Source organism: Streptomyces olivochromogenes (assembly GCF_001514115.1).
Lineage (GTDB): Bacteria > Actinomycetota > Actinomycetes > Streptomycetales > Streptomycetaceae > Streptomyces > Streptomyces olivochromogenes.
Genome location: NZ_KQ948460.1, coordinates 327,477 through 373,123 on the forward strand (window position 1 = coordinate 327,477; position 45,647 = coordinate 373,123).

At 68.6% G+C, this 45,647-nt stretch carries 43 protein-coding genes, 1 tRNA gene and 3 pseudogenes; 27 read left to right on the forward strand and 20 right to left on the reverse strand.

Annotated elements, in window-relative coordinates; all coding sequences use genetic code 11:
- Positions 1 to 116: 116 nt before the first annotated feature.
- Complete coding sequence (locus AQJ27_RS27305) at positions 117 to 632, reverse strand: phosphoribosyltransferase (RefSeq protein ID WP_067374251.1); 516 nt, start codon at positions 630 to 632, stop codon at positions 117 to 119.
- Between the two features lie 23 nt (positions 633 to 655).
- The gene (gene dcd, locus AQJ27_RS27310) at positions 656 to 1,231 is read right to left on the reverse strand and encodes a dCTP deaminase (protein ID WP_067374442.1); all 576 of its coding nucleotides are present in this window, start codon (positions 1,229 to 1,231) and stop codon (positions 656 to 658) included.
- Positions 1,232 to 1,731: 500 nt separating this feature from the next.
- Here dcd and AQJ27_RS27315 point away from each other — a divergent pair.
- Positions 1,732 to 1,802: transfer RNA gene (locus AQJ27_RS27315), tRNA-Gly, on the forward strand.
- A gap of 346 nt (positions 1,803 to 2,148) precedes the next feature.
- On the opposite strand, the gene AQJ27_RS27320 is transcribed toward AQJ27_RS27315, so the two are convergent.
- On the reverse strand, positions 2,149 to 2,424 hold the full coding sequence (locus AQJ27_RS27320; protein ID WP_425275231.1) for a PIN domain-containing protein: 276 nt from the start codon (positions 2,422 to 2,424) through the stop codon (positions 2,149 to 2,151).
- Between the two features lie 178 nt (positions 2,425 to 2,602).
- Here AQJ27_RS27320 and AQJ27_RS27325 point away from each other — a divergent pair, with 178 nt between their 5' ends.
- The 3 genes from AQJ27_RS27325 to AQJ27_RS27335 all read left to right on the forward strand — a co-directional run bounded on the left by AQJ27_RS27325 (position 2,603) and on the right by AQJ27_RS27335 (position 6,631).
- Positions 2,603 to 4,135, forward strand: coding sequence for a hypothetical protein (locus AQJ27_RS27325; RefSeq protein ID WP_067374253.1), 1,533 nt, complete (start codon positions 2,603 to 2,605; stop codon positions 4,133 to 4,135).
- Positions 4,136 to 4,392: 257 nt separating this feature from the next.
- Positions 4,393 to 4,821, forward strand: a complete 429-nt coding sequence (locus AQJ27_RS27330; RefSeq protein ID WP_067374256.1) for a hypothetical protein — start codon at positions 4,393 to 4,395, stop codon at positions 4,819 to 4,821.
- A 499-nt stretch (positions 4,822 to 5,320) separates the two neighbouring features.
- Positions 5,321 to 6,631 carry a HEAT repeat domain-containing protein gene (locus AQJ27_RS27335; protein ID WP_235614005.1) on the forward strand — a complete coding sequence of 437 codons (1,311 nt, stop codon included), beginning with the start codon at positions 5,321 to 5,323 and terminating at the stop codon, positions 6,629 to 6,631.
- Positions 6,632 to 7,048: 417 nt separating this feature from the next.
- On the opposite strand, the gene AQJ27_RS27340 is transcribed toward AQJ27_RS27335, so the two are convergent.
- Genes AQJ27_RS27340 through AQJ27_RS27350 form a run of 3 tightly spaced genes read right to left on the reverse strand, consistent with a single transcriptional unit; the run spans position 7,049 to position 9,416 of the window.
- The gene (locus tag AQJ27_RS27340) at positions 7,049 to 8,236 is read right to left on the reverse strand and encodes a TIR domain-containing protein (RefSeq protein WP_067374261.1); all 1,188 of its coding nucleotides are present in this window, start codon (positions 8,234 to 8,236) and stop codon (positions 7,049 to 7,051) included.
- Positions 8,233 to 8,535 carry a helix-turn-helix domain-containing protein gene (locus AQJ27_RS27345; protein ID WP_067374264.1) on the reverse strand — a complete coding sequence of 101 codons (303 nt, stop codon included), beginning with the start codon at positions 8,533 to 8,535 and terminating at the stop codon, positions 8,233 to 8,235. Before AQJ27_RS27345 ends, AQJ27_RS27340 begins: the two co-directional genes overlap by 4 nt.
- Positions 8,532 to 9,416, reverse strand: a complete 885-nt coding sequence (locus AQJ27_RS27350; protein ID WP_159064407.1) for a hypothetical protein — start codon at positions 9,414 to 9,416, stop codon at positions 8,532 to 8,534. The genes AQJ27_RS27345 and AQJ27_RS27350 overlap by 4 nt, the downstream gene beginning before the upstream one ends.
- On the opposite strand from AQJ27_RS27350, the gene AQJ27_RS56500 reads away from it, so the two are divergent.
- Positions 9,405 to 9,653 carry a hypothetical protein gene (locus AQJ27_RS56500; RefSeq protein ID WP_159064408.1) on the forward strand — a complete coding sequence of 83 codons (249 nt, stop codon included), beginning with the start codon at positions 9,405 to 9,407 and terminating at the stop codon, positions 9,651 to 9,653. The genes AQJ27_RS27350 and AQJ27_RS56500 overlap by 12 nt on opposite strands.
- A gap of 237 nt (positions 9,654 to 9,890) precedes the next feature.
- On the opposite strand, the gene AQJ27_RS27355 is transcribed toward AQJ27_RS56500, so the two are convergent.
- Positions 9,891 to 10,649: a cyclic nucleotide-binding domain-containing protein gene (locus AQJ27_RS27355; protein WP_079065281.1), complete on the reverse strand. Its 759-nt coding sequence runs from the start codon at positions 10,647 to 10,649 to the stop codon at positions 9,891 to 9,893.
- Positions 10,650 to 10,824: 175 nt separating this feature from the next.
- Between AQJ27_RS27355 and AQJ27_RS27360 the strand changes: the two genes are divergently transcribed.
- Entirely contained in the window at positions 10,825 to 11,172 is a 348-nt protein-coding gene (locus tag AQJ27_RS27360) for a transcriptional regulator (RefSeq protein WP_067374271.1), read from the forward strand.
- A pseudogene (locus tag AQJ27_RS27365) lies at positions 11,169 to 11,836 on the forward strand (nucleotidyl transferase AbiEii/AbiGii toxin family protein). Before AQJ27_RS27360 ends, AQJ27_RS27365 begins: the two are co-directional and overlap by 4 nt.
- A gap of 647 nt (positions 11,837 to 12,483) precedes the next feature.
- Here the strand turns inward: AQJ27_RS27365 and AQJ27_RS58855 are convergent.
- A pseudogene (locus tag AQJ27_RS58855) lies at positions 12,484 to 12,792 on the reverse strand (replication initiator); the annotation flags it as partial.
- Positions 12,793 to 13,085: 293 nt separating this feature from the next.
- On the opposite strand from AQJ27_RS58855, the gene AQJ27_RS27375 reads away from it, so the two are divergent.
- Entirely contained in the window at positions 13,086 to 13,778 is a 693-nt protein-coding gene (locus tag AQJ27_RS27375) for a DUF6882 domain-containing protein (RefSeq protein WP_067374278.1), read from the forward strand.
- A gap of 153 nt (positions 13,779 to 13,931) precedes the next feature.
- Here the strand turns inward: AQJ27_RS27375 and AQJ27_RS27380 are convergent, their stop codons facing one another.
- A complete protein-coding gene (locus AQJ27_RS27380; protein WP_067374281.1) occupies positions 13,932 to 14,543 on the reverse strand; it encodes a hypothetical protein in 612 nt (203 codons plus the stop codon).
- The gene (locus tag AQJ27_RS60195) at positions 14,540 to 14,671 is read right to left on the reverse strand and encodes a hypothetical protein (RefSeq protein ID WP_268814654.1); all 132 of its coding nucleotides are present in this window, start codon (positions 14,669 to 14,671) and stop codon (positions 14,540 to 14,542) included. The genes AQJ27_RS27380 and AQJ27_RS60195 overlap by 4 nt, the downstream gene beginning before the upstream one ends.
- A 275-nt stretch (positions 14,672 to 14,946) precedes the next feature.
- Here AQJ27_RS60195 and AQJ27_RS27385 point away from each other — a divergent pair, with 275 nt between their 5' ends.
- Complete coding sequence (locus tag AQJ27_RS27385) at positions 14,947 to 15,387, forward strand: hypothetical protein (RefSeq protein ID WP_143604171.1); 441 nt, start codon at positions 14,947 to 14,949, stop codon at positions 15,385 to 15,387.
- A 224-nt stretch (positions 15,388 to 15,611) separates the two neighbouring features.
- Here the strand turns inward: AQJ27_RS27385 and AQJ27_RS27390 are convergent, their stop codons facing one another.
- The 3 genes from AQJ27_RS27390 to AQJ27_RS27400 all read right to left on the reverse strand — a co-directional run bounded on the left by AQJ27_RS27390 (position 15,612) and on the right by AQJ27_RS27400 (position 18,935).
- Positions 15,612 to 16,769 (reverse strand): HTTM domain-containing protein, encoded by a 1,158-nt coding sequence (locus tag AQJ27_RS27390; RefSeq protein ID WP_107120697.1) that lies wholly within the window; start codon positions 16,767 to 16,769, stop codon positions 15,612 to 15,614.
- Entirely contained in the window at positions 16,759 to 17,460 is a 702-nt protein-coding gene (locus AQJ27_RS27395; RefSeq protein ID WP_235614004.1) for a DUF5819 family protein, read from the reverse strand. Before AQJ27_RS27395 ends, AQJ27_RS27390 begins: the two co-directional genes overlap by 11 nt.
- 221 nt (positions 17,461 to 17,681) lie before the next feature.
- The gene (locus AQJ27_RS27400; RefSeq protein ID WP_067374291.1) at positions 17,682 to 18,935 is read right to left on the reverse strand and encodes an ice-binding family protein; all 1,254 of its coding nucleotides are present in this window, start codon (positions 18,933 to 18,935) and stop codon (positions 17,682 to 17,684) included.
- A gap of 847 nt (positions 18,936 to 19,782) precedes the next feature.
- Here AQJ27_RS27400 and AQJ27_RS27405 point away from each other — a divergent pair.
- The 4 genes from AQJ27_RS27405 to AQJ27_RS27420 all read left to right on the forward strand — a co-directional run bounded on the left by AQJ27_RS27405 (position 19,783) and on the right by AQJ27_RS27420 (position 22,526).
- A complete protein-coding gene (locus AQJ27_RS27405; RefSeq protein ID WP_067374295.1) occupies positions 19,783 to 20,208 on the forward strand; it encodes an STAS domain-containing protein in 426 nt (141 codons plus the stop codon).
- A gap of 56 nt (positions 20,209 to 20,264) precedes the next feature.
- On the forward strand, positions 20,265 to 20,906 hold the full coding sequence (locus AQJ27_RS27410; protein WP_235614003.1) for a hypothetical protein: 642 nt from the start codon (positions 20,265 to 20,267) through the stop codon (positions 20,904 to 20,906).
- Positions 20,903 to 21,664, forward strand: coding sequence for a GAF and ANTAR domain-containing protein (locus tag AQJ27_RS27415; RefSeq protein WP_235614002.1), 762 nt, complete (start codon positions 20,903 to 20,905; stop codon positions 21,662 to 21,664). The genes AQJ27_RS27410 and AQJ27_RS27415 overlap by 4 nt, the downstream gene beginning before the upstream one ends.
- Before the next feature lie 145 nt (positions 21,665 to 21,809).
- Complete coding sequence (locus tag AQJ27_RS27420) at positions 21,810 to 22,526, forward strand: GAF and ANTAR domain-containing protein (protein WP_067374298.1); 717 nt, start codon at positions 21,810 to 21,812, stop codon at positions 22,524 to 22,526.
- A 404-nt stretch (positions 22,527 to 22,930) separates the two neighbouring features.
- On the opposite strand, the gene AQJ27_RS27425 is transcribed toward AQJ27_RS27420, so the two are convergent.
- On the reverse strand, positions 22,931 to 23,194 hold the full coding sequence (locus tag AQJ27_RS27425; protein ID WP_067374301.1) for a hypothetical protein: 264 nt from the start codon (positions 23,192 to 23,194) through the stop codon (positions 22,931 to 22,933).
- A gap of 471 nt (positions 23,195 to 23,665) precedes the next feature.
- Between AQJ27_RS27425 and AQJ27_RS27430 the strand changes: the two genes are divergently transcribed.
- From AQJ27_RS27430 to AQJ27_RS27440, 3 genes are all read left to right on the forward strand, one after another.
- On the forward strand, positions 23,666 to 24,280 hold the full coding sequence (locus AQJ27_RS27430) for a DUF5994 family protein (RefSeq protein ID WP_067374304.1): 615 nt from the start codon (positions 23,666 to 23,668) through the stop codon (positions 24,278 to 24,280).
- A 255-nt stretch (positions 24,281 to 24,535) separates the two neighbouring features.
- Positions 24,536 to 25,063 carry a DUF5994 family protein gene (locus tag AQJ27_RS27435; RefSeq protein WP_159064409.1) on the forward strand — a complete coding sequence of 176 codons (528 nt, stop codon included), beginning with the start codon at positions 24,536 to 24,538 and terminating at the stop codon, positions 25,061 to 25,063.
- Between the two features lie 47 nt (positions 25,064 to 25,110).
- Complete coding sequence (locus tag AQJ27_RS27440; RefSeq protein ID WP_067374451.1) at positions 25,111 to 25,383, forward strand: hypothetical protein; 273 nt, start codon at positions 25,111 to 25,113, stop codon at positions 25,381 to 25,383.
- Between the two features lie 149 nt (positions 25,384 to 25,532).
- Here AQJ27_RS27440 and AQJ27_RS27445 read toward each other — a convergent pair whose 3' ends face one another.
- Positions 25,533 to 26,774 (reverse strand): PP2C family protein-serine/threonine phosphatase, encoded by a 1,242-nt coding sequence (locus tag AQJ27_RS27445; protein WP_067374311.1) that lies wholly within the window; start codon positions 26,772 to 26,774, stop codon positions 25,533 to 25,535.
- 266 nt (positions 26,775 to 27,040) lie between these two features.
- Positions 27,041 to 27,778, reverse strand: a complete 738-nt coding sequence (locus AQJ27_RS27450; RefSeq protein ID WP_067374314.1) for an SDR family oxidoreductase — start codon at positions 27,776 to 27,778, stop codon at positions 27,041 to 27,043.
- 93 nt (positions 27,779 to 27,871) lie between these two features.
- Between AQJ27_RS27450 and AQJ27_RS60200 the strand changes: the two genes are divergently transcribed.
- The 5 genes from AQJ27_RS60200 to AQJ27_RS27470 all read left to right on the forward strand — a co-directional run bounded on the left by AQJ27_RS60200 (position 27,872) and on the right by AQJ27_RS27470 (position 35,529).
- On the forward strand, positions 27,872 to 28,558 hold the full coding sequence (locus tag AQJ27_RS60200; protein WP_279636213.1) for a LysR family transcriptional regulator: 687 nt from the start codon (positions 27,872 to 27,874) through the stop codon (positions 28,556 to 28,558).
- Between the two features lie 17 nt (positions 28,559 to 28,575).
- Positions 28,576 to 28,734, forward strand: a complete 159-nt coding sequence (locus AQJ27_RS58870) for a hypothetical protein (RefSeq protein ID WP_235614001.1) — start codon at positions 28,576 to 28,578, stop codon at positions 28,732 to 28,734.
- 279 nt (positions 28,735 to 29,013) lie between these two features.
- Positions 29,014 to 32,070 (forward strand): FG-GAP-like repeat-containing protein, encoded by a 3,057-nt coding sequence (locus AQJ27_RS27460; protein ID WP_067374317.1) that lies wholly within the window; start codon positions 29,014 to 29,016, stop codon positions 32,068 to 32,070.
- A gap of 231 nt (positions 32,071 to 32,301) precedes the next feature.
- Positions 32,302 to 33,165, forward strand: coding sequence for a hypothetical protein (locus AQJ27_RS27465; RefSeq protein ID WP_067374319.1), 864 nt, complete (start codon positions 32,302 to 32,304; stop codon positions 33,163 to 33,165).
- 189 nt (positions 33,166 to 33,354) lie between these two features.
- The gene (locus AQJ27_RS27470) at positions 33,355 to 35,529 is read left to right on the forward strand and encodes a protein kinase domain-containing protein (protein ID WP_067374322.1); all 2,175 of its coding nucleotides are present in this window, start codon (positions 33,355 to 33,357) and stop codon (positions 35,527 to 35,529) included.
- 49 nt (positions 35,530 to 35,578) lie between these two features.
- On the opposite strand, the gene AQJ27_RS27475 is transcribed toward AQJ27_RS27470, so the two are convergent.
- Positions 35,579 to 38,347: a helix-turn-helix transcriptional regulator gene (locus AQJ27_RS27475; RefSeq protein ID WP_079065283.1), complete on the reverse strand. Its 2,769-nt coding sequence runs from the start codon at positions 38,345 to 38,347 to the stop codon at positions 35,579 to 35,581.
- 151 nt (positions 38,348 to 38,498) lie between these two features.
- On the opposite strand from AQJ27_RS27475, the gene AQJ27_RS27480 reads away from it, so the two are divergent.
- From AQJ27_RS27480 to AQJ27_RS27490, 3 genes are all read left to right on the forward strand, one after another.
- Positions 38,499 to 39,383 carry an alpha/beta fold hydrolase gene (locus tag AQJ27_RS27480; protein WP_341866099.1) on the forward strand — a complete coding sequence of 295 codons (885 nt, stop codon included), beginning with the start codon at positions 38,499 to 38,501 and terminating at the stop codon, positions 39,381 to 39,383.
- A 103-nt stretch (positions 39,384 to 39,486) separates the two neighbouring features.
- Complete coding sequence (locus AQJ27_RS27485) at positions 39,487 to 40,377, forward strand: alpha/beta fold hydrolase (RefSeq protein WP_067374325.1); 891 nt, start codon at positions 39,487 to 39,489, stop codon at positions 40,375 to 40,377.
- A gap of 13 nt (positions 40,378 to 40,390) precedes the next feature.
- Positions 40,391 to 41,029: a prolyl oligopeptidase family serine peptidase gene (locus AQJ27_RS27490; RefSeq protein ID WP_067374328.1), complete on the forward strand. Its 639-nt coding sequence runs from the start codon at positions 40,391 to 40,393 to the stop codon at positions 41,027 to 41,029.
- Between the two features lie 34 nt (positions 41,030 to 41,063).
- Here the strand turns inward: AQJ27_RS27490 and AQJ27_RS27495 are convergent, their stop codons facing one another.
- Together AQJ27_RS27495 and AQJ27_RS27500 are read right to left on the reverse strand one after the other, a co-directional pair.
- A complete protein-coding gene (locus tag AQJ27_RS27495; RefSeq protein ID WP_067374331.1) occupies positions 41,064 to 41,507 on the reverse strand; it encodes a tautomerase family protein in 444 nt (147 codons plus the stop codon).
- A gap of 39 nt (positions 41,508 to 41,546) precedes the next feature.
- On the reverse strand, positions 41,547 to 42,377 hold the full coding sequence (locus AQJ27_RS27500; protein ID WP_067374458.1) for an aldo/keto reductase: 831 nt from the start codon (positions 42,375 to 42,377) through the stop codon (positions 41,547 to 41,549).
- Positions 42,378 to 42,546: 169 nt separating this feature from the next.
- Between AQJ27_RS27500 and AQJ27_RS27505 the strand changes: the two genes are divergently transcribed.
- The 3 genes from AQJ27_RS27505 (at position 42,547) to AQJ27_RS27515 (ending at position 45,228) form a co-directional block, all read left to right on the forward strand.
- Positions 42,547 to 43,404, forward strand: coding sequence for an MBL fold metallo-hydrolase (locus tag AQJ27_RS27505; protein WP_067374334.1), 858 nt, complete (start codon positions 42,547 to 42,549; stop codon positions 43,402 to 43,404).
- A 29-nt stretch (positions 43,405 to 43,433) separates the two neighbouring features.
- On the forward strand, positions 43,434 to 44,639 hold the full coding sequence (locus tag AQJ27_RS27510; protein WP_079065285.1) for a low temperature requirement protein A: 1,206 nt from the start codon (positions 43,434 to 43,436) through the stop codon (positions 44,637 to 44,639).
- A 154-nt stretch (positions 44,640 to 44,793) separates the two neighbouring features.
- Positions 44,794 to 45,228 carry a VOC family protein gene (locus AQJ27_RS27515; protein ID WP_067374338.1) on the forward strand — a complete coding sequence of 145 codons (435 nt, stop codon included), beginning with the start codon at positions 44,794 to 44,796 and terminating at the stop codon, positions 45,226 to 45,228.
- Positions 45,229 to 45,306: 78 nt separating this feature from the next.
- Here AQJ27_RS27515 and AQJ27_RS58875 read toward each other — a convergent pair.
- Positions 45,307 to 45,513, reverse strand: a pseudogene (locus AQJ27_RS58875) (IS5/IS1182 family transposase); the annotation flags it as partial.
- Between the last annotated feature and the right edge of the window lie 134 nt (positions 45,514 to 45,647).

The window sequence follows — 45,647 nt, forward strand, 5'->3', positions numbered from 1 at the left end:
GTCGGAAAACCCACGGACATCAGAAGATCCACGGACCTCCGGCAGCCGAACGGCCCCCGACCGATTCACCTGGTCAGGGGCCGTTCGGCCTGCGGAGACAGTTACGGAACCGCAGGTCAGAGCGCTTCCTTGTTCGCCTTGGGCGCCTCTCCCGACCTGTGTACCGGAGGCAGGACACTCCAGGGGAAGTTGATCCAGTCGTCGGTCCGCTTCCACACGTACTCGCACTTCACCAGCGAGTGGGACTTCTCATAGATCACGGCGCTGCGGACCTCGGCGACGGTGTCGACGCAGAAGTCGTGCACGAGCTTGAGCGTCTTGCCGGTGTCGGCGACGTCGTCGGTGATCAGGATCTTCTTGTCGGAGAAGTCGATGGCGTTCGGGACGGGAGCGAGCATGACGGGCATGTCGAGCGTCGTCCCCACACCTGTGTAGAACTCCACGTTGACCAGGTGGATGTTCTTGCAGTCGAGGGCGTACGCCAGTCCACCCGCGACGAAGACACCCCCGCGGGCGATGCTGAGCACTATGTCGGGCTGGTACCCGTCGTCGGCGATGGTCTGGGCGAGCTCACGGACCGCGACCCCGAAGCGCTCGTAGGTGAGGTTCTCCCGCACGTCGGACACGCTCATGTCCGCACTCTCCCCGCTTCCGCTCACACCTGGGTCCGATGGAAGTTGAGGAAGGACCGGGAGGCGGTCGGTCCGCGCTGGCCCTGGTAGCGGGAGCCGTACCGATCGCTGCCGTACGGGAATTCGGCCGGCGAGCTCAGCCGGAACATGCACAGCTGCCCGATCTTCATGCCCGGCCAGAGCTTGATCGGAAGCGTCGCGAGATTGGACAGCTCCAGGGTCACGTGCCCGGAGAAGCCGGGGTCGATGAACCCGGCGGTGGAGTGCGTGACGAGCCCCAGCCGCCCGAGCGAACTCTTGCCCTCCAGCCGCGAGGCAAGATCCACGGGAAGGGAGATCACCTCGTACGTGCTGGCGAGTACGAACTCCCCGGGGTGCAGGATGAACGGCTCGTCCCCCTGGGGCTCGACGAGCCGCGTCAGATCGGCCTGCTCGACGGAAGGGTCGATGTGTGGATAACGGTGATTCTCGAACACCCGGAAGTAGCGGTCGAGCCGCACGTCGATGCTCGAGGGCTGCACCATGGATTCGTCGTACGGGTCGATGCGCACCCGACCGGCGTCGATCTCGGCCCGGATGTCCTTGTCTGAGAGAAGCACGCCCCGAGGATACGCGGGGACTGTCAGCATTTCGCACAGTCCCCGCGCCCCAGGTCCTACCGCTGGTCCTACCGCTGAGTCCTACCGCTTCTCGAGCGTGACCGGAACGACGCTCCGGAGCCGCGCACACCGCGGACACCGGACCAATCGACCGGGGCCGAGTCGCTCGGCCTGCTGCATCGGGAACGAAGCGGTGCTGAACACGTGCCCCTCGGCACAACGGACGACGGTGCGCTCCATCAAGTCCTCAGAGTCCCTTCCCCAAGAGCCGCGTCTGACTGACGACGAAAGCCACATTACGGGATGAAAGGGATGGCCTTCCAAGCGGCACTCCGGTCCCGCCCAGACCCTCTTCCACCCCTCCACCGTACGCCCCAACTCCGGTCCCCTGCACCCGTGTCCACCCCCCGAAACGCGCACCGGCCCCTCGGCGTCAGCGCCAGGGACCGGGCATAAGGTAGAGTGAGCGAGCATTCGGCACCGGGTGACCGGCGTCTTACGCGGGTGTAGTTTAGTGGTAGAACATCAGCTTCCCAAGCTGAGAGTGCGAGTTCGATTCTCGTCACCCGCTCTTTTGAAGCCCCAGGTCATCGGCCTGGGGCTTATCTATTGGCGGGGGTTTTCCGCCGGAGACCTTTCTGTAGATGCACGAAGATCGGCACGTGGCGGGCACGGGTTCTCGGTGGCCATGGCAGGCTCACCGTTTCGGGCCCCGAAAAGTGCCACCAACCTGCGGTTTCGCCATGTCAGCCCCATCAGCCACGCCTGTGAGCCCTCAGCTTGCCCGTCCCCTCTGAGAGGCAGATGGCGTTCACGGACGCGGCAGCACTACCGATTGCGCAACTCCTGCCCAGCAGGCAGGACTTCGACGAGCAGGGTCCACCACCCTCGCCTGACGCAAGCACGGTGGAAACCTCTCAGACGATGTCGTGGATGTTGTGCTCGGTCAGGTCGAACGCATGCCGGGCAATGGCGCGGTAGTCGGCATCGTTGTGCAGGACAGCCAGTCCGTGATGGGCTGCGGTCGCGGCGATGACGAGGTCCACCGCCGAGGCACTGCGATGCTCTCCGACCCGGGCCATACGGTGCTGCATCGCGCCGATCCGGCGCCCTGCGTTCTTCGGCACGGCCGCATCGGGGCAGAGGTCGGTGAACATCTCCGTGATAAGGAAGCGGTCAATCTCGCCCTGCACCGTCTGAGCGCCGGCACCGGTATGTACGGCCGGAATGGCCAACGCATGACACATGACGGGCAGCGGCCTCGGCGATCGCCGGTGAGGGTCGGTGAAAGATCAGTGGGGGGCGGTGACGGTGACGGCTGCCCCGCACGCTACGGTGTCGTGTTCATGTCGCGCACCTATGGGGGGTTTGATGCGGCGAACCACGGCAGCCGCGAGTGTCGTCACCATGCTCGTGCCGCTTCTCCTGGCCGGCGCTTCCACGGCGTCGGCCGCAGCCAACGGCTCACTCACCGTCACGACGTTGGACCGGAGCGGCAAGCCGGTCTACGCCCAGGTGGCGGTCTACAACACGAGGACGAACGACTTCCGCTACATCGACGGCAACAAGAAGACGTCGCTGCCCAACGGCAGTTACGAGCTCGCCACCTCCTTCACCGGCGGCAACGGCGAGGACGGCATCGTCGGCGGCCACAGTGTGAAGGTCTCCGGGGCCACGACGACCACGTTCGACGCCCGGAAGGGCCGTCCGGTCAAGGTCTCGATCAGTCCCGCCCCGGGCAGCGGATACGACCGCACGTTCAGCGCGGCCGTCTGCGCGACCGACAACAGCCCGGCGACCATGAGCATGTCGGCCGCGCCGGGCGACCTGTACGTCATCCCGAACAGCAGCAAGGCGTACGAGCTGGCCTACGGCACCACGTACGAACCGCGGTCGACGACCGGCGGCGACTTCTGGCTGGCCTCCGTCACGCACAGCCGCGGCGTGCCGTCCGGGGTGTCCGCGACACTCAGGAAGTCGGGGCTGACCACCCTCAAGGTGTACGCGCGTTCCGGTCCCGACAGCGGACAGGCGCGGTTCTCGTTCAACGGCGAGCCGACGGGCGGCTCCGACTGCTCGTCGTCCATGGACATCCTCGACGTCCAGCGCGACCTGCCCAACTCCTTCAGCGTCCACGTCCCGGCCGGCCAGTGGACAGTGGGCCAGCAGGGCAACGACTTCATCTACGGCGGGTCCCACAAGTACGCGGCCGGCAAGACCGCCACGCTGGCCCTCGGCCACGCGGTCTGGGGGCCCGGCGGGCAGTTGCCGTACACCTGGTACCACCAGCTGTACTTCGGGAACGACAACCCGTTCGCCGACCCCGTGCTCACGGCGGGCGGGGTCCTGGCCTCCGGCACCGTGAAGCTGACGCACGCGGGCAGGACGCTCTACTCGCACAAGTACAGCCCCTCGCAGGAGATCGGCGCGCAGCCGCGGATCCCGGGGTCGGGCTGGTACACGATCACCGAAACCGGTCACCGTGACCATCTGCCGGCCGGCTCTCTGTCGACCTCCTCCAGCCTCTCCCTGCACTTCTACGCCGACGCCGGCAAGAACCAGCAGATCCGTGCCTACATCACCCGGTTCTCGCCCGAGGCGCTGAACTCCAGGAACCAGGCGGCTGCCGGGTCGACCACGACCGTCGACCTGGGCATGCAACGCAACGGCACGGGCGACAGCACGATCGGCCGGCTGTCGGACAGCGTGAAGTCCGTACGTGCCTGGTACACCACCGACAACGGCTCCACCTGGCACGCCATCACCGCGAAGCTGTCCGGCGGCAAGTGGACCACCGCCGTCCACAACCCGGCCTCCGGCCGCGTCGGCCTGCGCTCGACCGTCACCGACACCCACGGCGACAGTTCGACGACCACGGTGTACAACGCGTACGCCGTGGGCTGAGGACTGAGGACTGAGGGCCGACCGTGCCGTCGCGACGGCACGGTCGGTGGGGTCGACACCAAGGGAGACCAACACGCGGAGGGCCATGTTGCCCGGCCTCCTGGGCGGCCTGCCGGCGCTGACCCTGGCGGCACCGTCGGCCGCGACACCGCCGCCGGTCCTGGCGCCGGCGGCGGTGTCGCGGACGACCCCACCTGCCCCAGTCACCACGGAGCCGGACACCCGCCCCCTGTGCGCGACCGAGCCCGCCCGGCGAGGTGTCCTGCTTCGCACTCGCCCATAACGACGTACGGCAGGCCAAGAGCCTGCAACCCCTCGCGGCCCCGGCGGGACTGAGCCCCGCCGACCTCCAGAGCGCCTACGACCTGCCCTCCGGCACAGCCGGGTACGGCGCCACGCCGGCCCTCGTCGACGCCTACGACGCCCCGAACGCCGAGGCCGATCCGGCCGTCTACCGCAGCCAGTTCGGCCTGCCGCCCTGCACCACCGACAACGGCTGCTTCCCCAGGACCGACCCCGGCGTCTTCCGATCCTCCGAGGAACAGGCTCCGGTGCCTGTGCGTCCGGTGCCGCGCGGGCGCGGGAGTGGTCTGCCCGCCTCCGCGTCGGCACTGGTGGAGAGCGGGCGGAGCGAGCGGAGTGAAGCAAAAACCCGTCCGCTGACACGAACCGCGACCCCGCGGTGAACACTCTCCTGGGCGGGATCCGGCATATGCCCTCGCAACGGCGCACACAGGCGCCATGTCAACGCGCAGCGGGCCGAGCACGATGAGGGCGCGCGGACACCGTGTCCCTCGCCCTCCACTGCACTGTGCCCTTCGCGTGCCCATAAGAGTGGACAACCTCGGTCGACACACGAGCGATACGACGGCACGGTTCCTGCAAGGACACTGCATCCGCGCAGCTCAGAGCCACAGAGCTCGCCCAGGCGCCATCGCTTCCCAAGCTGAGAGTGCGAGTTCGATTCTCGTCACCCGCTCCATGATTGAGGCCCAGGTCCGAGACCTGGGCCTTGTTTGTTGTCCAGTCCATGGGTGGCACACCACGACGGCATCATGGGACGGCTTTCTTCGGCGGACGGCCTGCCCGAGGAGCGTGCGAGTAGCGGGACCGCTCGGGCGATGTCGGACCCTTGCGGAATCATGACGCTCGGAAGCCTGGTCGACCTTGCTGAAGGGGCACGTGGTGAATGCCGACCTGATACGGGACCTCGGCAGGCCAGACTTGTACGAGGCAGCAGCAGACGCGTTGGTCACGCTCGGCGCCGGCGGGGTGGAGCAGTTGGTGCGGGAGGTGATGGACGCGGAGTCCCCGGTGGACTGGCGGCCGATCACCGCCGTACTCCGGCGGATCGGGGATGCGGGGTTCGACGGTCTGCTTCAGGGGCTCGTCTCCGCGTCCACCGAGGAGTCCCGCAAGCGAGTCGGCTTCGCGTTCTCCCAGCTCGGCCTGGCCGTTCTCGACCGTTACACCGCGGCCCTCGCCCACCCCGTGCCGCTCGTGCGCCGTCAGGCCGTCCGTGGGATCGAGCACTGCGGCGAGGCCGGCCGGTCCGCCGCCGCCCTGCTGAAGCTGCTCGGCGACCCGGACCAGGAAGTCGCCCGGCAAGCCCAGGACACCCTGATCCGTACCGGCGAGCACGTGATTCCGCTGCTCCGGCGCGTCCGGGAACGGGGGCCGGGCCGCCAGCGGGCGCGGGCGTTGACCGTACTCGCCGAACTCGGTGGCGAACCGGCTCTGTCGCGCGCCGACACCGCCGCGATCGAGCGACTCATCCGCATCAAGCTCCCGGACGATCGCCCCGAACCGCTGTGGGCCTGCTGGAACTACTGGATGGCCGTCCCCGGCGGAGACCAGGCCGGGATCATGCGCACCCTCGGCCTGACCGACCCACGACCCGTGACCTTCGCACTCGGCAACGACATCGTCGACGCCGACGGCCACGGCTGCGACACGGACGAACACACCGGCTACGAACGGGTCTTCGTCACCCCCGAACTCGCCGGCTGGACCCTCGTCCTCGGCGCCTGGTGCGACCCGCACGGCCAGGAGCGCCGCGAGGACGTGCTGCGCCTGTGCACCGAGCTCAGTGCCCGCTACGGCCAGGCACAGGCGTACTACTACGGCGGCCAGGGCGACGGCTCCGCCTGGCTCGTCGCCGAGCACGGCACGGTGATCCGGCGTTACTGCGAAACCGGCGAGGCGGAGGACGAGTTTCTGACCCTCGGCGGGCCGCTGCCGTACGAACGAACACGCCGTACGGAACTGGCTCTGCACCCCGACTGGGAGGCCGCACAGGAGAGCGAGGACGACGAGGACGACGAGGACGAGTGGCGCTGGACCGCACACGACCTCGCCCCGGACATCGCCCGCTCCCTCGGCACCACAAACCCGCTCGACGTCACTGCCGACACACCGTCACACGGCACCGGCGTCATCGCCCTGACTCCGTACGGCGTCGCCCATGGCGTACCGGCGGGCGCCTACCGCATCTGAGTCACGGCGGCAAAAATCGCGGATGCTCCGTACTCGACAAGCACTGCCCTCGACGTGCTCCCGCAACGGCACCCTTCCGGCCGGTGCTCGCTTCCCGTGCTCGGCCGCTCGCCGACCACCCCGAGGGGCTCTCCACGCCTCGGAGTCGACAGTGTGCCCATAGCGTGCCCTTAGGACCGGCAAACCACGGTCGACAGCGGTACGAACCCGCGCTCCTGGGCGGCACACCAGAACGCATAAACCCAGGTCAGAAGCCATCCAGCTCGCCAAGCGCCGTCGCTTCCCAGGCTGAGAGTGCGAGTTCGATTCTCGTCACCCGCTCCATGATCGAGGCCCAGGTCGGAGACCTGGGCCTTCTTGCATTCCGCTGCAGCCACTGCTCGTGTGTCAGGCCGGCCCGCACCGCAGATCGGTGGATCACGAAGCTTTCACGTGGGAAAGCACGGTCGGGACGGCGGTGTCGTGGTCCGGTGCCGAGGGCGGCGAGTCCGCAGGGGTGAGGAGGGCGCGGGCCCGGCGTTCCAGGGGGTCGATGCGCGTGGCGACAGAGGTGATCGCACGTACGGCGATGCCGATGTCACGACCTGGGGCGCGGAGCAGCTGGGAATATCCCACGACCGTCCTCATCGACGATCCGAACTCGGTGATGTGTGTGGTCCCCGACCGGGTCGACTCCACCATCTCGATGACCTGGTGGAGAAAACTCTCCATGTCCTCGTCGCGTTGGGCCGGCGATCGGTCTTCGATGATGTCGAGCGACGCATGGATACCGGCTTCGATATCCGCCATGCGTTCGGCGAACGCCACGCTGCTCGCCCGGAACGCGGCAGCCGGCTCCGCGACAGCCGTGGAGAACTTTCTGACGAGCGCGAGCCGGGCGCTCGCCGGCAGATTGGCCTCGTTGGCAGAGTTCATCTCGGGGGTGCACTCTTCCGCCACCTCACCGATTCGCAGTACCGCCTCACCCATGGCCTCAACGTCAGCGAGGACTGATTCCATCTGTTCCTCGGCCTGTGCCAGCCGATCGACGATGCCGGGTACGTCGTTGTCCACGCCGTCCCCGTCATCCCCGTCGTCGGCCGGAGCAGGACTGGAGGTGGTCGCATCGGCATAGACCACAGTCCTGAACCCGTGGGTGACGCCTTCGTGGAGGACGCGGCTCAACTGGTCGCGTGCTTCGTGCAGGCTCGAGTCGGTCCGCCGGAAGCGAATGGTCCGCAACTGGGCGATGTCAAACGGCAGATCGCCGTTCTCGCCGATGAGGATCACCGGTTTACCGCAACCGATGCGGAAGCCCAGTTCGTACATGACGTTGGGATTTCCGCCGCTGACGTCGGCGATCACAATGTCGTCCTCGTGGAGCCGCCGATGGATCTGGTCGGTGATCTCCCCGGTGTCCGCGATGGCGTCGGCACGCAGCGGGACCAACCCGTGGGCCTGGCAGGCGGCACGGATGACCTCGTCGTAGACGCGCAGCGCCCCCTCGTACAGGCGGCGCTCCGGGCTTCCATACTCCGCGTGCTTGTCGCCGATGGGGCCGATCACGAAGCAGGTCCAGGTGGGCTGGGGCGGATCGTCCGGGGCTGCATGGGTCGTTGCGCTCACTGCCTGTACTCCTGTTCTTCGGCGTCATGCGTCAGGGCGGCGGACATCTCGGCACCGGCCTCGACGTCCGCCGCATAGACGGGAAGGTTCTCGATGCCCAGGGCGCGCATGAGCGACGCGGTCGGGATGCGGTACTGGTGGCCGATGCGAACCACCCGGCACGGGAAGCGCCCCAGGTGGACAAGCCGGTATGCGGTGGCGGGACAGACTGCGAAGGCACGGGCCGCGGTTCGCAGGTCGACGCTCAGCGGGAGGTCGAACGCCTCGGCGAAAGTGAGTGTTCGGCGGGTGCGGTTCATCGAAGGCTCCCGTAGGGGGCTAGGGACAGGGTGCCGATGCGGCGTCCCGGGCCGGGGCGTCGGGCACGGTGGACCACATGGCGCAGACCCATGCCCTCGGCGAGCGCGCCGAGGCGTTGCCCCTCGATGCGCTGTTTCGATGTGGTGAAGCGGATGGGTGCGGCAAGTCCGTCGGCCCGGTCGGGGGGCGTGATGTGCACGACCCAGGGGGACGGGTGACGATCCTCGTACGGCAGCGCGCGGGGCACCGCAGCTACGTTGGCGAGGTCCGGGACGAGGCGTTCCTGGACCGTGTTGCAGGCGAGGCGCCAGGCGCGACCGGAAGCCGCCCGCATGAGTCGTTCGGCCGCTCCGGGGGCCGGCGGATCGACTTCTCTGATGCCTTCCAGGACACCCTGTACGACCTCGGCTTCGAGATCGGCCCGGTCGGTCGGAAGGCGTGACGAGATCCGCCACACGGCCCGGCGAAGTCTGGGGACTGTGCACCACACGAGAATCAGGACCGAGGCGCCGCCCACGCCCTCGGTCTCTCCTGTCGGCCTCTTCACAGGTGCCGTCGGGTCGACGGGTCGACGGAGCAGGCCGCCGGAGGGCGACGGTACGTACATCCAGGCGCTCTGTGCGAAATCCTTCCCCGTGACTTCGGCCTGTACCTCGGTGAAGCGGGAGGGCGGCACAGCGCAGTAACCGCCGAGGACCACTGCGCGGTGGACAGCGTCGGAGACGATGACGACGAGGGGTGTGCCGTCCTCGCCCGCGTCGGCGAGCCACCCGCGCGCGGCCTCGCAGTCCAGGAGGCGGTGCGTCTCGCTGCGCGGAGCGGCGTTGCCGTCACCGGGCAGTCCCGGAGTTACGGGAACCGGCCCTACGTGGATGCTCATCCGAAGCCTGATGTGCGGGCCGGCTCCGGTGTTGTGCCGATGGAGAAGGGTGTCCAGCACATCCGCGAACGGGCTGATGACAAGCGGAAGCCACGACGGATCGAAACCGAAGGCGAGCCCGTCTCCAGTATTACTCTCGAATTCCCTCCGCATTTCACTCAGGCCGGCGTCTTCCAGGCCACGGTGGATGATTTCGATGATGAACCTGATAAGCGGCGCGTGCTGAATCGACGGTAGGCGGGTCGAATCCTTTGCGTCCACTGCCAGAAGACCGAAGTAGGGCGGCAGCCGACAGCTATCGGTCCTGAATGACCGGGACTGTTCGGACAGGCGAATCTCCCCCCAGAAGAATGCCGGGTACTGCGCTCAGGTTCAACGATCGGAAACCAGCGGCAATGCCGTGCGGAAGAATTTCCGCTCCGCACAGTGGCGTCGGTCACCTCCGACTCGGACGCTGTCGATGGATCCGCACCCTCACGCGTCGCTGCGCGCCAGCTCCTTCAGTACGACCTCGTCCGTGATGTGGACCACGGGCCAGCGCGTCGAGATCGCACCGCGACGCCCCAGTTCGGCAACCGCCCCGTACAGCGTCCGGGGCGTCACACCGAGGACATCGGCCAGCACCTTCTGGGGAATCCCGGCCACAAGGGGCACGCCGGCGGTTCGGGCCAGGTCGAGCAGTAGCCGACTCAGCCCACTGGCCACGCCGAATCGCCGCAAGCCGGCTCGTACATTGGCCGTCTTGTGCAACTGCTGCGCGTCCAGCAACATACCGACCAGGACGTCATTGCACCCAAGTCCGGCAAGGAACCGTTCGTGGCCGACGACTTGGACAACCGTGCGGCAGACGGCTGTCACATCCGCGTTTCGCAGCTCACCCGACAACGCCGAGGTCTCCCCCAGAAGCTGACCTCTGCCGCGGAGTTCCAGGAAGGTACGCGTGCCGTCCGGGTGCGGGTCGGTCGCCAAGGCCCATCCCTCGACGACCCGCAGGACATTTCCCTTCGGGCTCCCTTTCAGGAGCATGGGCTGCCCCGACCGATAGCAAATAGTCTTCCCCTGGGAGAATATGCTCTCCCAGCGCAGATCAGTATCCACCGCATCCCCTCCACAATTTGGCGGTCTCGCCGGCACTGGCGCCTCTTCCTGACTGCCCCGAGAAATAGTGGATGCTCCCACATCTTTGATAACAGGGCGCGCGATGAGCGAATATAGGCGCATCCGGACACTCATCGAAGATGATGCACTTCCGCACGCCAGTCAGAACGGCGGACTCCAACCTTGTGCGCGGCCCGACCGACTGCCGGATGGTGAACAGCCGAAGCAGCACAGGCATTCGACTGGGAAGAGCTTGCGCCAGTCTGCGGATCACAGAGCCCACCGCAGGCTCTTCCTGGATAATCGACGTATGGCAACACAGCCCGGTCTCTCAGATCTTCGCCGTGCCAAGTTCGCTCGGCGTGCGCCTGCCGCACTCTCCGAGCTCGTCGGCCCTCAGCACGGCACAGTGACCCTGCCGCTGCATCTGGCGTGGTCGGGGCTGACCACGTTCGATCTCGATCAGCCGCGGCTGCGGATGAGCTACTACCGGATCGTCCTGGCCGAGGGTCTGCGCGAGGATCTGGTCCGGTATCTCTATCGCGACCTTCTGGTCAGCCTGTGGCCCACACTGCGCACGCTCGTCAGCCGTGATGTCCGGGAGGTGTGGGAGAGCTCCTTCGACGAGCTGGCTCACGGAGCCCAGGCCGCTGCGTGAACCTCACTGATCTGCACCGCCGCTTGCTTGCGGATGTCCTCGACGTGGGCGGTGTCTACCCTCTGGTGCTGACCGGTGGCTATGCGGTCCAAGCACATGGGTTGGTCAACCGGCTCAGCCAGGATCTCGATGTCGCAACCGAGAGCCCGGAGCGCATGGAGGATATTGCCGCTGCCGTGCGCACCGGCCTGGAAGAGCGTGGATGGCGCGTGAGGGCACTGGAGACAGATCCGCTGTCGGCACGGCTCATCGTCACCGATCCCGCCAGCCGTGAGGAGTGCGAGGTCGACGTCCTCAAGGAGACACTTTGGCGGCCCCCTGTGCACACCGAGCACGGGCTGGTGCTGTCCCTCGAAGATGTCGTCGGCACCAAGGTTCGCGCACTGGCCGACCGGGGACTCGCCAGGGATCTGGTCGACGTACAGGCCGCGGCGGACCGCGCCGCATTGAGCTGGAAGAGCTCGGACGTCGCCACGCCCGTGACTCCTTCGACCTGTGCGAGCTTCAAGCACGATTGGGCGGGGCCGACTGGATCGACGACACGGAGTTTGCCGCCTACGGGCTCGACGAGCCAGCGATCACTGAGCTGCGTCGGTGGGCACAATCGTGGGCCGACGACATCGGTGAACGACTCCAGGAGCTGGAGACTCCGCCCGAAGACTGAAGGCCTCAAAGGCGCCGCCGGCGATGAAGACGCGCTGAACAGCCGGCTGCTCACGGCCCGGTCGCGCCCCAGCCATGCTGGTGATCGCCTGCGTGGTGGGTGACGCTCCACCTCGACAGCAGTGAGGCACAGACAGTCGCGTGGTGGTCGGGCTCGGTGCACGTGCACAGGTCATCGCGTCTGCCATCCCTCCGTGAGGCGCCTGTGACGGACCGCACTGCACCGAGAACGAGACAGGTAACCGGCCCCTGGAAGCGGTCACGGTGCTGGACTGGTGAGACCACGATCCCGCTTGACGCCGGGCGACCATGGCCACCACTGCGCGACCGCAAACCATGGTCGCCAACCTTGCGTCCAGTGAATGCGCAGCGGCTGATGCCGACACCAGAAGAGGCCACAGCACCCTGTTAGTCGATTTCATGCCCATAGCGTGCCCTTCAGAACGGACAACCACGGTCAACAGCGGTTTCATCAGACCGCCATGTCTGCAGCAGTACAACGAATCAGCGCAGGTCAGAGGATAGGAGGCCGCCCAAGCGCCGTCGCTTCCCAAGCTGAGAGTGCGAGTTCGATTCTCGTCACCCGCTCCATGACAAAGGCCCAGGTCAGAGACCCGGGCCTTTTTGCTGGGAGCTCCCTTCTCACCCACGAAGAGAAGCCCGTCCGGTCCCGCCTCGGCGACCGTAGGAGCCGAGATGGACCACGAGCCGCCACCGCGCCCCCACAGCTTCGGCTAGCGCGTCGACCTGGGCGACGGTGGCGATGCGCCGCTCGGCCGCCTTCTCCTTACCGGCACCCTTGATCCGGCACGGATTGCGCTGGATCAGCTTGCGCCAGGGCGGACCGGCGTGCGCGTTCCAGAGGACGGCGGCTTCGTAGTCGTACGTGTCCGGGTTGAGCGGGGTGCCGAGCACCGCGTCGTCCTGGTCGTGGAGGGCGCCGCAGCGGCAGCGGCGGACCGGACCAGCCGGGCCCTGGCACACCGGCGAAGCCTTGAACTTCCATCCTGCGCATACGACTTCAAGCCCCACGCCAGGGACCACGCCCGCTCCACGGCGTGTGGGTCGACGGCAGACGGGATGGGAGCTGGGGGAAGCGGTGGGTTGTTCTGGGTCGCCTGTTGCTGCGGTGAGTTCATGGTGCGGGCTGAGCCCTCGTCGTTGCGAAATCGCGGCTCTCACGTGGGGAGCGTTACCGGCGATCACGTATGGGGCCGACACTCGCGGATCGCGATCACTAGAGTTCCCCCATGAATTCGACGTTCACCGACGCCTTTCTTCGTGCCGCCGAGCGTCACGCCGCTTGGGGAGCTGAGCAACTCGAGGCCCTGGGCCACAGGTTGCCGCGCGGTCCGTGGACCGCCGACCTGGACCAATGCGTGTACCAGCGCGCTGACCTCACGATGCGGATCGGACTTCTCGGCACCTACGACCTCGCCGAGCAGACCTGGCTCTGGGGATGGGCCAATCCAGGCCTGGGTGGGAGTGCGGTGGTGGCCGCCAGCGAGCGCATCGCCGAGTTCGGGCGTGCCAACGGTGTGTCCGAGTTGCAGAACCCGGGCGTGGAACTGTCGGGTTTCGGCGATCCACGCCTGGCCGCTGAGACACTCGCGCTCGTCGGGATGGGTGTGCTGGGCGCGCCCGGCTACATAGGGGAACCGGCCGGGCCCGGGACTCGGGTCTACTTCGCCCCGGACGACCCGCAGATCCAGCCTGCCGCGCTGGACCCCATCACCATGCCGCGCTTTCTGCTGACCGGCGCGGGAGTGTTGCAGCACTCCGCGCATGATGTGGTGATCGGCTACTTCGCTCACCATGGTGTGCCCGTCGAGGTAGCCGCCGACCGGATCCACGCACACTTCCCCGACGGCAGCACGGCCGAGATCACCTTCGATGTACTTGGCCGGATCGCGGCGATCAACGCTACGGCGAGCAGGCGCTGAACCTTGGCAAGGCCGCGTCCTGCGGCTGACACCAGCGGCTGACACCAGCAGGCACGATCGGCAGCGGTCGGCGCCGGACCTCAGTTGACGATCGATCTCTCGCCCCGTGGCAGTTCCAGCCCGAAGCCCCTCCGCATCGGCCGCGTGGCTTACTCACGGAGAGCCGTTGGTAAGGAGCAAGTAGCAGACGCGGTCACGGTGGATGAATGTCGCGGTATCGGACTCGCTGCCGGCGAAGTACGTCGGACGCAGTGGCTCTTCGCCGCTGTAGTAGCCGGTCGAGCGCAAGAAGTCGGGCTCGACGGAAGCGAACAACCATGCGGAACCGTTTTGACCGAGCAACTCGTGAACAAAATCGCGTACGAGCTGTTCGGCTTCCGCTGGTGAGCAGTGGCGCCCGTAGGGGCTGAAAGCCTCGCAAAGCATCCAGCGCATCCGAGCGAGGAAGCCCGCATAGCGGAGTGGGCTGGTCGTCGCGAGGAACCCCTCGCGGATGAGCGGGCGCTCGTTGGGGAGTCCGCCGAAGTCTTCGTCTTCGGACAGGTTGTACCAGTCGCGATGACGGTCGGCGGCGAGCATCATCTCCTCGAACAGCCCGCTGCGCAGGTAGGTGTGGAGGACATGCTGCTGGTCCTCGGCCGTAACTGACACGTCGGTAGCAACCTTGAGCAGCAAGGTGTTGCTGTTCATCGCCAAGTCCACAGCCGACAGGAACGCGTCGACGGCAGGACGGTCGAGATCGCCCGACAGACCGGTGAATCTCACTGCATTCCCTTTGTCAGTTCTCCCATGACCGCGCCCGCCGGACTGGTGCACTGGGTGGTTTCCGGATAGCTGGTCGCGACGGGGTCGTAGGACGTCCGGGTGTCTGCCAACCAGTCTTCAGCGTTCATGCCCGGACACGGTGGTCGCTGCCAGAAGCACCGCACGCAGTCCGGCCGAACTGCCGACGCGGTGTCCACCGACCGTGCCGTACAGCGGTCAAGTACAGCAACTGCAGCAACCGACCATGACCGGCACTATGACGTTACGGACGATGACAGCCGATCACCACATCGGTGCTGGTCAGAAAGACACCGCAAGGAAGAGCCCGAGGTCAGAGACTTGGCGCGTCACTTCCAGAAGAACTGATCTCGCGGCGGTACACGGCCAGTCGTAAGGTCGGCGCGTGACAGACAAGCGTGCAGGCACAGGTTCTCCTGACTGGGCCTACAACTGGGCAGACGGTACAGGTCTGCTCGGGATGGACCAGCCGGAGGAAATCGACGCGGCATTTGAACGCGGCGAGCCGCACGTCGGAGTGGCCGTGATCGGCCTTGCCCTCAATTACTCCGATCCCGTGGCCATCCTTCCCCGGATCGCCCGCGCTCTCCGCTCGGACTCGGAAGAACTGCGCCGACAGGGCACGGTCGCGCTGGCGCACGTCGCACGTCTTCACCACTCGGTCGATACCGAGTGCCTGGCCCTCTTGCGAACCCGCCCCAGGGGCAACGAAGCCGACGACGATCTCTGGACGTTTGTCCCGCACCGGCGCTTGCCTCTCTGGCTCTGGCGTCATCACCTGCCCCAGCACACGAAATGGCTACTTTGGGACCGCTGGCGCGCTTGAGACCGCGCACCCCCAGCCATCCACCGTTGGAGGCGAGTGCCGACCGTGCTCCTCAGCTCTAAAGCTGAAGATCAGCGCAACACGACCGCATTAGCTCTCGTCCACTGAACAAGCGTGACCGCCAGGGTGAGGCGTGGGCGCCGACACCGGGTGGTGCCGGCCACCGGATCAGCCCCGGTAACGGGCAACGGTGTAGGCGCCCGGACCAAGCAGGGTGCCTGCGCTCAAGGCTTCGAGCTGAGTACGCCGGGCCTGCCCTGTGAAGGTACGGATCCGGATGCTGCCGCTCGCCCGGGGGCCAGCGGCCGCATGCCTGTCCTCTGCGCCGCGCGTCGGCACAGGTGAGGCAGGAAGGTGTAGAAGCGGTCGGGCAGGAACACGGCGTCCGCGACGATCATCGCGCCGGAGAAGAGAGGCAGCCCCATGAGCAGCGCGATGCCGATGTGCATGCCCAGCAGCATGGCGAGAACGGGGTACTTGAGCCTGCCGAAGAGTACGAACGGGAAGGCCACCTGCAAGAGCACCGTCATATAACCGGCGATCGCGATCAGGATCGTGTGCCCGTCCACGAGGTGGGAGAGCGCGGGCCAGGGCTGGAAAAGTCCGAGGTTCAGCACGTAGTGGAGAGCGGTGCCGCCGCCCCAGGTAGCGCCCTGGACCTTGTACAGGCCGGCTGACCCGTAGAGGAAGCAGACCTGTGCCGCGATGACGAACATGCCGCAGTTGTGGAACACCGTGGTCAAGGTGGTTCGGGCATCTCGGAGTTGTTGTGCGGAGTAGCTCCGAATCGGCTGCGGCGCGTTGCCCGCGCCGGCCGCCTTGAGCCGGTGTCTGCGTGCGTCCAGGGACCAGCGCCGACCGCACGCGGTCAGGCAGAGGTAGACGGACATCAGCAGGATCAGGTTGTCGCCTCCGTCCGTCATGAAGATCGCCCGGGCATGGAAGGAGACCACTACGCCGGCGAAGAGGAGGGACGTGACGCGGGTCCGCCAGCCCAGCAGGAACAGCGCGGACGTGACGAGGGCCAGCGCGTAGCAGAGCTCGAAGTAGGTACGGCTGTCGGACAGGGTCAGGATGCTGTTCCACCCTGTCTGGGCGAAGAGCTGTCGCGCCAACGCGGGTGTCCACGGGGAGTCGGGACCCCAGATCTCGTCACGGTGCGGGAACTCGCGCAGCAGAAAGATCAGGTAGAGCAGTCCGTAGCCGATGCGCAGCACCGACGCGGCGTACAGGGACACCGGGCGGCCAGTCAGAAGCTCCCCCAGGGCTCCGGTCCGGTTGACGAGCCACTGGGCAGCGCCGGGGTACGCGGTCTGCTGCCCACTTGGCCGATGGGCTGTTGGTGCGGAGGGGGCGATGTGGGGGATCTGCTCATTCCCCATGGGGGGTCACCTTCCACCAGGGCAGAAGCCGGTTCTCGACAGGCGTCGGCGGGCGATTGCCTGAGGCGCGGCCGACGCCGGGGCCTGAGGCGGCGATGGGCAGTGTGACGACGCGGAGCTGAATGAAGTCGAAAGTGCCGCCGCTGTGGGCGGCGACGCGGTCCGCGGCGATGTTCCGCAGATACCTCTGCATCATCAAGGCGCGTTCCGTGTGTGCCTTGTCGTCCCCACCGTGCGAATCGACATAGCAAGTCCAGGCGCGGCGCAACAGGTTCTGCGCGGTGTGGCTGGGGAATGGGTCGTGCCTGACCGCGGAATGGTCCACGGCGGTCAGGTCGAACCAGGCACTCACCCGTACCGATCCACTGGAGTCGGTGTGTGCGGTTCTCGCCAGAATCTGCCGGTTGACGGATTCGGGGTCCGGGGCGAAAAGACGCCAGTTCTGCTCGAAGAAGGGATACACCCATGCGTTGATCAGCGGGCTGTATCTCTTGGAGACGGTGTTGGCGGGCGCCACATGAAGGAACACCAGAACAACATGGACGAGCGTCGTCGCCACGCACAGGACCACGGCGGTGCTCAGCCCCGCTTTCAGTGTGCGGGCACCCCGCGACCACCTGACCGGCGCGGGTACGTCGTCAGTACATTGCTGTGCGGCCGGACCGGAATCGGAGTGCTGGAGTTCCTTCACGTCCGCTGATTCAATTCCGCCCGACACCGCCCACCCTGTCTTTCTCATATCAGCCACTCGCGTCTGGCTTCTGCTCTGGCTTCTTCTGCACTGGCTTCTTCTGCACTGGCTTCTTCTGCTCTGGCTTCTTCTGTGGACTGCCACCGGCGGCGTGCGACGGATTCGATGAGAATTCCGCCGCACGCCGTCATCCGATGAGCGGGCTTGCCGCAGTGCGCTGCCTAGTCCTCGGAGCCGTCGTCGTCCTTGGAGTAGCCGTCGGCCTCGTGACCGTTGGGCACGTCGGCGTAGCCGAAGTTCTCGTCGGACTCCTTGCCGTGGTCCGGCTTGCCGGACTCGACATCATGCCCAGGGCCCGGCTTGCCGCCGTGGTCCGGGCCTTCGGGCTTGCCGCCGTGGTCCGGGCCTTCAGGCTTCCCGCCGTGGTCCGGGCCTTCGGGCTTGCCACCGTGCTCCGGCCCTCCGGTGACGCTCCCGCCGACGGTGTTCCCGGCCGTGTTGCCCGCAGTGTTCCCGGACGTGTTGCCGGCGATGTTGCCCGCGGTGCCGCCGCTCGTGACGTCGAGGATGGGGCCACCCAGGACACCACCAGTGACCAGGCCCCCGCTGAGCAGCCCACCGGTGGTCGCACCAGCGACGGTTCCGGTTGTCGTTCCACCGGTGGTTGTTCCGGTGGTTGTACCGGTCGTTGTACCGGTCGTTGTACCGGTCGTCGTTCCGCCGGTCGTGCCGGTCGCGCACCCGCCGAAGAAGATCCTGTTGTTCTGGAGCGACACGAGGCCCGTACGAGCCAGCGCCCGGCCCTGGATGTTCGCGCCGGTGTTCACGGTGATCGAAACCCCGGCCATGATCGTGCCCACGAAGCTGGAGCCGGTGCCGATGGTGGCCGAATCCCTGATCTGCCAGAACACGTTGCACGCCGAAGCGCCGTTCGTGAGGAGCACCCGGGCGGAGGACGCCACGGTCAGGGCTTCAGGAATCTGGAACACCCAGACGGCGTTGGGGTCGCCCTGAGCGTCCAGGATCAGGTCGCCGGTGAGCAGGACACCGGAGGTGGAGGTGTGCACGCCCGGCAGCAGCGTTTGGCCCGCGCCGATAGCCGCCGCGAGCGGGAAGTTCGTCGCCTGGCCGGCCGCGTCGTTGTACGCCGTCACCAGGTCCACCTGCGCCCCGCCTGCCACAGCGTCCGTCTGGTGCACGGCACCGCCGACGATGCCGGGCGGGAATCCGGTGATGGACGACCCTGGACTCACTCCAAGGTCTCCCTCGAGCGAACTGTTCCCGGTATTGGTGACTGCCGACGCTCCCAGAACCGAGAAACTCGTCGCTCTACCGAGGTTCACTTTTGTCGCGATCGCCGACGCCGGCGTCGGCGTCACGGCGACCATCACTGCGGCAACCGTTGTGGCAAGGGCAGAGGCCAGCCAGGCGGACATGTTGCGGCGCCGAACCGCTTGGGGAATCTTCAGCTTCATCGAGAGGCCATTTCGTGTGGGGGCCGGGGCGTACCGGGCCCTACCGATCGCCCGGAAAGCCTTGTTGCTGCGTGGCATATTACGCAGGGAAATACGCATGCCAGCAGCAAGCAAAGGAAAGGGGAACCATTACTCATTCAAACGGCGCAAAGCACGACAAGAACATTTGAATTCATTTATCCGATCATCCGGCATTCCCTCACCCGAATGCACGGACCCAGGCTTCTCATGTGAGGCAGTACCACTCACTTGCCCTAAGTCCGACCTCGCTGTACATGGACAAGTGCAGCCAGCCAGGTGATGTCACGAACTCGCCTCGGATCGGGCGCGGCGCCCGGTTCGGCATCGCTTCACTTGGCCCTGGGAGCGGAGCCGGATGCATTCGCGTGTCCGGATCGCACGAAGGCGACCGCGGTACGCGCACGCGCGGTGCGATGCTCACCGGGCTCGGTCCGGGCTCGGGCCTCTGCGAGGTTGAACTCCCAAATACCTTGCGGCGCAAGGGACATGTGCACGCCACCGCGCCTCAATACCGTCCACATGCTGGGAATGGGCCGCTCCGGCCGTCCGTCGCGCCCGGCGAGGACTACGCTGCTCCACAGACGTCCCAGACCCCGGCGGCATGTCGTTGCCGAGCACAGATCGCCGCGGGGATCGGGCCCTTCGCCCGTCGCCCGGCGCATCCCTGGAGGGAACCGGGTGGGTCCGCAGTCCTGCCGCGCAGGCCGGCCAGTCGGCCGTTGCCCGACCTCCGCCGAATGTACTCCGCTGCCGGAAGTGGGCCGAGGGTGCCAAGATCCCGGCACCACCGAGTCCCCTGCCGGACGGTCTTCCGAACCGAGGCGTCATGCCCCCTCCGCCGCTCGCCGTCTACCGTCACGACCGAAGAAAACGGGCACTGATCACGCTGGCCGGTGAGATCGACCTGGACACGGTGCCCCTGGTGCGCGCATCACTGGACCGGTGTCTGCGCGACGGCATCCGCACCATCGACGTCGACCTCACCGTCGTCACCTTCTGCGACTGCAGCGGCCTCAACGCCTTCCTCCACGCCTCACAGCGCATCACCGCGGCCGGAGGGACGCTGCGACTGCACCATCCGCCGCGGACACTGGTCCTCATGCTCGACATCGCCGGCTGCGAACTCCTGCTCCTGGGCGTCCCGTTCGGGCAGTTGTCGCCTCCTCCCGGATACGCCCCGGTCACGACCGCTCCCGTCCCGCCGTATCGGCGTGTTCCTCCTGTACCTGTCCTGTCGGGCGGTGCGGTGTGATGGCTCGGCCCCCTCAGAGACGGTCACGGCAGCCCCGTGGAAACGAGAAACTCGGCGTGCACTCCGGAGCGGACCCCAGAGCGGACCCGGGAGCGGCCGCGGTGCGGTTGCGCCGGGTGAACCGATGGCTCGTGGAGGACATCCGCGAGGATCTGGGGAATCTGTACGAGGACTCCTGCGCAACGGGATCCGGAAAGGCGTACCGCCGTCCCAGCCGCCAGGACTTCCTGAACCATCTGACGGGCCACATTCGCCGACCGGGATTCGCCATGGTGATCGCGGAGACGGACGGTCTGACGGGGTGCGCCTTCGGGTACCCCGTACTCAGCGACGGCCGCTGGTGGCTCGGTTTCGACGGTGTGCTGCCACGCACCATTGAGCGGATCACCAAGTCCAGCAGTGTCTTCGCGATCAGCGACACCCTGGTCCGCCCGCACCCGCAGGACCAGAAACTGGCCCACCGTCTGCAGGAGAAGCTGCTGACCGACCACCAGGCGACCCTCGGCGCCACCTTGGTGGATCAGGCCGACCGCCCGACTCTCGACTCGCTCCACTCCTCGGGATGGCTGGACATCGGAGAGCTTCGGAGGCCGACGAGCGCCACCACGTTCCGTGCGCTGGTGCTCCCCCTCGGGGAACGGACCACGGCAAGGCTGGAGGGTCTGGCTCACGAAGCCTGGATACGGTGGCCCGGGTGAGGTCCGACAACCGGTCGGCCCGGATCCAGGTACTGGTCGCCGAGCAGGCGGCCCGGCGGGGTGCCCGGGTCGGCGTGGTGGACGTGTGCACCGCGGCCGTGGCCGCACTGCCGGTCGGCGGGGCCGGACTTTCCGCGATGTCCAGATCTGCGGCCAGCCATCCGTTGTGCAGCACCGACGATGTCAGCGAGCAGTTGGAGGAGCTCCAGCTCACCTTGGGCGAGGGGCCTTGCGTGGATGCCTTCACACAGGGTTCGGCCGTACTGACGTCCGATCTGCTCGCCGCCGAAGTACAGGATCGCTGGGCCGTGTTCGCCGACGCGGCCTTGGAAGCCGGGGCACGCGCCGTCTACGCCTTCCCTCTGCAAATGGGTGCGATCAGCCCCGGAGTTCTGGACCTGTACTCCCAAGTCCCGGGCAGGTTGGACGCGGAGGAGCTGGCCGACGCGTTGGCCTTCGCCGACACCGCCACTCTGGTCCTGCTCGACTCCCGGATCGACGGCGCGGGGGACCTGGCCGGCGGACGGTCGGCGGACGGACGATACGAGGACCTGGGCGCGTACCGGGCGGAGATCGACCAGGCCACGGGCATGCTCACGGCCCAGCTCGGAGTCGGTGCCGAAGAAGCCTTCGTCCGCCTGCGCGCCTACTCCTACGCCAGAGGACGCCGCCTCGCCGCGGTGGCCGCCGACGTGGTCGCCCACCGGCTCACGTTCCCCCCGAGCGCCGACACGGATCGGACCGACGATGAAGCCTGACACCTTTGCCGGGCCAAGAAGCGAACCAAGAAGCGAACCAAGAAGCCGAACGAAGAGAGCCGGACCAAGAAAACGGACAAGGACATGAGTTGCGCTTCCCGTCCCTTCATCCGGGCCGGGATCAGTCTCACGGAGGGTGTGCACGATGAATCAGCGACTCCTGGCCAAGACCTTCGTCGAGCTGGCTGACAACCTGGTCGCCGACTTCGACCTGATCGATTTCCTGCGCCTGCTGACCGACCGCTGTGTGGGCATGCTCGGCGCGAGTGCCGCAGGCGTGCTGCTCGCGGACCGCGACGGCGAACTCCGCGTCATGGCCGCCTCCGACGAACAGGTGCGCCTGCTGGAACTCTTCCAGCTGCAGAACGACGAAGGGCCCTGCCTGGACTGCTTCCGCACCGGCGCACCGGTGATCGTCGCCAACCTGAGCGGGGAGGCGGACCGCTGGCCACGCTTTGTCGCGGCAGCCCACCGCAGCGGGTTCGGGGCGGTCCAGGCCTTGCCGATGCGTCTACGGGACGAGGTCGTCGGAGCCCTGAACCTCTTCCACGCCGCCCCGGGCCCCTTCGATCCGGACGCCACGCCGCTCGCCCAGGCCCTGGCCGACGTCGCCACCATCAGCCTGCTGCAACAACGGACCGCGCACCGCAGCACCGTCCTCAACGAGCAACTGCAGAGCGCGCTGAACAGCCGCGTCCTGATCGAACAGGCCAAGGGAAAACTCGCCGAACGCCGGGGCATCGACATGGAACAGGCCTTCACCACACTGCGCGGTTACGCCCGTGCTCACAACCGGCGCCTGTCCGACCTGGCCCGCGCGTTCATCGACGACTCCGAAGCGCTCCCCGGCCTGAGGTCCTGACCAAAGCCACGACCGGTCAGCAGCAGCTCGCGGACTGAAGGTTCACGGGCTGTGGTTCGCAGACTCTGCTTTCCGGGCCGGACGGCCGCCGCCGATGGTGTTCGGCGGCGGCCGTGGTCGCGAGGACGCGAGGCCCCCCGGCCATCGTGTCCTCGCGCGCTGCCCTCCGCGGCGGCGGGGTGGCGGGAGCACCCCGAGTGGAATACGCCAGGAGGACGGGAGCTGGAGCCGCGTGCTCTGGCGATGCGGCTCCGGCCGGCCTCGATTGCGACTCGGGGGCTGGGAGCCTGGGTGGGGGACTTGCCGGTGTCGTCGATTCCTGACACGGACGAAGTCCCGCCTGCCTTGCTCTGACCGTAGAGCACATGCACGACGAGCGGAACAGGGCGTGACGTACGCGTTCGTCACCCGCGGCGCTCGCGGTCCCGCCGGTCCTCGCGGTTCCAGCGCGCTCGGTGCTGACGGCTGTAGCGGCGATCCCAGCGGTCCTGACGCTCCCGGCGGTCCCGATAGTCCTGGTACTCACCGAAGTCGGACCCGCCGCCGCGGCCCCGGCCGCCGTAACGGGTGGCTCCGAAGACCAACACAGCCGCGGCGACCCACCAGATGGGATGGAGAAAGCCGAAGCCGAACAAGACCACGATCAGGACGAGAAGCAGAACGAACACAGCGGGCCTCCCCGGGAGCAAAACACAGCATCGGTACCGGGGACTGGGGCCTCACCCCGCAGCGTAGTCCTGCCCGAAGACCGCCGATAGTGCGCGACAGATGCGTCTACTACCCGACATCGATGGCTACTTGGCACCTATTGAGGAGCGATCACCGTCCTGATCGTCCTCGCTACGACAGCCGCACTCGTGGGACGCGGACCGGCCCGGGATCGCGGCCGATGTGGCCATCGCCTACGTCCGATGGTCCCGGCGCGCAGGCCGCCGCCCCATCCGCTGACGGTGGGCAACGGGCGACCCCGCGTCCGGCACGCCGTGGAACTCGCGCCACCGTAACCGTCCATCGGACCCCGGACAGGAGTATCCTGAAGATACCGAGGGTACTTCGTACACCGGCTTCGATGCCCGTGCCGTCCCCGGCGATTCACGACACCGGGCCGGTCCTGGCCGGCCCGGGGCAGGGTTCGCGTGATGACCGCAACCATGTTCGACAAGCCCGCGGTCGAAGACCGGACCTTCTCTTCTTCACCGCCACCTCTCCGGCTGCGGCTGGCGCCGCCCGGCACGGCCCCCGCCCTGATCGACGGCGCATGGTGGCCACGCTCCCGCGACCTGACGGCCGAGCTGCCCGCGCTCACCGCCGTCCTGGACCCGCTGTGGGGGCGGATCACCCACGTCACCGTGAACCCCACGTTCTGGCCGGTCATCCCCCACAAGATTCCCGTCCAGGGGCATGTGGTGAAGGTCGGCTGGTTCAAGGCCGAGCAGGACCCGCACAAACTGCTGCTGCTGTCCTACACCGTGGGTCGCTGGGACCTCCTGGTGATCCCACCCGAGACCGACGACGTCACGGCCGCCCGGCTCATGACGACCGCCGCGGATCCCGCACACAGCCTCACGGCAAGCGGCCTGATCCAGGAGGCCGAGCTCTTCCGCATCGCCGCCGAGGCCGAGGCCGCCGCGTGGGACTCGGCCCGGGAAACGGTCTGGGACTCCGAAGGCGGACACGACGCCCGCCGCACCTCCTCCCACAGTCCCGTGGGCGTCGCCATCGGCCGCCTGCCGATTCCGGCGCCAGGCATGTGACAGGTGCGTGATGGAGGCGTTCGGAACCGGTGTCTCGCCGGGGCCCGTTCGACGTACCGCGGGAGTAGCGTGGAGACATCGAGAGTACTTCGCACATCGGCCGCCATGCCGGTGTCGTTCTCGGCGAGTGACGACACCGGGCCGCCCTGAACAGCGGCCAGGAGACAGGTGCGCGCGATGTCCGCGACCACCGAACGAACCCCCTTGCGGATCGTGCCCTTCAGGGCCCCGACCGCTCGCCTCGCGCTGAAAACCGTGAGCACATCCCGAGGACCTCTCGACGGCGCCTGGTGGCCCCGCTCCCGGGACCTGGCGGACGAACTCTCCGCCCTGGCCGACGTACTGGACCCCCTGTCCGGTCGGATCACCCGGATCGCCGTCAACGCGACGTACTGGCCTGCCATCCCGAGCAGGGTGCCCGTCAACGGACACGTGGTGAAGGTCCGTTGGTTCACGACGGAGCTGGACCCCCACAAGATCATGCTGCTGTCCCACACCACGGGCAGCTGGAACCTGCTGGTGATACCACCGGAGACCAACGCCCCGGCAGCCGCTCGTCTGATGGCCGCCGCGAGCGACAGCGCCGGCCCTCCGACGACCGCGAGCGCGCTCATGGCAGCGGAACACGCCCTCCACGGCGGTTCCACGACTGCCCTGGACCAGGATTCCGGGGAAAAGTGGGAGGACGAAGAGTGGGAGGACGGGGATGACACCTCCTCCTATCGGGCAGCTGCCGCCCGGCCGTGCCGCCTGACCACGGCGAACGCAGGTTCTCCTGACTAGGCCCGGAGTAGAGTGAAGTGAGGTGACAGGGACGAGTGGCGGCAATCATGGCAACACTGCGAGAGCGGAAGAACTACCGCGAAGCGATCATGAAAACGCTGTACGAGGCCACGGAAGGCAATCGCCTCCTTGGCGTCACCGGGGCGAGGCTGCGTGACGATCTCCAGGTCCCTGAGCAGGATCTGGCCGCGGCGTGCGCGTATCTGGTGGGGGAAGAGCTCATCACCGTCGACTGGGCGCAGGGAAACACACCCTCGATGGTGATGTTGACGCATCGGGGGATCCGGCTCATGGAGGCCGAGGAGGAGGAACGCGGCTGACGCGATCCGGGGCCGGTGCGCTCTTATGGCGTGGAGGGCCCGTTGGATTCAGGGCCGGCGGATGCCGATGCCGGCCGCGTTCGGCTGTCGGCTCGTCGGCTGTCGGCTGTCGGCTGTCGGCTGTCGGCTGTCGGCTGTCGGCTGTCGGCTCAGTCCAGGACGGCGAGGTGGTCGGCCGCACCTCCGCGCCATTCGATCAGGAAGAGGGTCGCGTCGTCGCTGGTGCGGCCGCCTCGTTGGCGCTTCAGGGTGTGGGAGAGTGAGCGCACCACCGCTCTTACTCCCTTCTCTCCGTGTCCCATGCGGTTGATCCAGTGGATGAGCTGTTCCTCGCCGAACTGTTCTTCGCCGGCCTCGTGCTCCTCGATCAGGCCGTCGGTGAAGCACAGCACTCGGTCGCCGCGCTGGAGCATCTGCTCACTGATCTGGGGATCTTCACCGCCGAAGCCGACCGGCAAGGTGGTCGGGCCCGTCAGCTGCCGGACGACCCGGTGGTCGCGGATCAGCAGCGGTGCGGGGTGACCGGCGTTGACCCACTGCAGGTGACCCGTCACGATGTTCAGACGCATCATCTGCGCGGTGACGAAATGGTCGGGCCCGAACTGCTCGGCGATCGCCCGATCCATGAACGCGTAGATCTCGGACAGGCCGATGTCGGAACGTCGGGCGTGCCGGTAGGCCCCGACGGCGACGGTCGCCATCGTGGCGGCGTCCAGACCGTGGCCCATCGCGTCGACCATGGCGACGTGCAGGATGTCTTCGTTGAGGGCGTAGTCGAAGCTGTCGCCCGCGACGTTGTAGGCGGGCTCCAGGATTCCGGCGACCGCGACCTGCGGGATGGACATCGCCAGCGGCGGCAGCAGGGACCACTGGATCTCCGCGGCCACGCTCATCGGTTCACGGCGCCGGGCGAGGAAGAACTGGTCGGTGTAGCTGTGCTTGGTGACCAGCATGTCGGCGACCAGGCCGGCGAGCCTGCGTAGCAGCCGCCGGTCGTCGTCATCGACGGTGTCCAGGGTGAGGGCCATCACGCCCACCTGGTCGCTGCCGTCCAGCAACGGCAGATACATCCGGATGCCGTCGGCGTGCGGCACCTCGGCGATGGTCGCGTACAGGAAGGCCGTGCCGGCGGGAGAGTCGTCGATCGGCTCGGGCTCGCCCACCATCAGCCGCCGACCCGGTAGCGGCACCAGCACCAGTTGGGCGTAGTCCTGCAGCAGGATCGAGACGTCGCGGCCACCGACCCTGGCCACCTCTTCCGCGATCAGCGGGGCGATCAGCTGCGGCGGCATCTCGTGTGCCCGGTCCAGCAGCACCCCCAGCAGCCGCTCACCGAACCCTTCCGACCGGTCCACCAGGCCCTTGGCGGGCCGCCGCTCACCTTCCGCCACAGCCGCACCCCCGCATCGGCGCCTTCAAAGCCTCGGCCACCGTGTACCCGCTCGTCTCGTGCCGCGGATCCAACGCCCGCCCCGACGTCCTCGGGTCCATCCGGCAGTCACGGCGGATACGCTCGCCCCACTCACGTGATCTGTACACACGAGCTCCTGACGCGGCCGTGATCAACCCGCACAGAGTGACGCGGCCGACCGACCCGAGGAGCCCATTACGCCACACGCGGCATGTCACACACGGTCAGGACAGATGGAGGACGAGGTCACCAGGGGATGATGCCGTCGTCCTCGAAGAACGAACCGGTCGGGCCGCCGTCGGGCAGTGTGGCGAGCCGGATCGCCGTGGCTGCGCCCTGCTCGGGAGTGCGGGGTCCGTGGAATCCGGTGAAGTCGGTCGCGACCAGGCCCGGGCAGGCCGCGTTGATCAGGATGTTCGTACCGGCGAACTGCCGGGCGTACTGCACGGTGACGGCGTTGAGGAACGACTTCGACGGCGAGTAGGCCGCCATGACGGGGCCGATCTCGATGTCCGGGTCCGCCTGCCGGGTCAGCGAGCCGACAGCACTGGAGACGTTGACGATGCGTGGCGACGTCGAGCGCCGCAGCAGCGGCAGCATCGCGTTGGTCACCCGGATGACACCGATGACGTTGGTCTCCACGACCGTGCGGACCACGTCGAGGTCGAGCGTGGTCGGGTCCTGCACCCACCCCGGCCCCGCCTCGCCCGAGATGCCGGCGTTGTTGACCAGGACGTCCAGGCGCCCGGCCTGCCGTTCGACCAGTTCCGCGGCATCGGTGACGCTCTGGTCGCCGGTCACGTCCAGCGGCACCGCGAACGCGTCCACCCCGGCGGCGCGCAGCTTCTCGACGGCACTCTCACGCCGGGCCTCGTCGCGGGCCCCCACGCCCACGCGGTGGCCGAGGGCGCCCAGCCCGGCCGCAATTTCGTACCCGATTCCCTTGTTCGCGCCGGTCACCAGCGCGATCTTCGTTTCGCTCATGCCGTTGATGTTCGCTCGCGGACGGGCGGTGCATCCAACACCCATACGGTGCACTGTGATACCCGGTAGGTATCACTGAAGTATGTTGTGGCCGTGGACACCTTGGAGACCCGCGAGTTGAGGTACTTCGTGGCCGTCGCCGAGGAACTGCACTTCGGCCGCGCCGCCGAGCGCCTCGGCATGGCCCAGCCACCGCTGTCCCGGGCGATCCAGCAGCTCGAGCGGCGCATCGGCGTCCCCCTGCTGGAACGTAACCGCCGCGGCGTCTGTCTGACCGGTGCCGGAGAGGTGCTGCTGCACGAGGGCCGGGCAGCCCTCGACGCGACCACCGCCGCCGCTCGCCGCACCCGTCGCGCCGGTGGCGCCGACAGTCCGGGCGGCTCCCGCAATCGCCTGGTGCTGGCGCTGAAGGCCGCCTGGTCTCACGAGCTGCTGCAGAAGCTTCTCGACGCCTACGCGGCCGAGCCCGATGCCGCCGAGATCGAGGTGCTGCCGTGCGGCATGTGTGAGCAGGAAGGGATGCTGCGCGACGGCCGTGCTGATGTGGCGCTCATGCACGCGCCGTTCAACTCCCTCACCGGGTTCGACAGCGAGGAACTGATGACCGAGGGGCAGATCGCCATCCTGCCCGCAGGTCATCCCTCGCCGGGCGCAAGACCCTGTCCCTGGCCGACATCAGCGACGTCCCCGATCTTCCGCTCGCCCGCTGGCCCCGCCACGGCACGTATCGACCCGGCCCGGGCCCCGAGATCCACAACCAGACACAGCTGGCCCAGCTGATCGCCCTCGGACGCACCGTGGCCGTCTTCCCCGACTCCGCCCGCGCCTGGCTGTGGACCGAGCACACCGCCGTCCCCCTGACAGACGCACCCCCCGTCGTCACCCACATCGCGTGGCCCGCGCACAGCCGCTCCCTCGCCCTCGCCGGGCTGATCCGCACGGCCGCACGCCTATGACCCGCTCTCGCCTTCCATCACCGGCGTACGAGCGACCCGCCTTCTTCGCCGGTCGGGCGGCTACCGACTCGTCCCTGCCGCTCGTTCGGCTCGCCTGCGCAAGCCGCCTCCCGCACAAGCCACTCCTCACCCCGTAGGTCATGCACAGGTAAAATGCTAGGATCCGGCCACTTGCCTGGGGGGCGGAACGTCAGCTGTGCCGCGGGTCCTTGACCTGCGGTTCAACGGCGCGCGCAGGTCTCTCCAAGCCTTCGCCCACCGTCCTTGGAGAGGTTCTGAATGGGCAGACGTGCGCTCGTACGAGGTGCCACCGCCGCAACCGTTTCCTTCACACTGGCTCTCGGCCTCAGCTCGCTGACGGTCGGCAGCGCGCACGGTGAAACGGTCACCGGAGAGGTGGTCGTACCGGCCGCCACGGCCATGGTTCCCCGGACGGGCCTGCTGAGCGCGGGGACCTCGGGGTTCCTCCGGTACGAGGAGGGGCGGGGCCAGCTCTGGACGACGTACGACGGTGTCGACACGGTCGTCGACGCGTCGGGCACGGACGCGTACGGCGTCACGAGTGCCGGCGCCGGCTCGGACGTCGTCGCCCGCTATGACACCTCCGCCAGGACCGTGACGCTGCGGAACATGACGTCCGGCCAGGTCAGTACCGTCGAACTGCCCGACGGTTACGCGTACTTCAGCACGCTCGGGTCGACGGTCGTCACGACGGCGGGAACCCCGGGCACCGACTCCGTGTGGCATCTGCTGGACGCGCGGGCCGACGGCTCCGTCGCCGACCGCACGGTGCAGGGCGTCCCCTCCGGCGTCTATCTGGAGTCCGCCGCGGGGCTGGGCGACGCGCACGGGCAGGTCGTGCAGTACCGCAAGGGCGACGACGACGTCACCGGCTGGCTCGACATCGAGCAGGGGCGCTTCACCGCCCTGCCGTACACCGTGCGGGCGTGGTACTACCTGGTCGCGCTCAGCCCCACCCACCTGGTGTGGTGCGAGGACGGCACCCTGCACGTCGCCTCCCGCCAGAACCCGGCCGCCGCCGTACGGACCGTGCGGGTCGGCGAGATCTCGCAGGTGCTGGGCCTGGTCGGCGACAACGTCATCGTGTCCCGGTACGACTCCTCCCTGGGCCAGAACGACACCTACCGCGCGGTCTCGCGGGTCGAGGCCGTCCCGCTCGACGGCTCCGCGCCGCGCACGCTGCTGGCCAGGACGTCACGACAGGCCATGCCTACTCCGGACGGCGGGCTGCTGGTCGCGGGCGGCGCCGACACGGACCACTGGGGTGTCTCCCTCATCGAGTCCGCCGCGGGCGGCGCGGTCACCGTGCGCCGGATCGCGGACGCGTACCCGACGCGGACCGCCCGCACGGTCTCCCAGCTGACCCTCGCCCAGGGGCGGTTGACCACCGTGGAGACAGACCCCGTGGGCGACTGGTCGTATCTCCACACCCGTGAGACCGGCGTGGCCTACTCCCCCACGGCGGGGGCACGCACCACCCGCGGCCGTATCAAACTGGAGGACTTCTCGGGCAGCCGCCCGCGTCTCCTCGACACCGGCGACGGCCGGACGGTCATCTCCGGCTACGGCACGAGCGCCGCCCAGCAGCCCCAGCTCCTCGGCGCCGACCGGTCGCTGCCCGGCACCCGGATCGACAGCTCCCGCAGCTACCGGAACGCGACCGCCGCGAGCGGCCGTTTCGCCGCGCTGACCAGGCCGTACGACAGCAAGGGAGTGGCGGAGACCCGGGTCGTCGACCTCGACTCCGGGCGCACGGTGTACACGACGACGGACAGCGTGCGGGCGATCTGGGGCACCACCGTGTGGGTGATGTCCGGCAACGACACCGTGGTCCCCTACGACCTGCTGACCGGGAAGCAGGGCGAGCCGGTGTGGTTCGGGCGCGGCTGCCTGCTGAACGACTTCCAGGCGGTCGGCCGGTGGCTGCTGTGGAACTGCGTGCTCAACTCGGAGGGGCAGGGCGTCTACGACACCGTCACCAAGCGGAACCTGACGCTCGCGGGCTCCGACTGGGAGCAGGCGCAGCTCGGTGACGGCTTCGTCGCGACCGTCGAGGCCGGGCAGTTGAAGGTGATCGACGTCCGCGGCGGGACGGCCGTGTCGCACACCGCCGGGACGTTCGAGGGGAACGCCTGGGACGTCGACCCGTACACCGGCGTGATCGCCCAGCTCCGCTCCGACAACGCCATCCGCCTGACCTCCAGTGACGTCCCCGTCTCCGCCCTCGTCCAGCGCGACGCCACCGTCGCCGCCTCGGTGGACGTCAAGGGCGGCGCCACGCAGTGGAGCCCGAAGTGGTGGCTGAACAAGCCCACGGCCTCCTGGAAGCTCGTGATCGGCAACAAGGCCACCGGTGCGGCCGTCCGCACCCTCTCCGGCGGTCCGGCGCGCGGTGTGGTGACCCCGGCGTGGAACGGCAAGGACGGCTCCGGCCGGCTGGTGCCCAACGGCGCCTACACCTGGACGCTGACCGTCGCCCCCGCGGACGGACAGGGCGCGGCGCTGACGAAGACGGGCACGGTCAAGGTCACCGGAGCCGCCGCGGTCCGCCGCGACTTCGTCGGGTCGGACGGCTTCGGCGAGCTGATGACGCTGAACGGCTCGGGTGGGCTGACGTACCAGTACGGGACGGGCAAGGGCACCTTCACCGGGAAGCTGACCGGGAGCGGCTGGGCGACATCGATCAAGGCCGTGCCCTTCGGCGACCTGAGCGGTGACCGCTGCAACGACGTGCTCGTCCGGTTCAGCAGCGGTGCGTTGCGCGCCTACCGGCCCGCGTGCGGGCCGGCGGTGACGCCTTCCACCGCGTACACCTCGCTGGGCAGCAGCGGCTGGCAGCAGTACGACGTGCTGACCGCGCCCGGTGACGTGAGTGGTGACGGCCGACCGGACCTGATCGCCCGCAACACCTCCACCGGCACCGTCTACCTGTACAAGGGCACCAGCGACGGGAAACTCTCCGCCCGCGTCAAGCTCTACGCCGACTGGAAGACGTACAAGAAGATCGTGGGCGCCGGTGATCTGAACGGCGACGGCATCGGTGATCTCCTCGCGCAGGACAAGGCGAACAACCTGTACCGCTACGACGGCACCGGCAAGGGCACTTTCAAGTCGCGCGTGAAGCTGTTCGCCAACTGGGGCGGCTCGTACAACGCGATCGTCGGCGTCGGGGACATCACGGGTGACGGCAGAGCGGACATCGTCTCCCGCGACACCTCCGGCGCCGTCTGGCGCAACAACGGCAACGGCAAGGGCTCCTTCGGCGGCCGTACGAAGATCGCCACCGGCTGGCAGGGATACAAGGGCTTGCTCTGAGCCGGCCCTCGACGTGCGACGGGAAGCGGCCGTGACGCGAGGCGGCGCATCGGCCAACTGCTTTGTACAGCCCGTGTGTTGCTGTGTCACGGCTGTGCTACCGCGGTGTCCTGAAGGGAAGACGGACGTGGCCTACGGGCTCCGGGGCCCCACATAGTGATCACAGAGCGGGGAACCGGCGGCAACGCCGCTGGTTCCCCGCCACCGCCGCCTCGGAAGGAACCTCCCGTGATGAACCGCCACCTGCGCAAGGCCGCCGTCGCCGCCGCCGCGATCACCGCCGGACTGCTGATGACGGCGTGCCAGAACGGAACCGCCGACAGCTCGTCCGGCAAGAGCGGAGCGGACGCGTCGCCGGTCGCGGAGAAGGCGTCGGACGCCAAGAACTCCAAGGGTGTCAGCGGGTCGTTCAAGAACGGCGAGGTCACCTATCTCGCCCCGGGCAAGTACATCGTGTCCGTACCGGGCAAGGGCGACCAGCAGTTCTGGGTCGCCGGCGACACCGAGGTCTACGGCGTCGGCACGATATGCGGCGACGCGAGCTCCAAGGTGGACGCGCCCTGCACACTGGACCAGTTGGAGGCGGCGACCAAGAAGGGTGCCGTGAACGCCGACGTGGAGATGAAGAACGGTGTCGCGAGCCTGGTGACGGAGCGGCGCGCCGCCCAGCAGGACTCCGGGTCCGAGGCGGGATCCGGGTCCTCCGGCTCATCGTCCGGCTCCGCCTCCGGCTCGTCGTCCGGCTCCAACTCCGGTTCGTCGTCCGGCTCCGGCTCCGGTTCGTCGTCCGGCTCCAACTCCCGCGAGACCGTCGTCGAGGGCATCGACGAGGGCAAGGGTGTCAACGGAACCTGGTTCGGCAACGTCTCCTACCTGGCGCCGGGCAAGTACACGGTCTCCGACCTGAAGGGCACCGAGCAGCAGTTCCTCGTCGCCGAGGACACCAAGATCCTTGGATACGACGACATCTGCTCGGGTGAGGACGGCGAGATGCAGTGCACCGAGGGCGAACTGGAGACGGCCGCCAAGAAGGGCTTCAGCGCCGAGGTCGTGATCAGCAACGGCATCGCGACGACCATCCGCGACGACCACTGAGCCGCAGGGCCGGCCAAGTCCAGAGAGAAACCCCAGGTCAGTGGCCTGGGGTTTGTTCGTTGTCTGCTCCAAGTCGGAGTCGCCCGCTGTGGGGACACCGGTACGTGACAGGCGCGGCTCCGTTTCCGGGGCGGCAGGCCATACTCTGATCCCCGTGAGGCAGGCAGGCGCTGGGAAGGATGATCGGCGATGACGCCCCTGAGCACCGGGGACCCGGAGTCCATAGGCGGGTACACCCTTCTCGGTCGGCTCGGGGCGGGCGGTATGGGAGTCGTCTATCTGGGAGTCTCCGCCTCGGGACGGCAGGTCGCGGTCAAGCTCGTGCGCGGGCCGTACGCCCAGGAGGAGGAGTTCCGGACGCGCTTCCGGCAGGAGATCGAGGCAGCGCGCAGAGTGAGCGGCGCCTTCACCGCGCCTGTCGTGGACGCCGACCCGGACGCCGACCGGCCGTGGATGGCGACGCTCTACGTGCCGGGGCTCAACCTCGCCGAAGTCGTGGAGAAGGACGGCCCGTTGAGCCAGCGGGAACTGCGCGCGCTGGGGCTGGGGCTCACCGAGGCGTTGCGCGACATCCAGCGGGCGGGCCTGGTGCACCGGGACCTCAAACCGCGCAACGTCCTGATGACCGAGGACGGGCCGCGCGTCATCGACTTCGGCATATCGCGCGCTTCCGGCCACCAGAGCCTCACCACGACCGGGCGGATGATCGGCACTCCGCCCTTCATGTCGCCGGAACAACTGGCCTCTCCCCGGGACGTCACCCCGGCCTCGGACGTGTTCTCGCTGGGGTCGCTGCTGGTGTTCGCGGCCGTCGGCACGGGACCGTTCGACGCCGACAGCCCGTACATAACCGGCTATCAGGTGGTGCACGGGACCCCGGACCTCGGCGGCGTACCCGAAGCGCTCCTGGGCATTGTCGAGCGCTGCCTGGACAAGGACCCGGCCGCACGGCCGGAACTGGCGGACATCCACCGCATGCTCCAGGCGCTGCCGGAATCCGACGCCATCGGGTCCCCGAAGACCGGGCAGTCCGCGAAACCCCCGCACCGCCCCACTCCTCGCAGCGCGGCCACCACCTCCGCGGACGCCGCGACCGGCATCGGTACCGGCAAGCGACGCCGAGCCCGGATGCTGCTCACCGGCCTCGGTGCGGTGCTGGCCGTCACGGGGCTGTGTATCGGGGTGGGTGTCTTCGTGTCCGATTCGGACACGAAGACACCCACCGCCACCGCCACGGCCACCACCCGTGCCGCGTCACTGCCCGACGGCTGGCGGCCGTGGCAGACGAAGCTGCAATACGACGTGAAGGGTGTCCCTCTCGACTACGACAGCCCTGGATGCGTGGCGGAGGGAAGCGCCCTGTTCTGTGGCGGTACGGGTTTCACGGCCGCCAGGATCGACGCGGCCTCCGGCCGCACCCTGTGGCGGACCGGCACCCGCCCTCAGGGGACGCAGCCGATCGGCGTTCGCGACGGGCTGGTCTACATGTACGAGGAACCGGACGACAGGACCAGGCGCGTGGTGGCCCTCGACGCCGGTACCGGGCACCGGCGGTGGCAACGCGACATCAACCCGTCCGAGGATGCGGTCCTGTACGACGGCGGACTGCTGACGATGTCTCCCGACTACTCGTCGTTCGTGGCTTACGGGCCTTCCGGCAAGGAACTGTGGCGGGCGCCCTCGCTGGACGAGTACTGCACTCCGTCGGCGCCGGGAGGCGTCCCCTACGCCCTGTGCTCGCAGGGCAACGAGCCCGGCCAGGCCCCGGTCGAGCTGATGAAGCTCGGACCCGGCAGCCTGACCGAAACGGCCACACTGCCCAAGAAGGCGGAAGCACTCGGCGCTGTCGGCGGGCAACCCCTGTTCCTCGCCCCCCAGACCGCGAAGGACGTGTACGAAGCCGGGTACGAACGGCCGTACAACGCGCTGCTGCGGGTGGCCTCGGAAACCGGGCAGGTCAGACGGATACCGCTGGCACATCCGCTGACCGGCGCGGCCACCCTTGTGGGCGGCGTCGTCTACTTCGTCCGGTCCGACGGGTCGGTCACCGCGGTGTCGGCGGACAGCGGCAGACAACTCTGGCAGAAGATGACGGACATGGAGAGTCTGTCCGCGCCCGCGGTGTCGGCGACGTACAAGCGGGTCTATTTCTCCAACCGCTTCGGCCGTCTGCTGGCACTGGACAGCCGCACCGGAGCGGAGGTTTGGCGCACCTCCGCACTGGACGACCCCGGGGACAAGGTGCAGAGCTACCCGCCGCGGGTGCTGCTCGTCAAGGACGCGATCGTGGCGATGGCCGGCTACACGGCCTTCTCCCGGGGCCCTGACGGGCCCACCTCCCGGAGCTCTGACGGGCCCACCTGACCGGCCGCGGCAATCACCGCGCAGCGTCCCCCTGTGCGTGGCCGGCGCGCTAGGTCCGTGGTGTGACCTGCTGGTCGATGATGTCGCGGAGTTGGCGACGGCCGGCGATGCCGAGCTTCGGATAGGAGCGGTACAGGTGTGACGCGACGGTGCGGGGCGAGAGGAACAGACGGTCGGCGATCTCGCCGTTGGTCAGGCCGTGTCCGGCGAGGATGACGATCTCGCGCTGTTGAGCGGTGAGGCCGTCCAGCGCGCCCGGGGCGCCCTGCGGGGCTTGCACCGTTACGCCGCAGGCACGCAGCTCGGATTCCGCGCGCCGGGTCCACGGTGCCGCGCCCAGACGGCGGAACGTTTCCAGGGCGGTCACGAGGAGGGGCTTGGCGTCGTTGATCCGTCGCTGCCTGCGCAGCCATTCCCCATAGTCCAGCTGAAGCTGGGCCCGTTCGAACGGCCATGTGTCTCCGGTGGGATCGGCCATGGGCGCGGCGAAGTGGGCTTCGGCGCTGTCGGGCTCGGCGAGCAGTCCGCGGGCCCGGGCCGCGAGTTGTTCCAGGCGCGGTCCGGGCGCGGGGTCCACGCGAGCCAGTGCGCGCTCCACCGACGTACGCGCTTCGAGGTGCCGTTCGGCGCGCACCGCGGCGGCGGCGAGGTCGGCGACGGCGAGGTACGAGAAGTGATGGTGCAGGGGGGTACCGTCGGCGGCGAAGAGGCGGCTGAGCTGCGCGTACGCGGTCACGTAGTTGCCCTGGGCCAGCGCGGCGAGACCTGCCGTCTGCCAGATCCTGGCGGCGAAGCCGCGGTATTCGGAAGTGTCCACGGCGGCGCGCACGCGGGCCAGCAGCGGTGCCACCTGGTCGTGGTCGCCGCGCATGGCCGCCACGACGGCCGTGGTGAGGTCGGCCGAGCCCGCGACGGTTTCCATCTTGTAGGCGGCGGCGATGTCGCCCGCCTCTCGGGCGGCGGCGAGTGCGTCGTCCCAGCGCCCGCTGTCGACGCATGCCCATTGCAGTGCCGACAGCACACCGCCGCTGGCGCCGCGGACGCCCGGGGCGCGCAGTCGGCTGAGGGCTTCGCGCAGCACCCTGACCGCCAGTTCGGTCTCGTCCAGGACCCAGGCCGCCGCGCCGAACGTACCCGGGTCCGAGAGGGATCCTCCCGCCGCGCGCCGCAGGCGGGGGACGATGTCGGCTCTGTCCCCGAACGGGTCCGTGCAGGCCCGGATCCAGATCCGGTACTCGTCGGCGCGACCGGCGGGCCGCTCCTCGGCCGACGGCGGTGGCCCGTCCCGGGAGTCGAGCGCGTCGAGGGCGGCGCGTGCCTTGGCGCAGACTTCGGGGAGTCCCGTCTGGTGGGCGACCGTGGCGGCCATCCAGGTGGCCTGCCACGCGATGGCCGGCAGCCTCGGGGATGCTTCGGCGGCGACCGACAGGAGTGTGTCGAACGCGTCGGCGTTGCGGTTGGACCACAGCAGGGACCAGCCGATGTCCAGCCGGGCGGCGATGCGCAGGTCCGGGTCGGAGGTCAGCGTGAGTACCTGGCCCGCCAGTTCGCGTACCCAGTCGGCCTGTCCGGCGGCCAGGGCGAGTTCGGCGGCGGCCAGCAGCCGCCGGGCCTTGTCGGGTTCGCCGGGGCTCAGCTCGGCGGCGCGTTCGAGGGCCCGTGCCGCCGCGGCGGCACCGCCGCGGCGCTGTGCCTGGGCCGCGCTGTCTTCGAGCAGTGCGGCCAGATGCTCGTCGGGCTCCAGCGCGGCGGCCGCCAGATGCCAGGCGTGGCGGTCGGGCTGGTCGCGAAGCGCGTCGGCGACCTGTCGGTGCGCCGCGGCCCGCTCGGCGAAGGGCGCGGCATGGTAGACGGCCGACCGGGTGAGCGGATGGGCGAACCGCGGGCCCGGCGTGTCCAGCCGGATCAGGCCCGCCGCTTCCGCCGGGGCGAGCGCGTCGGCGGAAAGCCCTGGTATCGCCGTGGTCGCGTCCGGGCTGTCGGCGGCCGCGGCGAGCAGCAGCGCGGATCGGGCCGCCGGGGGCAGAGTGACGTACTGGGCGGCCATGAGGGCGGTCAGCTGCCCGGTCAACGGCAGCGGCTCGGCGGTCCATCGGCGCCCCGCGTCGGGATCCGTGGCGATCACCCTGGCCAGCTCGATCAGTGCCAGTGGGTTGCCGACCGCCTGGGCCAGCACCTGTTCACGCAGCCGACCGTGCGGCGGGCGCGGTTGCGCGTCCAGGAGCAGGCCCGCGTCCGGCCGGGTGAGTGGTCGCAGCAGGAGCTGCGGCAGGTCCCGCTCGAAACCGGCGGGAGGTACGTTCCCGCGGGCGCCGGCCAGCAGCACGAGCTGCTCCGATTCCAGGCGGCGGGCGGCGAAGGCGAGCGCGTCGAGGGAGGCACGGTCCAGCCATTGCGCGTCGTCGGCTGTCACCAGCAGCGGCTGCTCGTCCGACAGCTCGGACAGCAGGGTGAGTACGGCGATCCCGGTGAGCAGGGCGTCGGGCGGCGCGGGGTCGTCGGAGAGACCGAACGCACCGCGCAGCGCCTCGGCCTGGCGGGTCGGCAGGCGGGCCACGCGGTCGAGGACCGGGCGCAGCAGCTGGTGCAGCCCGGCGAACGCCAGGTCCTGCTCCGACTCCCTGCCGGTGGTCGCCAGCACCCGCATCCCCACCGCCTCGGCCTCGCGCGCGGCTTCGGCCAGCAGGACGGTCTTGCCCAGACCCGGATCGCCCAGGAGAAGCAGAACGTGGCTCTCCTTGTGGGGCGGGGCGATCAGTTCCCGCAGCAGGGACAGCTCCTCCCGCCGCCCGATCACGGTCGTGTCCTTGCGGGTCATCGCGGAAACGCCACCCTCACCCGGCCGAATCAAGGCCCGCACACAGCCGAGGTGATCCGGTCACGCAAAGCCGTGTGCAGTCAGGTTGCGGATACCGGACGGCCGCTGCGCGGCCCAGGGTTGAGTGTATGGATGCTGTCCCCTGCGCGCGATGGAACGCGGGTTCGTGATGCCGTACGTCGTGGTCGGCCGGGAGAACACCGGTGACATCCGGATCCACTACGAGGACCACGGCGCGGGCCCGCCCGTCGTCCTGGTCCACGGCTACCTCGCCGACGGGCGCTCGTGGGAGAAGCAGGAGGCGGCTCTGCTCATGGCCGGGTACCGCGTCATCAGCTACGACCGGCGCGGCGGCGGCGACTCGGGCAGGCCGGCGGTGGGCTACGACTACGACACGCTGGCCGCGGACCTGAACACACTGCTGGAAGTCCTGGATGTGGTGGACGCGGTGCTCGTCGGCTGCTGCTCCGGCACCGGGGAACTGACCCGGTACCTGGGAACGTACGGGCAGCGGCGGGTCCGCGGCGCGGCGCTGCTGGCGCCTCTCCCGCCGTTCCTGCCCCGGTCCGACGCCAACCCGGAGGGCATCGCCCCGGGCGTCCTCGACGCCTTCCTCGGCGAGCTGTCCGCCGACCGTCCGGCGGCGATCAAGGCATACCTGGACCGGTACTACAACATCGACTACTACAACACCGACTACCGCAGCACCGACCCGCTCGGCGGGAGCCGGGTGAGCGACCAGGCGTGGCAGAACAGCTTCCACGTCGCGCTGCGGGTGTCCGCGGCCGCGGCCCTGGGCTGCGCGGTCGCCTGGCGGGAGGACTTCCGGGACGACGTCGCCCGCGTCACGATCCCCGTCCTGATCGTGCAGGGCGCTCAGGACAGGGTCATGCCGCCCGGCGCGACCGGGAACCGCCTGGCCGTGATGCTGGCCGACGCCCGCCTCGCACTGATACCTGACGGCGGCCACGCGATCATCTGGACGCACGCCGCCCAGGTCAACCACCTGCTCGTCGGCTTTCTGCAAGCCCTGTGACGCGTACGTCAGGCGGCGAGGAACTCCAGCAGAGCCTGGTCGACCGGCGAGTGCAGTCAAGATGCGGATTCCGCCGCCGCGCCGCGGCTGATTCGCTCGGGTCATGGAGCTCAACTCGTACTCAGGTCTGCCGAACGAGCGGGTCAAGGCCGCGAACGGCATCGACTACGCGTACCGCGACACCGGCCCGACGGACGTCGGCGCCGGTGTACCGCTGGTCCTTCTCCAGCACTTCCGTGGAAACCTCGACAACTGGGATCCGGCGCTGATCGACGCGCTGGCACCGGCCCGGCGTGTCATCGCCTTCGACAACGCCGGAGTCGGCGGCTCCACCGGGACCACTCCCACCACCGTGGACCGGATGGCGCACGACGCCATCGCCTTCATCGAGGCGATCGGGGCGAGCGGAGCCCTGGGACTCGGCCAGGGCCCGGTCGATGTCCTGGGATTCTCCCTCGGCAGCTTCGTCGCGCAGCAGATCGCCCTGACCAGGCCGGCGCTCGTCAGAAGGCTGGTCCTCGCCTCGTCGGCGCCGCAGGGCGCCGACGGCATGCACGGCTGGGCCCCCGAGGTCATCGACGCTGTCGGCAATCCTGAGACCAGCCCCGAGGAATACTTGAGCGTCTTCTTCACCGGATCCCCGGCAAGCGCGCAGGCCGGCCGGCAAACCCTGCAGCGGATCTACGGCGCCCGGAGCGAAGACCGGGACACGGCGACCGACTGGGCGACCCGCGAGGCGCAGTACGACGCGGTGTGCACGTGGGGGATCCCCGATCACGCGAAGCTCCAGCGGCTCGGCTGCCTGAGGATGCCCGTGTTCGTGGCGAACGGCGACAGCGACCCGATGATCCTGCCGCGCTACTCCCACCTGCTCGCGGGTCTGATCCCGCAGGCCCGCGTGAAGATCTATCCCGACTCGGCGCACGGGTTCCTGTTCCAGCACCACGCGGAATTCGCCGCGGACGTCGACGCCTTCCTCGACGGCCCTCGATGACCGGCGGCCCTCGATGACCGGCACCCACATGATCGTCCTGCCCGGCGGCGGATACGCCGAACACGCTGCGCACGAGGCCGAGCCGGTGGTGGACTGGCTCGACGACATGGGCGTACGGGCGAGCGTGTTCCGCTATCCGCTCCGCGCCCGGCACCCGCAGCCGCTCGACGCGCTGCGCGCCGAGATCCGCCGCCGACGGGCGGCCGGCGCACAGCGCATCGGTCTCATCGGGTTCTCCGCGGGAGGTCATCTGGCCGGGCTGGCCGCCCTCGCACCGGGCGCCGGGCCCGACGAGGCGGTGGACTTCGCCGTGCTCGGTTACGCCATCACCTCGATGGAGACCGAGACCTACCGTCCGGCCCGGATGATCCTTCTCGGCGAGGACGCCGGTCCCGAGCTGCGCCGGTCGACCTCGCTGGACTCGCTGGTCACGCCCCAGTCGCCGCCGTTCTTCGTCTGGCACACCGCGGAGGACCCCTATGTTCCCGCCGAACACACCTACCGCCTTGCCGCGGCGCTCGCGGCCGGCCAAGTCCCCCACGCCGTGCACGTGTTCGCCCACGGCCCGCACAGCCTCGGCCTCGCCCGGAACGCCGGCGAGGCCGCGATATGGACCACGCTGGCGAAAGCCTGGATCCTCGAACAGGCGTGACCGTCGCCTGCATCACTGGTCCTTGGCGCCTACCTCACTGGTCCCCGGCCATCGCCTGCAGCTCCGCGATCTGCTTGCGCGCCGCGGCGACGAGTTCGTCGTTGGTGTGCGCGTGACCGCCCAGACCCCACCCACCGGGCACGGCCTCGGTCAGCAACACCCAGGTGCGGTCCGCGAGCGTCGGGTCGCCGGCGGCCTCCGCGACCATGCCGGTGAACCGGCTCACCACCGCGATCTGTTTGTCTCGGTCGAGAGCATCCGCGTTGGTCAGCACCTGCACGCGTACGTGATGGGACGCGCCGTCGACGTTCGACAGGTGGCCTGCCGGCAACTCGTGGAGGAAGGCCGCGGTGTTCTGGCGGAACATCGGGATGTCCGGAACCTCCTCGATGGCCATCAGGGTGGCAGCGAGGTCCTTGGCGAGCTGGTGCCCGTCCGTGAAGGTGCCCGCTGTGGCGTACACGTCGATCATGGGCATTGCGTTCTCCTCGGATACTTCTTGGGTGCTTCTTGGGTGCTACCACCACTTGGCTTCGAGCGCGCGGTCGGTGCCGCCGGTCCGGTCGAGCGCGTCGAGTTCGGCCATGTCCTCGGCCGACAGGGTGAAGTCGTGGATCTGCGCGTTCTCGTGGATGCGGTCGCGGTGCGTCGATTTCGCCACGACCACGAGTCCGTGCTGCAGGCCCCAGCGCAGCAGCACCTGTGCCGGTGTCCGGCCCGTCCGTCGGGCGATCGTGGCCACGGTGGTGTCGTCGACGTACCGGCCGGTGCCCAGCGGGCTGTAGGCCTCGACAGCGACGTCGAACCGGCCGCAGGCGTCCAGGAGCGCCCGCCGACGGTGCCGCGGGTTGAACAGGATCTGGTTGACGGCGGGCGGAACCGTTCCCGCGGCGATCACGGCCTCGAGTTCGGCCGCGTCGTAGTTGGAGACCCCGATGGAACGGGCCAGTCCCCGCTCCTGGGCACGTTCCATCCCGGCCCAGGCCCGGGTCGGGCCGCCCTCGGGCCAGTGGACCAGGTAGAGGTCGACCTGCTCCAGGCCGAGACGACGAAGGCTGTCTTCCGCCTGGGCGACCGGATCGTCGCCCCGCGGATGGAACTTCGTGGTGATGAACACCTGGTCGCGGGGTACGCCGCTGTCGCGAAGGGCGCGGCCGACGCTTTCCTCGTTGCCGTATGCCTGAGCCGTGTCGATATGCCGGTAACCGGCGTCGAGCGCCCAGCGCACGGCGTCGACGCACGCACGCCCGGGCGGCACCTGCCAGACGCCGAGGCCGAGCACCGGCACCTGGTTCCCGTCCGCCAGCAGGCGCGCGCCGCCCCCGGATGTGGCTGCGTTCAGGTTCATGAGCACCAGCATCCGGCAACGCACCGTGGGGTGGTATCAGCAACATGACTGCAACCGGCCGCGCGGCTCGGGCTCGCAGTGCAGTCAACATGCGGATACTCCGCCGCCGTCCCCCGGAGTGACCATGAGGGCCGGCCGAGTCAGCGATGCCGGAGAACCGGAGAAGACGATGAGCCTTGACTTCGACGTGTTCGTGGTGGATCCCAAGCCGATCCCGAGTGCGGTACCGGGATTCGAGGAGGTGGTGGGCCCGGCTACCTGGCCGCCGTCCACAGCGACGCTGATCAGCGATGACGATGGTGCCGTGCTGATCGACTGCCTCATCACCGTGCGAGAGGGCCGGGAGCTGGCGGCGTGGGTGAAGTCCCACGACTGCGAGCCCGAGTACGTGTACATCACCCATCCGCACGCCGACCACCTCCTCGGGCTGCCGGAGATCCTGGCGGCGTTCCCGCAGGCGAGGCCGGTGGCCCTGGCCGAGTCCATCCCCGCGATGCAGGAGCAGATCTCGGCGGGGTACCTGCAGATCTGGGGCGGGTTCTTCCCCGGCCAGTTGACCGGCAAGCCCGTCCCGCCCGGGCCGCTGGCCGGCCGCACGATCCCGATCGGAGGATCGTCGGCCACGGTGGTCCCGGTCGGGACCACCGACACCGTGCATTCCAGCGTCGTCCATGTCCCGGACCTGAGCCTGGTCGTCTCCGGTGACGTCGTCTACAACCGGACGCACATGTGGCTGATGGGATCGACACCGGACTCACGGGCCGACTGGGCGCGGGCGCTGGACGCCGTGGCGGCGCTGGAGGCCGACACCCTCGTCGCCGGCCACCGCGATCCACGGGCCCCCGACGACGACGCCCGCCGCCAGATCGACGAAAGCCGCCGCTACCTGGCCGATTTCGAGACGGCGCTGGAACGCAGCTCCGCACCGCGCGAGCTCATCGACCGTATGACGGCCGCCCATCCCGAGCTGGCGAACCCCTACACCCTGTGGGTCGCGGCCCACGACCTGCTCGGCACCGGAACCTGACACACACGGCCAGGACGGATCACCGAACCATGCCCGGGGAGACCGGAGAAGCGGTCGGCCTGGAACCGGCCGCGGCAGGCCGCGGCACACGGGTGCTGAACCTGCGCAGAATGACGGCCCGCCGGACCGACGAGGCGTACCGGTCCTCCACCCCGCTGGAACTGTTCTTCGACCTCTGTTTCGTCGCCGCCGTCGCGCAGGCCGCCTCCCATCTGCATCACGACCTGAGCGGCGGGCACCTCGGCCACGCCGTGGGCAACTACCTCTGGGTGTTCTTCGCGATCTGGTGGGCCTGGGCGAACTTCACCTGGTTCGCCTCCGCGTACGACAACGACGACGACCCCTATCGCCTGCTGACCATGGTGCAGATCGCCGGGGCGCTGGCCTTGGCCGCCGGCGTACCCCGGGCCTTCGAGTCCGGCGACTATCTCGTCATCACCCTCGGCTACGTGATCCTGCGGCTGGCCATGGTCATGCAGTGGCTGCGGGCGGCCAGGGCCGATCCGAAGCGGCGCACGACCGCCCTGCGGTACGCCGTCGGCTACGCCCTGGTACAGGCCGGATGGGTCGCTCGCCTCGCCTTCGACCAGCCGACGTACCTCTATGTCGGGCTGGCGCTGGCCGTGGGCGAGTTGCTGGTCCCGATCTGGGCCGAGCGGGCGCAGGTGACGCCCTTTCACCCGGAGCACATCACCGAGCGGTTCGGGCTGTTCACCATGATCGTGCTCGGCGAGGCAGTGCTGGCCGCGACCATCGCCGTGCAGACCGCGGCCGACTCGCGCGACGGCACCGACGTCGACCTGCTGGTCCTGGCCGGCAGCGGTCTGCTGCTCGTCTTCAGCCTGTGGTGGCTCTACTTCGACCGGACCACCCAGCGCATGCTGCGCTCCATGCCCACGACGATCATCTGGGGCTACGGCCACTACCTCGTCTTCGCCTCGACCGCGGCGATCGGCGCCGGACTCGCCGTCGCCGTCGACGCCCTCATCGGCCATGCGCACGTCACACACCTGCAGCAGGGCCTGGCTGTCGGCATACCCCTCGCCGCCTGGATCGCGACGGTCTGGTGGCTGCGCGTAGGCCCGCCGCTGAACGGTCCCGCCGTCGCGGCCTCGCCCGTGGCCGTGGTTCTGGTGCTGACCGCGGCCTGGACCTCCGCGGCCGTGCCCTTGATGGCCGTGATCACCGCGGCGCTGGCGGCGGTGAAGACCTGGGCCGTGCGGCGAACGGACTGATCACCCGACGCCGGGACGCACTTCGTTCTCCGACAGCGCGCGGGTCCACCCCTGCGACCCGCACACCACAGCAGCGGGTAGCAGGGGCCATCCTCCCGACAACGTGCGGACCCACACGGCGAGATCAGGAGAGACCCCCTGTTATGGTGCGCCGATGTCAACGATCAAGCAGTTCCAAGTCACCTTCGACTGCGCGGAACCCGCGCGCCTCGCCGGCTTTTGGAGCGAAGTGTTGGGGTACGTCGTACCGCCGATCCCGACGGGGTTCGCCACGTGGGAGGACTACCATCGCTCGCTGCCGTCTGAGGATCAGGTCACCTACTTCGCGTGCAGTGATCCATCGGGTGCGGGCCCGCGCCTGCTCTTCCAGCGCGTTCCCGAAGGGAAGACCGTCAAAAATCGGGTGCATCTCGATGTACGGGCCGGCACGGGACTTGTGGGTGAGGAGCGTCTTGCCACACTCCAGGCCGAGTGCGCGCGACTGGTCGCGCTCGGTGGGGTACACGTGCGAACGCTGGTGGCCGATGGCACCAACGAGTCGTGCATTGTGATGCAGGACATCGAGGGCAACGAGTTCTGCCTCGACTGAGCATCCTCTCAGCCGGGGAGGTGGGAAACTGCCTGTTGGACCTCTCTGGTCTTCTAGGGGGCGGGAGTTATTCCGTTTCGACTGCTCGGCAACCGTACGCAGCGGGGCAAGCTGGCACAGCGTCAAGTTCGTACACCAGTAGGTCGCTACTAGCAGGATCCGGTCCTCCAGTGCCCGACTCCGCAGTCGGCCCTTGCGTACCGGGTTCGCATCCTCGCGTCGCATCGCAGTAACCAGCTTGCCGAACTGCCGCGGGCTCAGCCCGGTGAACGGCACCGAGACCATGCGCCAGGACCTCACCGTAGGCAGGCCGCCCACGAACGCAGGTGAACGCTCCTGCACATCAAGGTGCCGCGAGAAAGCCGTCGTGAAATAAAAAAAGGCCCACACCATTTCGGTGTGGGCCTTTTTGAAAATTT

What these genes read in the sequence shown, in the direction of transcription:
- AQJ27_RS27305 (WP_067374251.1), bottom strand. Translation starts at nt 632, where the DNA reads ATGAGCGTGTCCGACGTGCGGGAGAACCTCACCTACGAGCGCTTCGGG.
- AQJ27_RS27325 (WP_067374253.1), top strand. Translation starts at nt 2,603, where the DNA reads ATGCGGCGAACCACGGCAGCCGCGAGTGTCGTCACCATGCTCGTGCCG.
- AQJ27_RS27345 (WP_067374264.1), bottom strand. Translation starts at nt 8,535, where the DNA reads ATGAACCGCACCCGCCGAACACTCACTTTCGCCGAGGCGTTCGACCTC.
- AQJ27_RS27350 (WP_159064407.1), bottom strand. Translation starts at nt 9,416, where the DNA reads ATGAGCATCCACGTAGGGCCGGTTCCCGTAACTCCGGGACTGCCCGGT.
- AQJ27_RS27355 (WP_079065281.1), bottom strand. Translation starts at nt 10,649, where the DNA reads ATGAGTGTCCGGATGCGCCTATATTCGCTCATCGCGCGCCCTGTTATC.
- AQJ27_RS27360 (WP_067374271.1), top strand. Translation starts at nt 10,825, where the DNA reads ATGGCAACACAGCCCGGTCTCTCAGATCTTCGCCGTGCCAAGTTCGCT.
- AQJ27_RS27375 (WP_067374278.1), top strand. Translation starts at nt 13,086, where the DNA reads ATGAATTCGACGTTCACCGACGCCTTTCTTCGTGCCGCCGAGCGTCAC.
- AQJ27_RS60195 (WP_268814654.1), bottom strand. Translation starts at nt 14,671, where the DNA reads ATGAACGCTGAAGACTGGTTGGCAGACACCCGGACGTCCTACGACCCC.
- AQJ27_RS27390 (WP_107120697.1), bottom strand. Translation starts at nt 16,769, where the DNA reads ATGGGGAATGAGCAGATCCCCCACATCGCCCCCTCCGCACCAACAGCC.
- AQJ27_RS27400 (WP_067374291.1), bottom strand. Translation starts at nt 18,935, where the DNA reads ATGAAGCTGAAGATTCCCCAAGCGGTTCGGCGCCGCAACATGTCCGCC.
- AQJ27_RS27405 (WP_067374295.1), top strand. Translation starts at nt 19,783, where the DNA reads ATGCCCCCTCCGCCGCTCGCCGTCTACCGTCACGACCGAAGAAAACGG.
- AQJ27_RS27420 (WP_067374298.1), top strand. Translation starts at nt 21,810, where the DNA reads ATGAATCAGCGACTCCTGGCCAAGACCTTCGTCGAGCTGGCTGACAAC.
- AQJ27_RS27430 (WP_067374304.1), top strand. Translation starts at nt 23,666, where the DNA reads ATGACCGCAACCATGTTCGACAAGCCCGCGGTCGAAGACCGGACCTTC.
- AQJ27_RS27440 (WP_067374451.1), top strand. Translation starts at nt 25,111, where the DNA reads ATGGCAACACTGCGAGAGCGGAAGAACTACCGCGAAGCGATCATGAAA.
- AQJ27_RS27450 (WP_067374314.1), bottom strand. Translation starts at nt 27,778, where the DNA reads ATGAGCGAAACGAAGATCGCGCTGGTGACCGGCGCGAACAAGGGAATC.
- AQJ27_RS27460 (WP_067374317.1), top strand. Translation starts at nt 29,014, where the DNA reads ATGGGCAGACGTGCGCTCGTACGAGGTGCCACCGCCGCAACCGTTTCC.
- AQJ27_RS27465 (WP_067374319.1), top strand. Translation starts at nt 32,302, where the DNA reads ATGAACCGCCACCTGCGCAAGGCCGCCGTCGCCGCCGCCGCGATCACC.
- AQJ27_RS27470 (WP_067374322.1), top strand. Translation starts at nt 33,355, where the DNA reads ATGACGCCCCTGAGCACCGGGGACCCGGAGTCCATAGGCGGGTACACC.
- AQJ27_RS27475 (WP_079065283.1), bottom strand. Translation starts at nt 38,347, where the DNA reads ATGACCCGCAAGGACACGACCGTGATCGGGCGGCGGGAGGAGCTGTCC.
- AQJ27_RS27480 (WP_341866099.1), top strand. Translation starts at nt 38,499, where the DNA reads ATGGAACGCGGGTTCGTGATGCCGTACGTCGTGGTCGGCCGGGAGAAC.
- AQJ27_RS27485 (WP_067374325.1), top strand. Translation starts at nt 39,487, where the DNA reads ATGGAGCTCAACTCGTACTCAGGTCTGCCGAACGAGCGGGTCAAGGCC.
- AQJ27_RS27490 (WP_067374328.1), top strand. Translation starts at nt 40,391, where the DNA reads ATGACCGGCACCCACATGATCGTCCTGCCCGGCGGCGGATACGCCGAA.
- AQJ27_RS27495 (WP_067374331.1), bottom strand. Translation starts at nt 41,507, where the DNA reads ATGCCCATGATCGACGTGTACGCCACAGCGGGCACCTTCACGGACGGG.
- AQJ27_RS27500 (WP_067374458.1), bottom strand. Translation starts at nt 42,377, where the DNA reads ATGAACCTGAACGCAGCCACATCCGGGGGCGGCGCGCGCCTGCTGGCG.
- AQJ27_RS27505 (WP_067374334.1), top strand. Translation starts at nt 42,547, where the DNA reads ATGAGCCTTGACTTCGACGTGTTCGTGGTGGATCCCAAGCCGATCCCG.
- AQJ27_RS27510 (WP_079065285.1), top strand. Translation starts at nt 43,434, where the DNA reads ATGCCCGGGGAGACCGGAGAAGCGGTCGGCCTGGAACCGGCCGCGGCA.
- AQJ27_RS27515 (WP_067374338.1), top strand. Translation starts at nt 44,794, where the DNA reads ATGTCAACGATCAAGCAGTTCCAAGTCACCTTCGACTGCGCGGAACCC.